This is a genomic window from Massilia haematophila (assembly GCF_042647645.1).
In the GTDB taxonomy this organism is placed as follows: Bacteria; Pseudomonadota; Gammaproteobacteria; order Burkholderiales; family Burkholderiaceae_D; genus Telluria; species Telluria haematophila.
Genome location: NZ_JBHRVV010000001.1, coordinates 3,988,116 through 4,045,786 on the forward strand (window position 1 = coordinate 3,988,116; position 57,671 = coordinate 4,045,786).

The 57,671-nt window shown below is 64.8% G+C and carries 47 protein-coding genes (1 of these 47 only partly in view); 23 read left to right on the plus strand and 24 right to left on the minus strand.

Going from position 1 to position 57,671, the window contains the following annotated elements:
• From ACFOPH_RS17680 to ACFOPH_RS17725, 10 genes are all read right to left on the minus strand, one after another.
• On the minus strand, window positions 1–618 hold the 5' portion of the coding sequence (locus ACFOPH_RS17680) for a type II secretion system F family protein (RefSeq protein ID WP_379736677.1). Its footprint begins 318 nt before the window's first position; only the first 618 of its 936 coding nucleotides appear in the window; the start codon lies at window positions 616–618; its stop codon lies off the left edge, out of view.
• 9 nt (window positions 619–627) lie between these two features.
• Window positions 628–1,605 carry a type II secretion system F family protein gene (locus ACFOPH_RS17685; protein ID WP_379736679.1) on the minus strand — a complete coding sequence of 326 codons (978 nt, stop codon included), beginning with the start codon at window positions 1,603–1,605 and terminating at the stop codon, window positions 628–630.
• Between the two features lie 33 nt (window positions 1,606–1,638).
• Window positions 1,639–2,985 (minus strand): CpaF family protein, encoded by a 1,347-nt coding sequence (locus ACFOPH_RS17690; RefSeq protein WP_312547881.1) that lies wholly within the window; start codon window positions 2,983–2,985, stop codon window positions 1,639–1,641.
• Window positions 2,986–2,996: 11 nt separating this feature from the next.
• Window positions 2,997–4,172, minus strand: a complete 1,176-nt coding sequence (locus ACFOPH_RS17695; RefSeq protein WP_312547880.1) for an AAA family ATPase — start codon at window positions 4,170–4,172, stop codon at window positions 2,997–2,999.
• Window positions 4,173–4,260: 88 nt separating this feature from the next.
• On the minus strand, window positions 4,261–4,533 hold the full coding sequence (locus tag ACFOPH_RS17700; protein ID WP_312547878.1) for a hypothetical protein: 273 nt from the start codon (window positions 4,531–4,533) through the stop codon (window positions 4,261–4,263).
• A gap of 9 nt (window positions 4,534–4,542) precedes the next feature.
• The gene (locus ACFOPH_RS17705; RefSeq protein WP_379736682.1) at window positions 4,543–6,054 is read right to left on the minus strand and encodes a type II and III secretion system protein family protein; all 1,512 of its coding nucleotides are present in this window, start codon (window positions 6,052–6,054) and stop codon (window positions 4,543–4,545) included.
• Window positions 6,055–6,079: 25 nt separating this feature from the next.
• Complete coding sequence (gene cpaB, locus ACFOPH_RS17710) at window positions 6,080–6,943, minus strand: Flp pilus assembly protein CpaB (RefSeq protein ID WP_379736684.1); 864 nt, start codon at window positions 6,941–6,943, stop codon at window positions 6,080–6,082.
• Complete coding sequence (locus ACFOPH_RS17715; protein WP_379736686.1) at window positions 6,940–8,349, minus strand: ATP-binding protein; 1,410 nt, start codon at window positions 8,347–8,349, stop codon at window positions 6,940–6,942. Before ACFOPH_RS17715 ends, cpaB begins: the two co-directional genes overlap by 4 nt.
• Window positions 8,350–8,449: 100 nt before the next feature.
• Window positions 8,450–8,998 carry an A24 family peptidase gene (locus ACFOPH_RS17720; protein WP_379736688.1) on the minus strand — a complete coding sequence of 183 codons (549 nt, stop codon included), beginning with the start codon at window positions 8,996–8,998 and terminating at the stop codon, window positions 8,450–8,452.
• Between the two features lie 60 nt (window positions 8,999–9,058).
• On the minus strand, window positions 9,059–9,247 hold the full coding sequence (locus ACFOPH_RS17725) for a Flp family type IVb pilin (protein ID WP_312547873.1): 189 nt from the start codon (window positions 9,245–9,247) through the stop codon (window positions 9,059–9,061).
• A gap of 358 nt (window positions 9,248–9,605) precedes the next feature.
• Between ACFOPH_RS17725 and ACFOPH_RS17730 the strand changes: the two genes are divergently transcribed.
• Entirely contained in the window at window positions 9,606–10,646 is a 1,041-nt protein-coding gene (locus tag ACFOPH_RS17730; RefSeq protein WP_312547872.1) for a GGDEF domain-containing protein, read from the plus strand.
• On the opposite strand, the gene ACFOPH_RS17735 is transcribed toward ACFOPH_RS17730, so the two are convergent.
• Window positions 10,643–11,863 (minus strand): HD-GYP domain-containing protein, encoded by a 1,221-nt coding sequence (locus ACFOPH_RS17735; protein ID WP_312547870.1) that lies wholly within the window; start codon window positions 11,861–11,863, stop codon window positions 10,643–10,645. The two genes, ACFOPH_RS17730 and ACFOPH_RS17735, sit on opposite strands and share 4 nt — an antisense overlap.
• 122 nt (window positions 11,864–11,985) lie before the next feature.
• Here ACFOPH_RS17735 and ACFOPH_RS17740 point away from each other — a divergent pair, with 122 nt between their 5' ends.
• The 8 genes from ACFOPH_RS17740 (at window position 11,986) to ACFOPH_RS17775 (ending at window position 26,473) form a co-directional block, all read left to right on the plus strand.
• Complete coding sequence (locus tag ACFOPH_RS17740) at window positions 11,986–12,918, plus strand: LysR substrate-binding domain-containing protein (protein WP_312547869.1); 933 nt, start codon at window positions 11,986–11,988, stop codon at window positions 12,916–12,918.
• 206 nt (window positions 12,919–13,124) lie between these two features.
• The gene (locus ACFOPH_RS17745; protein ID WP_379736691.1) at window positions 13,125–16,694 is read left to right on the plus strand and encodes an indolepyruvate ferredoxin oxidoreductase family protein; all 3,570 of its coding nucleotides are present in this window, start codon (window positions 13,125–13,127) and stop codon (window positions 16,692–16,694) included.
• 185 nt (window positions 16,695–16,879) lie between these two features.
• Window positions 16,880–20,167, plus strand: coding sequence for a fused isobutyryl-CoA mutase/GTPase IcmF (gene icmF, locus ACFOPH_RS17750; RefSeq protein ID WP_379736693.1), 3,288 nt, complete (start codon window positions 16,880–16,882; stop codon window positions 20,165–20,167).
• A gap of 135 nt (window positions 20,168–20,302) precedes the next feature.
• Window positions 20,303–20,614, plus strand: coding sequence for a hypothetical protein (locus tag ACFOPH_RS17755; protein WP_312547864.1), 312 nt, complete (start codon window positions 20,303–20,305; stop codon window positions 20,612–20,614).
• Window positions 20,615–20,786: 172 nt separating this feature from the next.
• Entirely contained in the window at window positions 20,787–23,561 is a 2,775-nt protein-coding gene (gene prsT, locus ACFOPH_RS17760) for an XrtA/PEP-CTERM system TPR-repeat protein PrsT (protein WP_312547863.1), read from the plus strand.
• Window positions 23,562–23,689: 128 nt separating this feature from the next.
• On the plus strand, window positions 23,690–24,463 hold the full coding sequence (locus tag ACFOPH_RS17765; protein ID WP_379736696.1) for an N-acyl amino acid synthase FeeM domain-containing protein: 774 nt from the start codon (window positions 23,690–23,692) through the stop codon (window positions 24,461–24,463).
• Between the two features lie 64 nt (window positions 24,464–24,527).
• Complete coding sequence (locus tag ACFOPH_RS17770) at window positions 24,528–25,415, plus strand: ThiF family adenylyltransferase (protein ID WP_379736698.1); 888 nt, start codon at window positions 24,528–24,530, stop codon at window positions 25,413–25,415.
• On the plus strand, window positions 25,412–26,473 hold the full coding sequence (locus ACFOPH_RS17775; RefSeq protein WP_379736700.1) for a molybdopterin biosynthesis protein MoeY: 1,062 nt from the start codon (window positions 25,412–25,414) through the stop codon (window positions 26,471–26,473). Before ACFOPH_RS17770 ends, ACFOPH_RS17775 begins: the two co-directional genes overlap by 4 nt.
• A gap of 193 nt (window positions 26,474–26,666) precedes the next feature.
• Here ACFOPH_RS17775 and pepA read toward each other — a convergent pair whose 3' ends face one another.
• The 9 genes from pepA to ACFOPH_RS17820 all read right to left on the minus strand — a co-directional run bounded on the left by pepA (window position 26,667) and on the right by ACFOPH_RS17820 (window position 33,638).
• Window positions 26,667–27,527, minus strand: coding sequence for a flocculation-associated PEP-CTERM protein PepA (gene pepA / locus ACFOPH_RS17780; RefSeq protein WP_379736702.1), 861 nt, complete (start codon window positions 27,525–27,527; stop codon window positions 26,667–26,669).
• 185 nt (window positions 27,528–27,712) lie between these two features.
• Window positions 27,713–28,417 (minus strand): GAF domain-containing protein, encoded by a 705-nt coding sequence (locus ACFOPH_RS17785; RefSeq protein WP_312547857.1) that lies wholly within the window; start codon window positions 28,415–28,417, stop codon window positions 27,713–27,715.
• Window positions 28,418–28,476: 59 nt separating this feature from the next.
• Window positions 28,477–29,562, minus strand: a complete 1,086-nt coding sequence (locus ACFOPH_RS17790) for a nucleotidyltransferase domain-containing protein (protein ID WP_379736704.1) — start codon at window positions 29,560–29,562, stop codon at window positions 28,477–28,479.
• A complete protein-coding gene (locus ACFOPH_RS17795; protein ID WP_379736706.1) occupies window positions 29,559–30,476 on the minus strand; it encodes an HprK-related kinase A in 918 nt (305 codons plus the stop codon). Before ACFOPH_RS17795 ends, ACFOPH_RS17790 begins: the two co-directional genes overlap by 4 nt.
• Complete coding sequence (locus ACFOPH_RS17800; protein ID WP_312547854.1) at window positions 30,470–30,736, minus strand: HPr-rel-A system PqqD family peptide chaperone; 267 nt, start codon at window positions 30,734–30,736, stop codon at window positions 30,470–30,472. Before ACFOPH_RS17800 ends, ACFOPH_RS17795 begins: the two co-directional genes overlap by 7 nt.
• 26 nt (window positions 30,737–30,762) lie before the next feature.
• Entirely contained in the window at window positions 30,763–31,401 is a 639-nt protein-coding gene (locus tag ACFOPH_RS17805; protein WP_312547852.1) for a hypothetical protein, read from the minus strand.
• Between the two features lie 222 nt (window positions 31,402–31,623).
• Window positions 31,624–32,238 carry an XrtA/PEP-CTERM system exopolysaccharide export protein gene (locus tag ACFOPH_RS17810; protein WP_379737962.1) on the minus strand — a complete coding sequence of 205 codons (615 nt, stop codon included), beginning with the start codon at window positions 32,236–32,238 and terminating at the stop codon, window positions 31,624–31,626.
• A 158-nt stretch (window positions 32,239–32,396) separates the two neighbouring features.
• A complete protein-coding gene (locus tag ACFOPH_RS17815; protein WP_379736708.1) occupies window positions 32,397–33,161 on the minus strand; it encodes a S1 family peptidase in 765 nt (254 codons plus the stop codon).
• A gap of 150 nt (window positions 33,162–33,311) precedes the next feature.
• Window positions 33,312–33,638 (minus strand): hypothetical protein, encoded by a 327-nt coding sequence (locus ACFOPH_RS17820; RefSeq protein WP_312547849.1) that lies wholly within the window; start codon window positions 33,636–33,638, stop codon window positions 33,312–33,314.
• 3 nt (window positions 33,639–33,641) lie between these two features.
• Here ACFOPH_RS17820 and ACFOPH_RS17825 point away from each other — a divergent pair, with 3 nt between their 5' ends.
• The 14 genes from ACFOPH_RS17825 (at window position 33,642) to ACFOPH_RS17890 (ending at window position 51,773) form a co-directional block, all read left to right on the plus strand.
• On the plus strand, window positions 33,642–35,087 hold the full coding sequence (locus tag ACFOPH_RS17825; RefSeq protein ID WP_312547847.1) for an XrtA system polysaccharide chain length determinant: 1,446 nt from the start codon (window positions 33,642–33,644) through the stop codon (window positions 35,085–35,087).
• 17 nt (window positions 35,088–35,104) lie between these two features.
• On the plus strand, window positions 35,105–36,163 hold the full coding sequence (locus ACFOPH_RS17830; RefSeq protein WP_379736711.1) for an XrtA-associated tyrosine autokinase: 1,059 nt from the start codon (window positions 35,105–35,107) through the stop codon (window positions 36,161–36,163).
• Window positions 36,144–37,718 (plus strand): TIGR03016 family PEP-CTERM system-associated outer membrane protein, encoded by a 1,575-nt coding sequence (locus ACFOPH_RS17835; protein ID WP_312549662.1) that lies wholly within the window; start codon window positions 36,144–36,146, stop codon window positions 37,716–37,718. The genes ACFOPH_RS17830 and ACFOPH_RS17835 overlap by 20 nt, the downstream gene beginning before the upstream one ends.
• A gap of 15 nt (window positions 37,719–37,733) precedes the next feature.
• Entirely contained in the window at window positions 37,734–38,786 is a 1,053-nt protein-coding gene (locus ACFOPH_RS17840; protein ID WP_379736713.1) for an XrtA/PEP-CTERM system-associated ATPase, read from the plus strand.
• Complete coding sequence (locus ACFOPH_RS17845) at window positions 38,783–39,667, plus strand: XrtA system polysaccharide deacetylase (RefSeq protein WP_379736715.1); 885 nt, start codon at window positions 38,783–38,785, stop codon at window positions 39,665–39,667. Before ACFOPH_RS17840 ends, ACFOPH_RS17845 begins: the two co-directional genes overlap by 4 nt.
• Window positions 39,664–40,911, plus strand: a complete 1,248-nt coding sequence (locus ACFOPH_RS17850; RefSeq protein WP_379736717.1) for a TIGR03087 family PEP-CTERM/XrtA system glycosyltransferase — start codon at window positions 39,664–39,666, stop codon at window positions 40,909–40,911. The genes ACFOPH_RS17845 and ACFOPH_RS17850 overlap by 4 nt, the downstream gene beginning before the upstream one ends.
• Window positions 40,905–42,443 carry an exosortase A gene (gene xrtA, locus ACFOPH_RS17855; RefSeq protein ID WP_379736719.1) on the plus strand — a complete coding sequence of 513 codons (1,539 nt, stop codon included), beginning with the start codon at window positions 40,905–40,907 and terminating at the stop codon, window positions 42,441–42,443. The genes ACFOPH_RS17850 and xrtA overlap by 7 nt, the downstream gene beginning before the upstream one ends.
• Window position 42,444: 1 nt before the next feature.
• Window positions 42,445–43,626 carry a TIGR03088 family PEP-CTERM/XrtA system glycosyltransferase gene (locus ACFOPH_RS17860; RefSeq protein ID WP_312549667.1) on the plus strand — a complete coding sequence of 394 codons (1,182 nt, stop codon included), beginning with the start codon at window positions 42,445–42,447 and terminating at the stop codon, window positions 43,624–43,626.
• Window positions 43,614–45,575, plus strand: a complete 1,962-nt coding sequence (locus ACFOPH_RS17865) for an XrtA/PEP-CTERM system amidotransferase (protein ID WP_379736721.1) — start codon at window positions 43,614–43,616, stop codon at window positions 45,573–45,575. Before ACFOPH_RS17860 ends, ACFOPH_RS17865 begins: the two co-directional genes overlap by 13 nt.
• A gap of 13 nt (window positions 45,576–45,588) precedes the next feature.
• Window positions 45,589–46,806 (plus strand): TIGR04063 family PEP-CTERM/XrtA system glycosyltransferase, encoded by a 1,218-nt coding sequence (locus tag ACFOPH_RS17870; protein ID WP_312549669.1) that lies wholly within the window; start codon window positions 45,589–45,591, stop codon window positions 46,804–46,806.
• Complete coding sequence (locus ACFOPH_RS17875; RefSeq protein ID WP_379736723.1) at window positions 46,803–47,984, plus strand: glycosyltransferase family 4 protein; 1,182 nt, start codon at window positions 46,803–46,805, stop codon at window positions 47,982–47,984. The genes ACFOPH_RS17870 and ACFOPH_RS17875 overlap by 4 nt, the downstream gene beginning before the upstream one ends.
• A 125-nt stretch (window positions 47,985–48,109) precedes the next feature.
• A complete protein-coding gene (locus ACFOPH_RS17880; protein WP_312549672.1) occupies window positions 48,110–49,492 on the plus strand; it encodes a putative O-glycosylation ligase, exosortase A system-associated in 1,383 nt (460 codons plus the stop codon).
• Window positions 49,493–49,497: 5 nt separating this feature from the next.
• On the plus strand, window positions 49,498–50,499 hold the full coding sequence (locus ACFOPH_RS17885; protein ID WP_312549673.1) for a polysaccharide deacetylase family protein: 1,002 nt from the start codon (window positions 49,498–49,500) through the stop codon (window positions 50,497–50,499).
• Window positions 50,496–51,773: a glycosyltransferase gene (locus ACFOPH_RS17890; RefSeq protein ID WP_312549674.1), complete on the plus strand. Its 1,278-nt coding sequence runs from the start codon at window positions 50,496–50,498 to the stop codon at window positions 51,771–51,773. Before ACFOPH_RS17885 ends, ACFOPH_RS17890 begins: the two co-directional genes overlap by 4 nt.
• A 66-nt stretch (window positions 51,774–51,839) precedes the next feature.
• On the opposite strand, the gene ACFOPH_RS17895 is transcribed toward ACFOPH_RS17890, so the two are convergent.
• The 4 genes from ACFOPH_RS17895 to ACFOPH_RS17910 all read right to left on the minus strand — a co-directional run bounded on the left by ACFOPH_RS17895 (window position 51,840) and on the right by ACFOPH_RS17910 (window position 57,381).
• The gene (locus ACFOPH_RS17895) at window positions 51,840–52,802 is read right to left on the minus strand and encodes a N(5)-(carboxyethyl)ornithine synthase (protein WP_312549675.1); all 963 of its coding nucleotides are present in this window, start codon (window positions 52,800–52,802) and stop codon (window positions 51,840–51,842) included.
• Window positions 52,799–54,580, minus strand: coding sequence for a hypothetical protein (locus ACFOPH_RS17900; protein ID WP_312549676.1), 1,782 nt, complete (start codon window positions 54,578–54,580; stop codon window positions 52,799–52,801). The genes ACFOPH_RS17895 and ACFOPH_RS17900 overlap by 4 nt, the downstream gene beginning before the upstream one ends.
• On the minus strand, window positions 54,577–56,067 hold the full coding sequence (locus tag ACFOPH_RS17905; RefSeq protein ID WP_312549677.1) for a lipopolysaccharide biosynthesis protein: 1,491 nt from the start codon (window positions 56,065–56,067) through the stop codon (window positions 54,577–54,579). The genes ACFOPH_RS17900 and ACFOPH_RS17905 overlap by 4 nt, the downstream gene beginning before the upstream one ends.
• A 240-nt stretch (window positions 56,068–56,307) precedes the next feature.
• On the minus strand, window positions 56,308–57,381 hold the full coding sequence (locus ACFOPH_RS17910) for a polysaccharide deacetylase family protein (protein ID WP_379736727.1): 1,074 nt from the start codon (window positions 57,379–57,381) through the stop codon (window positions 56,308–56,310).
• Between the last annotated feature and the right edge of the window lie 290 nt (window positions 57,382–57,671).

Below are 57,671 nucleotides of genomic sequence, written 5' to 3' on the forward strand. Positions count from 1 at the left end.
CATCAGCACGATTTGCAATTCCTGGGCCAGCGTGACGCTTTTGATGTGAATCTCGCCGGCCACCTTGACAAAGGCGCGCTCCAGGCTCAGGCCGGCCTCGACGCAGACGGTCAGCAAGTCGAGCGCATCGGGCAGGGTTTCGAAGATCTCGCGCTTGCGCCGGTTCGCAAGGCGATCCAGGGCCATGTTCGGCGAGTAATAGCCGACCGTTGCGCTGAGCAGCAGCAGGAACATCAGTTTGCCGCCCGAGAGCACGATCACCGACAGCGCCACCAGCGTCCCGACAATGGCCGGCCCCAGCAGCGCCAGCGCCGTCTTCGATGCGAAGAAGAGGGTCGGCGCCACCGGATTGCGCCAGCCGGCGTTCATGAAGCGGGTGCGCAGCGCGGATTTCTCCCAGCCCTCTTCCGGAATCGAGAGCTTGGTCAGCGGCTGGCTGACCTTGGCCACTTTCTCGACCCAGCCGTTCGATTCGAGCTGGGTGGTTTCCGACTTGCCGACGGAGCGGCGCAGCCTGGCGCGCAGGGCCTCCGGCGCGAACAAGGCCATCGCCAGCCAGGCCAGGGCGCAAACGATCGCGAAGACAAGCAGGAGGAAGGATAGTTGGGCGGCATTCATGACGATTCCTCAGATCCGGATGCGGATGATCTTGCGCAGCCAGATGACCCCGAACAGGATCATCCCGGCCGCGTACCACAGCAGGCGCACGCCGACCGGATCGGTCCACAGCATGCTCACGTATTTCGGATTCACCGCCACCAGCACCAGCATGACCGCGAACGGCAGCAGCCCGAGGATCCAGGCCGACATGCGTCCTTCGGCCGACAGCACCCGCACCTGGGCCGCGAGCTTCAGGCGGTCACGGATGATCTGGCTGATATTGCCGAGGATCTCGGCCAGGTTGCCGCCCGATTCGCGCTGGATCAGCACCGCGATGATCAGGTAGCGCAGGTCGGTCAGCGGGATGCGCGCGGCCATGTTGTGCAGCGCTTCGCCCATCGGCACGCCGTAATTGATCTCCTCCCGGGCGATGCGGAATTCCCCGCTGAGCGGTTCGGGCAGTTCGTTGCCGACGATTTGCAGCACGTTGGTGAAGGAGTGGCCGGCGCGCAGTGCGCGTGCGATGAAGTCCGCCGCATCGGGCAATTGGTGCTCGATGCGCCGCAGGCGCCGGGTGCGTGCGCGCCGTACCAGCATCCAGGGCGTCGCCAGCGCCAGCAGCGCAAGTGCCAACCGCGCCGGTAGCGGCAACGGCCAGCGCGCCGCCAGCAGCAGGGGAAGCAGCATCGCCGCCAGCGAGCAGCCGATGAAGCGATCGACCGTCAGTTTGCTGCCGGCTTGCACCAGCAGCGTATCGAGACGGTGTGCGGCGGAGATCCTGTGCAGCAGGCGGTCCAGTCCGTCGTGGCTGCTGAAGCGGCGCTGCTTCAGGATCGAAATGCGCTCGCCCGAGCGTCCGGTCCCGCCCGACATCACCTGCAGCCGGCGCGCCACGCGCTGCGCCGCCTTGCCGTGGGTGCTCGACCACCACAGCCAGACGCCTTCGATCAGGAGGATCACGGCGGCAAACAGGAACACGACAAAGCTGTAGAAAAGGAGATCCATTGCACGGCTCCACTGCAGGCGCGGCCTGCCGGTTCATTGATAGATGCGGTCGGGGTCGAAGGTATCGTCGGGGATCTCGGCGCCGTACATCTTGAGGCGGTCGGCGAAGCGCGGGCGCACCCCGGTGGCGCTGAAATGGCCGAGCACCTTGCCGTCGCGGTCGACCCCGGTCTGCTCGAAGCGGAAGATCTCCTGCATCGAGATGATGTCGCCTTCCATGCCGGTGATTTCCTGGATGCTGACCACCTTGCGGCAGCCGTCGATCAGGCGCGAGGCCTGCACCACCACCGTCACGGCCGAGCAGATCTGCTGGCGGATCGCGCGCGGCGTCAGGTTCACGCCGGCCATGCCGACCATGTTCTCGAGCCGCGCCAGCGCGTCGCGCGGCGTGTTCGAGTGGATCGTGGCGAGCGAGCCTTCGTGGCCGGTGTTCATCGCCTGCAGCATGTCGAGCGCTTCCGGGCCGCGCACCTCGCCGAGGATGATGCGGTCGGGCCGCATGCGCAGCGAGTTCTTGACCAGCGCGCGCTGGGTGACCTCGCCCTTGCCCTCGATGTTCGGCGGGCGCGTCTCCAGGCGCACCACGTGCGGCTGGCGCATCTGCAGCTCGGCCGCGTCCTCGATCGTGACGATGCGCTCGGTGGCCGGAATGAAGCCCGACAGCAGGTTGAGCAGCGTGGTCTTGCCGCTGCCGGTGCCGCCCGAGATCAGGATGTTGATCTTGGCGATCCCCAGCCCCTCCAGCACCTTGATCATCGGCGGCGTCATGCTCTTGTAGTCGAGCAGGTTCTGCACCGTCAGCGGCGCCGCGCCGAAGCGGCGGATCGACAGCAGCGGACCGTCGACCGCCAGCGGCGGGATGATGGCGTTGACACGCGAGCCGTCGGGCAGGCGCGCGTCGACCATCGGGCTCGATTCGTCGACGCGGCGGCCCACGCGCGAGACGATCTTCTCGATGATCTTCATCAGGTGCGCGTTGTCGTGGAAAGACACGTCGGTCAATTCCAGCTTGCCGCGCCGCTCGACGTAGACGCGGCTGGCGGTATTGACCAGGATGTCGGACACGCTCGGGTCGTTCAGGAGCGGCTCGAGCGGGCCGAAGCCGAGCATCTCGTGCTGGATGTCGAGCACCAGGTTGTGGCGCTCGTGCTGGTTGAGGACGATGCGCTCTTCCTCGATGATGCGCTGGATCAGCAGGGCCAGCTCGTGCTTGAACTGCTCGGCGGTCAGGCGCTTGAGACGCTCCAGGTCGATCCGGTCGAGGATCATCTGGTGCATCGTCTTCTTGAGCTCCTGGTAGGCGCTGTTGCCGGCTTCGGCCGGAAGTACGCCGGAGCGGCGCTCGTCATCGGATACGGACAGGCGTTCACGCAGCGACATGGCTTCTCCTTTCAGTAATCGGTATCGCCGCGGCCGAACAGGCGATTGAACAGGCCGCGGCTTTCGGGCGCGCGGCGCGCGGTGACCAGTTCGACCAGGTCGGCCAGGCTGCGCGCCGCCGCGCTCGCGCGCGACAGTTCGAGCACCGGCACGCCCTGGTTGACCGAGTCGGTGACGGCGATGTAATCGTTGGGCACGGTGTGCACGACTTCGCAGCCGAGCGCCGCGTGCAGGTCCGGCAGGCGCAGGCGCCCGCCCTTCTCGTAGCGGTTGACGATCAGGCGGATGCTCTCGTTCGGATAGCCGAGCGAGCGGAAGATGTCGAGCAGGCGGCGGGCATCGCGGATGTCGGGCAGCGCCAGCTGCAGCACCGGATAAATGGTGTCGGTGCTGTCGAGCGCGCGCAGCGACACGGCGTCGATCTGGCGCCCGACGTCGAGCACGATGTAGTCGTAGTGCTGGCGCGCCACGCGCAGGATGGTGTCCATGTGCTCGGGCTTTGCCTCCTTCGCCTGCGACGGGTCGTCGGCCGCGGCTAGCACCCCGAAGCCGTGCGTGACGTGCACCAGACAAGAATCGAGGAAAGGCCCGTCGACGCGCGCGATCTGCTCGCAGACGTCGGACAGGGTCATGGTCGGCTTCTGGTCCGAGACATACAACGCGGCGTCGCCGAACTGGCCGTGCAGGTCGATCAGCAGGACCTTCTTCTCGGCCAGCGTCGCCAGCGCGTAGCCGAAATTGGTCGAGATGAAGGTCGCGCCACTGCCGCCTTTGCAGGCAATGAAGGCCAGCACCTTGCCGTCGCGCAGTTGGGCAACCCCGGCGGCGGTCGCGATGCGGTCCATCGCCTCGTGGAAGGCGCGGTGCACCAGGGGCAGCTGCAGCACTTCGCGCACCCCGGCGCGCATCGCCCGGATCAGGAGCTCCGGGTGATGCTCGCCGGTGAGCAGCATGAACTGCGCTTCCGGATATTGGCGCGCCAGGCGCTCGAGCAGGTCGGCGTCCTCGGCACTGCCGGCTTCGGCATCGACGATCACCAGGCCCGGCGCGTCGGCCACCGGGCGGTCGAGTGCTTCGCGCATCGACACGCGGCTGGCGGCCACGTTCAGCGGCGGCACGCGTGCCGCGCCCTGCGAGGCGATTTCGGCATACAGCAGACTGTCGCGGCTGATTAAAAGGGCTTTCATGACGATCCTCGTCGAGGCTCAGGTTATCGGTGGCGGAGGTAGCGCGCACGGCGCAACGGACAGGAACTCGAATGCGGCGCAGCGGTGCTCACTGCCCGTTGCCGAGCGTCTTGACCAGCGGCGAGACTTCGGATTGCGGCTGGGCGAACGAACGCTGGTAACGGGCATGCGCGGCTTGCGCGGCCGCGCCGTCGATGCCGGTGGCCGGATTGACATTCGCCGCGCCGCGCGGATCGATCGTCTGCGCCGCCACGTTGGCGCGCACCGATGCGCCAAACTGGCGATCGAAGCGCGGCGTGGTCGCGCAACCCTGCACCAGCAGCAGCGCCACGACACATGCAATGGTCTTGTAGCTAGCCATGACCTTCTCCTATTTGAGTTCGAAACCGTCGACGCTCTGGGCCGGCGGTGCGCTACGTTCGGGCAGCTTGGCCGGGCCTTCGAGCCGTCCGCCGAACATCAGGGCGGCGCGCGAAGGCGCGTCCACGCCATCGGTCGGCAGGGCATAGCCGGTGGCGGTGAGCGGCTTGACCAGGCGCGCCGTGATCACGAACACCAGCTCGGTACGATCCTGCTGGAAGTCGGTGCTGCGAAACAGTGCCCCCAGCACCGGCAGCTCGCCCAGCACCGGCACCCCCTTCAGGTTGGTGACGAGGTTGTTCTTGATCAGGCCACCGATGACGAAGCTCTGGCCGTCGTACAGCTGGACGGTGGTGCTGGCGCGTCGTGTCGTCACCACCGGCAGGATGGCGCCGCCGGTAAGGCCGGTGGCGCTGATGCCGATGCCTTCGCGCGACAGTTCGGATACCTCGGGCGCTACGCGCAGGTTGATGCGGCCGCCGCTGAGCACCGTCGGCGTAAAGCGCAAGCCGACGCCGAACTCTTTTTCTTCGAGCGTGACCTTGTCCCTTTCCTGCGACACCGGAATATAAAACTTGCCGCCGGCCAGGAAACTGCCTTCCTGGCCGCTGATCGCCATCACGTTCGGCTCGGCCAGCACGCGCACCAGGCTGTCCTTGGTTTCGCTATCCAGGACGAAGCCCTTGTCGCTGCTGCGGCCGGCGGCCAACCTGGAAGCGGCGTTCCCGGTCAGGAAATTCGAAACCAGGGCGGCAGCCCAGCTGCCCGAAGTGAAGCGCCAGCTGGCGCCGGCCTCGAGCCGCTCCAGCAAGGACTTCGACACCTCGGCGACCTTCACCTCGAGCTGCACCTGCTGCGGCGCGCTGACGCTCAACAGGTTGACCACGCGCAGGTTGGCGGCACTGGCGTTCGCTCCGCCGCTTCCGGCCTGCTCGGGTGCCAGCTCTTTCGGCACCGCGCTCATCGGCCGGAGGGGCTTGCGCACGTAGGCCAGCGCCAGCTCGGCGGCGCGGGCGGCGGCGGCGGCGTCGGAGACGGTGCCGGTCAGGACCAGCGAGTCGGCCGCTGCCAGCACGCGGATGTCCTTCTCTTCCGGCATGACGGCCGCCAGCATGGCCTGCAGCGCGGTGGGATCCATGGCCACCGTGATGTCGAGCACGCTGCACAGGCCGCTGCGGCCCTGCACGATCATGTTGGTGGTGCCGACGTCGACCCCGGCGATGTACATGGTATCGGGCGCCACCAGCATGGCCTGGACCACGGAGGGGTTGCCGACGCTGCGGTTCTGCACCGGCTCCGGCAGGCGCATCAGCGTCGACTTGCCCATCTGGAGCGCGACCTGCGCCGGGCGCGCGGCTTCGCCCTTGCAGCGTGGACCGACTTCGGCATGCTCGCCGGCCACGGCGGGGGCCTCGGTTTGCGCTACCGGACGCGCCGCCTGGGCGGCGCCTGCCAGCGCCAGCGCCATACCGCTGATCGCGACGCGGCATGCAAGGCGGGATTTGTTGGGACTCGTGTTCATGGTTTCACCTGGCACGCGAAGGGGATCAGAAGCATTCCTGCGAAGACTGCAGGCCGTTGATGACGCTGACGCAGTTGCGCCGTACCGGCGGCGTGGCGACACGGTGCACGGCCGGCTTGTCGGGGCGGCGCGGCGTGGCCGTCGGCTTGGCCGGTGCCGGCTTCACCGGCGCCGGCGCGGTGCCCGGCAGCAGCGTGAGCTTGGTGGCGCCGTCGGTCTGGGCCGATTGCGGATCGACCTGGTTGCGCAGGGCCAGCGACAGGGTGCCGACGCTGCGCGCCAGGTCGAGCTTCTCGGCCTGTTCCGGCGTGACCTCGAGCGTGACGGCATTGACCACGCGCGGCTTGGTCTCGTCGCGGTTGACTTCCTGGGCCACGGCCAGCACCAGGATCCGTTCGAGCACGATCTTCGAGATGTCCTGCTCGCGCCCGCCCGCTCCCGGGACCGGATCCTTCTGGGTGCTGACGATGATGTCGACGTAGTTGCCCGGCAGGGTGAAGCCGGCCACGCCGATGACGTCGTTGACGCGCACCGTGATGGCGCGCTTGCCTTCGGTAATCAGGGCCGACAAACCACCCAGGGTGCCGCTCGGCGCCAGTTTCGCCTCGCTCACCGGTTCACCAGTCAGCACGCTGCTCTTGAGCACCCGCCCGGCCAGCTTCTGCGGATCGGTGAATACCCCTTTGGGCAGGCTGTCGGCCGGCCACTCCGCCAGCTTGAGCATCTCTGGCGTGAGCCGCTGGCCGAGATTGATGTCGCTTGCGGCGACCACGATATGGCCGGTGCCGGCGCCCGGCTGCTGCAGCAGCCAGCGCGAAGCAAGGATCACGGCCGTCAGGCCGAACAGGATGGCGACCGCCATCACGATGAGGGCGCGTTTGTTCTTCATGATGCGATTCCTGCAAGGTGGTTCGGGGCCGGGGCAGCGGCGCCGGCGGACATGCTGCTCCAGGCCTGCTCCAGGGCGGCGACCGTCAGGCGCGGCTCGGCGCCGGCGCAGCTGGCGAAGTCGAACAGGCGGCCGAGCAGCTCCTGGGGATGGCAGGCCAGCAGCGGCGTGCCGCTGGCGCGGTGCAGGCGCGCAACCAGGTGGTCGAGCAATCCTTCATCGCAGTCGAGGCGGCGCAGCCGGCACTGGTGCCGCCAGAGCGCGCGGTAGGCCGGTTCGGCCAGCGGCCCGAGCGCGATGCGGTAGCCGATGCGGCGCAGCAGGGCCGCATCGAAGACGCTGGTCGGCGCCAGGTCGGTGACGAAGACCAGCATGGCCTCGAACGGCATGGTCTCGGCCTGGCCGCCGCCGAGCGTGACGCGCGCCGGGCCGCCGTCGAGGATGCCGAACCAGCGCTTGAGCAGCTCGGGCGCCGGCACCCGCTGGCGTCCAAGGTCGTCGATGACGAAGATGCCGTTGTTTGCCTGCAGGTGCAGCGGCGCCTGGTACACGCCCTGGTCCGCGTCGTAGTGCGGCTCGAGCGCCTCCGGCTCGAGTTCGGCGCCGACATGCACCAGCGGACGCTGGCACACGGCCCAGCGCGCGTCAACGCTGCGCCGCTCCTCCTGCTGGCGCGCCAGCGGCAGCGGCGCCGGATGGCGCAGCGGATCGTGGAAGCGCACGATCCGGTCCCCGACCAGGATCGCGTAGGGTACCGCCACGGCCCCCGGCAGCAGGCGCGCCAACTTGCGCGCCAGCGTGCTCTTGCCGCTGCCGCTCGGCCCGTGCAGCAGCAAGGCGCGCTGCGCATGCAGGGCGGCGCCGAGCAGCATGCGCTGCTCCGCGTCGAGGCCGTCGTCGGCCAGCACGGCGGCGACTTCGGCGGCGCTCGGGCGGCTGGCGCCGGCCTGGCGCAGCGACTGACGCTCGACCATCGCACGCCAGGCGGCGAGCGTGACCGGCGCCGGGCCGATATAACGGCACTCGGCCAGGCAGTCGATTGCGGCGCGCTGTCCGATCGGCGTCAGTTGGTACTGGACGTCGATGTCGGATTCGCCGCACCAGGCCACTTCGACGTGCTGTTCGGCCATCAGGCTGGCCAGCACTTCGCGCAAGACGCTGACCGACAGCTTGAGTTTGCCCGCGAGCAGGGGCAAGGGCGCGCGGCCGTTCGCATGCAGGGTCTTGAGCATCAGCGCACAGACCAGGCGCGCATCGAGCCCGGTATCGCTGATGGACTTTGCCTGGCGCGGCAGGATCGCCGCCACCTCGAGCTCGCCTGGCGGCGCCGGCGGCACGCGTCCGGCCATGTCGGCCGGCGCCGCGGCGCCGTACTCGGCCGAGCCAAACGACAGCGTTTCGATCATGGCATTTCTCCTCGCAGACAGTAAAATATTTCCTGAAGTCATTGAAACGATTCTAGCGACGCGCTCCCTGGCTACCCTTGAGATGAAGCAAGCTGGTGGCTCAGCCGTGGTAGCGCTGCCCCAGCAGCCAAAGGGTGCTGAGAGCGATCGCCAGCCCATACGGCATCGAACCCGCGCTCTTCAGCCCTGCGCCGTCCGGCGCTGGACCGACACGCAGCAGCGCCTGCCATGGCAGCGGCAGGAGCGCCACCAGCAGCCGGTGCAGATTGGCCCAGGCCAGTTGCCAGCGGCGCGTGGCAAGAATCATCAAAAGTGCCATCACGCCGCCGGCACACCAGGCCAGGACGCAGGCGTGGAGGGTTTGCGCGGGGCCGAGGAACAGGCCCACCGTCGCCATCAGCTTGACGTCGCCGGCGGCCATGCCGCGCAACGCATACAGGGGGATGAACAGGCGGAAGCCGATGGCGGCGCCGGCCAGCGCGCTGCCGGTTGCGCCGGTGGGAGTCGCGCTCGACAGGTGCAGGCCCAGCACGCCGCACCAGGCGGCGAGCAGCAGGAGATTCGGGATTTTTCTGATCGCCAGGTCGGTAACTGCGGCGGCGACGACGAGAACAAGCAGCATCAGGTCAAGCCAGGTCTGAACGGGCATGATTGCGCTCCTCAAAAAAAAAGCCCTCCGGACCGAAGTCCGGAGGGCAAGACCAAGTGATTACGGAGCCAGTGCAGCGACCAGCTTGTCTTTCACGTTGGTGAACGTCGCTTCGATCTGGTCACCCAGCAGACCCGCCGCGGTTGCCATCGCGACACCAACCAGGGCAGCGATCAGGCCATACTCGATGGCAGTCACACCGTCTTCGTCAGCAACGAAAGCTTGGATAGCGGTAAAGATCGTTTTCATGACAAACTCCATATGGTGGTTTATAAGAACAACCCTGAAACGGAGGTACTTCCCTGACTCGGCTGACTCTGCTTTGTCGTTTCCGTTTCAGTGAGTTCATCATACGTTTTGATGCCGTATGGCAAGTTGACTGCACGCAAGTTTTCCCATGGGAATTATTTACTTTCGGCAATTTTTGAGCGGTCGCAAACGTGGCACCCTGGCGCCACACAGCATGCCGAAAAGCCGACGGGATTATTGCTGTAAATGCAAAAAGAGATTATGCTGTTTCGCTTGCTCTTGGGAAATTTCGTCTTCGGTAAGCAAGCAGCAGCATGCCGTGGGCGACGAGTGGGTTGACTACATTTCAGAGAATGACATGGATTCCCTTCTGAAACACATGGTGGACATGACCGGCCACCGCGACCACGCGATGCTCGACATCTCGGTAATCGCGGCAGTGCAGGAACTGGCCGCCGCCGCGCAGACGCGGGTGTTGTCCATCTCTACTTTCGGCGGCCAGCGCTACGTCAGGCCGCGCGCGAGCATCGAGGCCGGCGGTCGCGCCCAGGTCCATGAAGCGCTCGATGGCGCTACCCCAGGCTTGCCGTTGACAGCTTTCCCCGAACTGTCGGCCTGCCTGGCAGCGCGCGAGACCAGCGCCGAAGCCGTCGCTGCCGACGGCACGCGCACCTTGTGGCTGCCGATCTGGTTCGGCGACAAGGCCGATACCTGTCTCGAGATCGTCCGCGGCGCGCCCTTCCCGGACCAGACCATCCACACGGTCGCCGGCATCGTCGGCGTGTACCGCAATTTCCAGAATTTGCTCGACTACAGCGAGCGCGATTCGCTTACCGGCCTCCTGAACCGCAAGACCTTCGAAGACCAGTTGGCGCGCATGCTCCAGTGCCCGCACGAGCAGGAGCCGCCGCTGCCGGGCCAGCCCGAGCGGCGCCGGCATCATGCGCAGGAAAAGCAATGGCTGGCGGTGGTCGACGTCGACCATTTCAAGCTGGTGAACGATACCTTCGGCCACCTGTACGGCGACGAGGTGCTGATCCTGATCGCGAACCAGCTGCAGGCCTCGTTCCGGGCTCAGGACCGGGTGTTCCGCTTCGGCGGCGAGGAATTCGTGGTGCTGCTGCGTTCGACCACGCTGGAGAACGCGCGCCGCATCATCGACCGCTTCCGCGCGAACGTGGAAGCGTATGACTTCCCGCAGGTGGGACGGGTGACGGTGAGCGTCGGTTTCGTCAGCATCAGCCCCTACGATTCGCCGGTGGTCACGCTCGGTCATGCCGACCAGGCTCTCTACTATGCCAAGACCCACGGCCGCAACCAGGCCTGCCACTACGACGAGCTGATCGAGCGCGGCCTGCTCCAGGCCGTCGCCTCCAACGACACCGCCGAGTTTTTCTAAGCGACTAACAAGAAACGGTTCGGGTCGACGCGCCACTTCTCGGGCGACTCGTGGCGCACGATCTTGTCGCCGCCGCCGAAGCCCAGTGCGCGCGACAGGTCGAGCAGCTCGGGACGGATGTAGGTCTGGCTGCGGGTATTGAAGAACACGTTGACCTTGGGCGTCAGCAGGTTCGATTCGTGCGGCTCGACCACCACGCCCAGGCGGCCCGATTCCAGCATCACCATGGTGCCGACCGGGTAGATGCCGACACAGCGCATGAATTCCTGGGTCAGCGTGGGGCTGAAGTGGAATTTGCTCCACTCGTAGATCTTGCGCAGCGCGTCGGCCGCCGGCATGCCCTTGTGGTAGCAGCGGTCCGAGGTGATGGCGTCGTAGACGTCGACAATGGCCGCCATCTGCGCCAGTTCGCTGATCTGGCCCTCGGCCTGCCGGTCCGGATAACCGCTGCCGTCGCGCCGCTCGTGGTGGTGCAGCGTGATGTCGAGCGGGATCTGGCCGATTTCCGGGGTCTGGCGCAGGATGTCGTAACCGTCGCGCGGATGCTTCTTGATGATCGCGAATTCCTCGTCGGTGAGGCGTCCAGCCTTGTTCAGGATGTGGTCCGGCACCAGCGCCTTGCCCGTGTCGTGCAGTAGGCCGCCGATGCCGGCCTGGTAGATCGTCTCGTCGTCCATGCCGCGCGAGCGGCAGAACGCCACCAGCAGCGTGCACACGCTCACCGAATGGAGGAAGGTGTAGTCGTCCTTGGTCTTGATGCGCAAGAGCCCCATCAGCGCGCCGGAATTGCGCAGGATCGACTCGGTGATGTTCTGCACCACCGGCGACACATTGTCGAGCTCGACCGCCTTGCCGAGGCGCGCATCCTGCATCACCGTGCGCACCAGGCCGACGGCCTGGCGCCGGATGTTCACCGCGCGCTGCATCTCGTCGGCAAGCGTGGCGCGCACCGGCTTGACCGGCCTGGCCGCGATTTCCGCGACCTCCTTCTCGGTCTGGGCCTGGGTTTCGGCCAGGGTCGGGGCCTCGGCCACGTCCAGTCCCCGCGAACAGTCGATGATGACGCCGCGGATGCCGGCCTGGACGATCTTGCGGATCTCATCCTCGCTGGTCAGCACGAACCTGGCGCGAACGAAGGGATGTTCCATCCAGCCGCAGTCCAGATCATGGATGGCCATGCCAACGCGCAGCTGGGACGAATCGATTTTCTTGAGCATGCTACGGCCTGACGATGTGTTAATCTCCGCCACCGTGACGGACCCTGCAGTATACCAATCTACTTTCCCTGCATAAACTTTCTGTCCATAAATTGTTGCAACCAGGCACAAAATAATTCCTTATGGAACTTCGACAGCTCCGCTATTTCGTGGCCATCGTCGATCACGGCTCGCTCTCGCGCGCCGCGCTGGTGCTGCACGTGGCGCAGCCGGCGCTCACGCAACAGCTGCGCCAGCTGGAGGAAGAACTCGGCGCCCAGTTGCTGCACCGTTCCGCGCACGGGGTGCTCAGCACGGACGCAGGCAAGATTTTCTACGAGCACGCACAGGCCATCCTGAAACAGGTGGCCGATGCCCGTTCGGCCGTCACGCAATCGACCACGCGTCCCTCGGGCAGCGTCACGCTCGGCCTGCCGCACAGTATCTCGGGCGCCCTGGCCCTGCCCTTGCTCACTGCCGCGCGCGCCACCTATCCCGAAATCACGCTGCAGCTGACCGAGGAAATCTCGGGCAACCTGAACGAACAGCTGAAGTCCGGCCGCCTGAACCTGGCCGTCCTGTTCGACGACGGCCAACTGACCGGTTTCGAGACCACGCCGCTGGTCGAGGAAGACCTGATGTACATTTGCCGCGCCGGCTCGGGCTGGGTGCCGCCCGATCAGGCCATCAGCCTGGGCGCCGCGCTGGCGAGCACGCTGATCCTGCCGGCCCAGCAGCACGGCGTGCGCCCGCTGATCGAACAGGCCGCCGGCAGTGCGGGACTGGCGCTGGCCAACATCATCGAGATCAATTCGATCGCCATCCTGAAATCCGCCCTGCTGGCCGACATGGGCGCCACCCTGCTGCCGCTGGCCCCGCTGCGCGCCGAGATCGACAGCGGCGCCCTGATCGCCACGCCGGTGCACAGCCCGGCAATCCGGCGCAAGGTGACCCTTTGCGCCTCGCGCAACATCCCGCTGACGAACGCGGCTTCCGCCATCAGCCGCCTGGTGCGTGAAGTCACCGAAATGCTGTGCACGAATGGGAAATGGCCCGGTGCTCAGCTTCTTGAATAACTGCTATCAGTTTTTCTTATACCCCCATCCCGATTCCGTATTTCCCCTCCCGCCGGTAAGGCCATACACTCCACGCCGACCGATGAACCGCTGGCGGTTCGTCTGCACCATGCGTCGCCGACCGCGACACCTGCCCGCCGCGCCCAGCACCTACCCGGTGCGCCAGCCCAGCGGGACAACACCAACTACAAAGCTTGGAGACTCACATGCCCGATACCGTCGCGCCACGCGAGCCCGCGCAGGATTACACCTCGCGCCTGAACAACGCAGCTTTAACTGCGGTCACCCTCGACGACAAATACACCGCCAAGACCGGCAACATCTTCCTGTCCGGCATCCAGGCCCTGGTACGCCTGCCGATGATGCAGCGCGAGCGCGACGCCGCGGCCGGCCTGGACACGGCCGGCTTCGTCTCGGGCTACCGCGGCTCGCCGCTAGGCGGCCTCGACGAGACCCTGTGGAAGGCGAAGAAGCACCTGGAAGCGAACCACGTGCAGTTCGTGCCGGGCGTGAACGAGGACCTGGCCGCGACCGCCGTCTGGGGCACGCAGACGGTCGACCTGATCGGCCCAGCCAAGTACGACGGCGTGTTCGCCATGTGGTACGGCAAGGGCCCGGGCGTGGACCGCTGCGGCGACGTCTTCAAGCACATGAACCATGCCGGGACGAGCAAGAACGGCGGCGTGCTGCTGGTGGCCGGCGACGACCACGGCGCCTATTCCTCGACCCTGCCGCACCAGTCCGACCACATCTTCTCGGCCTGCATGATCCCGGTGCTCTATCCCTGCAACGTGCAGGAATACCTGGACCTGGGCGTGCACGGCTGGGCCATGTCGCGCTTCTCGGGCTGCGCCGTCGCTTTCAAGGCGCTGGCCGACACGGTCGAGTCGAGCGCCTCGGTCGACGCCAACCCGCACCGCGTGCAAGTGAAACTGCCGCAGGACTTCGTGATGCCCGAAGGTGGCTTGAATACGAAGCTGTCGTCGGTGCCGCTGGGCCAGCAGGCGCGCGCCCAGGAAGCGCTGATGCAGGACTATAAAATCTACGCGGCCCTGGCCTACGCCCGCGAAAACAAGCTGAACCACACCACGATCGACAGCCCGAACGCCAAGCTCGGCATCATCGCCTCGGGCAAGTCCTACCTCGACGTGCTGGAAGCGCTGGAAGAACTGGGCATCGACGAAACCATGGCGGCGAAAGTCGGCCTGCGCCTGTTCAAGGTCGCGATGATCTGGCCGCTGGAGCCGGAAGGCGTGCGCGAATTCGCGCAAGGCCTGGAAGAGATCCTGGTGGTCGAAGAAAAGCGGCAAGTCGTCGAGTACCAGCTCAAGGAGCAGCTGTACAACTGGCGCGACGACGTGCGCCCCCACATCATCGGCAAGTTCGACGACAAGGGCGAATGGGTCGCCCCGCGCGGCGACTGGCTGCTGCCGCCGAAAGCCGACTTCTCGGTGGCGCAGGTGGCGCGCGTGATCGCCGGCCGCATCGCGCGCCTGGTCGAAGACGGCGCCACCCGCGACCTGATCAAGGCACGCCTGGCCTTCCTGGATGCGAAAGACGCGGTGCTGCAAAAGGCGATCACCACGCCGTTCCGCCCGGCCTTCTACTGCTCCGGCTGCCCGCACAACACCTCGACCAAGGTGCCGGACGGTTCCTTCGCGCTGGCCGGCATCGGCTGCCACGTAATGGCGACCTCGATCTACCCGGAGATGAACAAGCTGACCACCCACATGGGCGGCGAAGGCGCGCCCTGGATCGGCCAGGCCGCGTTCTCGAAAGTCCCGCACGTGTTCCAGAACCTGGGCGACGGCACCTATTTCCACTCGGGCTACCTGGCCGTGCGCGCCGCCGTGTCGGCCAAGGTGAACATCACCTACAAGATTCTCTACAACGACGCGGTCGCGATGACCGGTGGCCAGCCGGTCGACGGCACCACCTCGGTGCCGCACATCGCCCAGCAAATGGCGGCCGAAGGCGTGAAACGCATCGCGCTGGTGACCGAAGACCTGTCGCGCTACGAAGACCGCAGCGCCCTGCCGGCGATCGTCACCCTGCACGACCGCAAGGAGATGGATGCCATCCAGCGCGAGCTGCGCGAACTGCCGGGCGTGTCGGTCATCATCTACGACCAGACCTGCGCCGCCGAGAAGCGCCGCCGCCGCAAGAAGGGCGAGTTCCCCGATTTGCCGAAGCGCATGGTCATCAACGAAGCCGTCTGCGAAGGCTGCGGCGACTGCGGCGTGCAGTCGAACTGCGTCTCGATCCTGCCGAAGGAAACCGAATTCGGCCGCAAGCGCCAGATCGACCAGTCTTCCTGCAACAAGGATTATTCGTGCGCCAAGGGCTTCTGCCCGAGCTTCGTCACTGTCGAAGGCGGCACGCTCAAGAAGAGCAAGGCCGGCGTCAGCAAGAGCGACGACGATGGCTGGGGCCTGCTGCCGGAACCGGTGCTGCCGTCCGTGGAGCACCCGTACAACATCCTCATCAACGGCATCGGCGGCACCGGCGTGATCACCGTCGGCGCGCTGATGGGCATGGCCGCCCACCTCGAAGGCAAGGGCGCCTCGGTGCTGGACATGACCGGCATGAGCCAGAAGAACGGCTCCGTCACCTCGCACGTGAAGATCGCGATGTCGCCGCAGCGCCTGCGCGCCCAGCGCATCGCCACCGGCGAAGCCGACCTGATCCTCGGCTGCGACATGCTGACCACCGGCGCCGCCGACGCGGTGTCGAAAATGCGTCCGGGCCGCACCCTGGCCATCGTCAACCTGCACGAGCAACCGACCGGCACCTTCGCCCAGAACGCCGACTGGCAGTTCCCGGCCGAGGACGTGCGCGGCCTGATCGTGGAAGCCGTCGGCGGAGTAAGCGGCGCCGACTTCATCGACGCCACCAAACTGGCCACCGCGCTGATGGGCGACTCGATCGCGACCAACCTGTTCCTGATGGGCTACGCCTGGCAGAAGGGTCGCATTCCGCTGACCGAAGCCGCCCTGCTGCGCGCCATCGAACTCAATGGCGTGGCGGTCGCCTCGAACAAGAAGAGCTTCCTGTGGGGCCGCCGCGCCGCGGTCGACTTCAAGCGCGTCGAAAAGACCGCGACGCCGACCCAGGCCGTGCTGGTGCAGATGCCGCAGAGCCTGGAGACCGTCATCAAGAAGCGCGTCGAATTCCTGACCGGCTACCAGGACGCGGCCTATGCCGGCGTGTATGCGGAGCTGGTCGAGAAGGTGCGCGCGGCCGAAAGCGCCGCTGGCCTCGGCAACAAGCTGTCGACCGCCGTGGCCAAGTACTACTTCAAGCTGATGGCCTACAAGGACGAGTACGAAGTGGCGCGCCTGTACACCGACGGCCGCTTCCTCGAGCAGGTCAAATCCCAGTTCGAAGGCGACGTCAAACTGAAGTTCAACCTGGCCCCGCCGCTGTTCGCGAAGAAGAACGCCAAGGGCGAACTGGTGAAGCAGGAGTTCGGCTCGTGGATGATGGGCGCCTTCAAGCTGCTGGCGAAATTGAAAGGCCTGCGCGGCGGCGCCTTCGACGTGTTCGGCTACACGGCCGAGCGCAAGATGGAGCGCGCCCTGATCGCGGAATACCGCCAGATGATCGAAGCCCTCCTGCCGACCCTGAACGGCGCCTCGCATGCCGACGCCGTCGCGCTGGCCAGCCTGCCGGAGCAGATCCGCGGCTTCGGCCACGTGAAGGAGAAGGCGGTCGAGAACTTCCGTCTGCGCAAGGCGGAGCTGCTCAGCGGCAACGTCAAGAAACGCGCTGCGTAATCGTTGACGTTGTACCGCGTGGGTACAAGTACCCACCCTACAAAACCTGGGTTTTCGTAGGGTGGGCTCTTGAGCCTACGCGGTCTCACCGTTTGATCGCCCCCACACCTCATACTTGACGTTAACGTTAACGTCATATACCGTACAAATCGAACCTGTCCGCTTCCGATTCCAGAAGGAACACCATGAACGACATCACCCCCGCCGCCAAGCTCGACCTGCCTGAGCAGCCGAAGCTGGCCAACAAGGTGCGCTTCGTCACCGCCGCCTCCCTGTTCGATGGCCACGACGCCTCGATCAACATCATGCGCCGCATCCTGCAATCGAACGGCGTCGAGGTCATCCACCTCGGCCACAACCGCTCGGTCGACGAAGTCGTCACCGCGGCGCTGGCCGAAGACGTGCAAGGCATCGCCATCTCCAGCTACCAGGGTGGCCACGTCGAGTACTTCAAGTACATGATCGACCTGCTCAAGGCACGCGGCGGCGCCCACATCAAGGTCTTCGGTGGCGGCGGCGGCGTCATCGTCCCGTCCGAGATCGAGGAACTGCACGCCTATGGCGTCGCACGCATCTTCAGCCCGGAAGACGGCCAGCGCATGGGCCTGGTCGGCATGATCCGCTCGATGATCGAAGCCTGCGACGTCGATTTGTCGACCTATGCCCCGACCTCGATCGACGCTTTGCGCGCGGGCGACATCGCCGAGCGCCACCGTCCGCTGGCCCAGTTGATCACCGCCCTGGAGAACGGCAAGGCCGACGAAGGCCTGCGCAAGCAGGTGCTGGAAGCGGCCGACACGCTGAAAGTGCCGGCGCTCGGCATCACCGGCACCGGCGGCGCCGGTAAATCGTCGCTGACCGATGAACTCATTCGCCGCATCCGCCTCGACCAGAACGACCGCCTGAACATCGCGGTGATCTCGATCGACCCGTCGCGCCGCAAGTCGGGCGGCGCCCTGCTGGGCGACCGCATCCGCATGAACGCGATCAATCCGTGGAATGGCCAGGCGCGCGTCTTCATGCGTTCGCTGGCGACCCGCGAAGCCGGTTCGGAAATCTCGCATGCACTGCCGGACGTGATCGCCGCCTGCAAGGTCGCCGGCTTCGATTTAGTGATCGTCGAAACCTCGGGCATTGGACAGGGCGACGCCGCCATCGTGCCGCACGTCGACGCTTCGATGTACGTGATGACCCCGGAATTCGGTGCCGCCTCGCAGCTCGAAAAAATCGACATGCTCGACTTTGCCGATTTTATTGCGATCAACAAGTTCGATCGCAAGGGCGCCCAGGACGCGCTGCGCGACGTCGCGAAACAGTACCAGCGCAACCGCGAACTGTGGTCGCAAAGCCCGGACGAGATGCCGGTGTTCGGCACCCAGGCCTCGCGCTTCAACGACGACGGCGTCACCGCCCTCTACCACGGCCTGCTGCCGAAGCTGGCGGAACTCGGCCTGCAGGTCGAGCCGTCGAAACTGGCCGCGCCATCCTTGCGGGCGTCGAGCGGCAAGAACGTGATCGTGCCGCCGGCCCGTGCGCGCTACCTGGCCGAAATCGCCGACACCGTGCGCGGCTACCACAAGAACACCGCGAAACAGGTCAAATTGGCGCGCGAACGCCAGCAGCTGGTTGAGACCAAGCGCATGCTGGCCGCGGCCAACCGCGAAGTGGTGCTGGACGACCTGATCACCGAGCGCGAGAACGCGATGGACGGCGGCGCCAAAAAGCTGCTGGCCATGTGGCCGGACATGCAGGCCGCCTACGCCGGCGACGACTACGTCGTCAAAATCCGCGACAAGGAAATTCGCACCAAATTGGTGCAAAAAACGCTGTCCGGCACCACCATCCGTAAAGTCGCCCTGCCGAAGTTCGAAGACCACGGCGAGATCCTGCGCTTCCTGATGCTGGAAAACGTGCCGGGCTCCTTCCCGTTCACGGCCGGCGTGTTCGCTTTTAAACGCGAAGGCGAAGACCCGACCCGCATGTTCGCCGGCGAAGGCGACGCCTTCCGCACCAACAAGCGCTTCAAGCTCGTGTCGACCGGCATGGATGCAAAACGGCTGTCGACCGCTTTCGATTCCGTCACCCTGTACGGCGCCGACCCTGCGCTGCGCCCGGACATCTACGGTAAAGTGGGCAACTCGGGCGTCTCGATCGCGACCCTGGACGACATGAAGGTGCTGTACGACGGCTTCGACCTGTGCAGCCCGTCGACCTCGGTCTCGATGACGATCAACGGCCCGGCGCCGACCATCCTCGCCATGTTCATGAACACGGCGATCGACCAGCAGATCGACAAGTTCGTGGCCGACAATGGCCGCCAGCCGACCGCCGACGAAGCGGCCAAGATCAAGGAATGGGTGCTGGCCAACGTGCGCGGCACGGTGCAGGCCGACATCCTGAAGGAAGACCAGGGCCAGAACACCTGCATCTTCTCGACCGAGTTCTCGCTGAAGGTCATGGGCGACATCCAGGAATATTTTGTCCACCACCAGGTGCGCAACTTCTACTCGGTGTCGATCTCGGGCTACCACATCGCCGAAGCCGGCGCGAACCCGATCTCGCAGTTGGCCTTTACGCTGTCGAACGGCTTCACCTTTGTCGAAGCCTACCTGGCGCGCGGCATGCACATCGACGACTTCGCACCGAACCTGTCGTTCTTCTTCTCGAACGGCATGGACCCGGAATACACGGTGCTGGGCCGCGTGGCGCGCCGCATCTGGGCCGTCGCGATGCGCGACAAGTACGGCGCCAACGACCGCTCGCAGAAGCTGAAGTACCACGTCCAGACCTCGGGCCGCTCGCTGCACGCGCAGGAGATCGACTTCAACGACATCCGCACCACGCTGCAGGCGCTGATCGCGATCTACGACAACTGCAACTCGCTGCACACCAACGCCTACGACGAGGCGATCACCACGCCGACCGACGAATCCGTGCGGCGCGCACTGGCGATCCAGCTGATCATCAACCGCGAATGGGGTCTCGCCAAGAACGAAAACCCGAACCAGGGCGCCTTCATCATCGACGAGCTGACGGATCTGGTCGAGGAAGCGGTGCTGCAGGAGTTCGAGCGCATCGCCGAGCGCGGCGGCGTGCTGGGCGCGATGGAAACCGGCTACCAGCGCGGCAAGATCCAGGAAGAGTCGATGCTGTACGAGCACAAGAAGCACGACGGCTCGCTGCCGATCATCGGCGTGAACACCTTCCGCAATCCAAAGGGCGCCGGCGCCCCGGCCACGATCGAACTGGCCCGTTCGACCGACGACGAGAAGCAGTCGCAACTGAAGCGCCTGGAAGACTTCCACCAGCGCCACGCCAACGAGGCGCCGGCCGCCCTGGCCGCCCTGCAGCAGGCCGCGATCGACAACCAGAACGTGTTCGAGAAGCTGATGGATGCCGTGCGCGTCTGCTCGCTGGGCCAGATCACCACCGCCCTGTTCGAGGTGGGCGGGCAGTATCGCCGCAACATGTAAGGTCAGCGCCTTGCTGCCGGCCGGCGCCTTCGGGCGCCGGTTTTTTTTGCGCCTGATGAAGGCGCGCACCAGTCCCGTGGCCACTGCCGCGCCACCTCCCCTACAATGGCTTCACCACTACCTTCGGAGCCACGCATGCCGATCAAGCCCGAACACCTTGCGGAAATGATGCGCGAAGTCGAGCAGGAAGACCCGATCGATTTCGCCGATTTGCCCTTTGCCGAGGACGAGCTGCGCCAGCTGGTGGCGACCCACCTGTGCGAGATGGCCGCGGCAATGGAAAACTTCAGCACCGAGGATCGCCTGATGACCCTGCTTGCGGTGTCGGCCAAGCTGGTGCTGGAAAACCTGGTGCTGCACGTGCAGTTGCTGCGCCGGCACGGGTTGCCGGTCGGCGACAATGTCGAGGCCCTGCTGAGCCGCCTGCGCAAGGGCGAGGCCGAATGATCCGCTGCCGCGTGAACCCGGCCGTCAGGAAAACCTGTCCAAAAAGAAATCGCGTGTATGCAACAGCGATTTCCATTGTGCGGGATACAAGCCATTCCTTGAGGTATTATTGTTAGTGAGGAAACTCGTCGGCCGGATTCCGGACGGCGTCAGCACACACCCTGAGGAACCCATGTCCCGTAAAGTCTCCAAGATCAAACTCACCACCGCCGTCGTGACGAGCGCGCTGCTGCTGGCCGGCCTGGGCGGTTGCAGCCGCGACGAATCGACCGCTACCCTGCTCGCCGAGGCCAAGCAGTACCAGCAGAAAGGCGACCAGAAGGCCGCCCTGATCCAGCTGAAGAACGCAGTGGCAAAGAGCCCCGAGGACGTCGAGGCGCGCTTGGCGCTCGGCACCCTGTATGTCGAGACCGGCGATCCGGTCTCGGCCGAGAAGGAATTGCGCCGCGCCGCCGGCCTGGGCGGCGCCAGCGAACGCGTGCTGCCGGAACTGGCGCGCGCCCTGCAGGCGCAAGGCAAGTTCAAGGAATCGCTCGACGAGCTCAAGCCCGAGCTGGTTGCCAAGTCGGCGCCGCTGCTGGCCTTGCGCGGCGACTCCCTGCTGGCCCAGAACCAGCAGGCCGAGGCCAAGAAATCGTATGAAGCGGCGCTGGCGCTGCAGCCGAACAGCGGCGCCGCGCTGATGGGGCTCGCACGCCACGCGCTGGTGACCCGCGACGGCGAAGCCGCCGAGCGCTACGCCGCCGAGGCGACCACCAAGGATGCGAACAATCCCGAAGTCTGGATGTTCCGCGGCGGCATGCTGCGCGCCACCGGCAAGCCGGACGAGGCCCTCGCCGCGTTCGACAAGGTGCTGGCGCTGCGTCCGCAGGACCGCAATGCCAACGTCGAAAAGGCCTACATCCGCGTCGAGCAGGGCAAGTACGCCGAAGCGCGCGCCGAGATCGAAGCGGGCCGCAAGGCCGCGCCGAACAGCCTGAGCGTGCTCCACGCCCAGGCGCTGGTCGACTACACCGAAGGCAAATACCCGGCCGCGCGCGAATCGCTGCAGAAGATCCTCAAGAGCGCGCCGGAACACCTGCCGAGCATCCTGCTGGCCGGCGCGGTCGAGCTGAACCTGGGTTCGAACGGCCAGGCCGAGGCCTACCTGCGCAAGTACCTGGCGGCCGATCCGAACAACCTGTACGCGCGCAAGCTGCTGGCCCAGGCCCTGCTCAAGGGTGCGCAGCCGGGCGACGCGGTCGCCGCGCTGGCGCCGGCCCTGGACAACACCAACGACCCGCAGCTGCTGGCCTTGGCCGGCGAGTCCTACATGCAGGCGCGCGACTTCGGCAAGGCCACCGCGCTGTTCGAGAAGGCCGCCAAGCTGGCGCCGGACGCCGCCGTGCTGCATACCTCGCTCGGCCTGTCGCGCCTGAGCCAGGGCGACAACGCCAAGGCCATCGACGAACTCGAACGCGCCGCCGCACTCGATCCGAAATCGCCGCGCGCGCTGACCGCCCTGGTCCAGGCCGAACTCGGCCTGAAGCACTACGACAAGGCGCTGGCCGCCGTCGCCAAGCTCGAGCAGGCGCAGCCGGACAACCCGCAGACCCAGAACCTGAAGGCCTCCGTGCACCTGGCCAAGGGCGACGTGCCGGCCGCGCGCGCCGCCTTCGAGAAAGCGCTGCAGCTGCAGCCGACCTTCTTCCCGGCCGCCGCCAACCTGGCCCAGCTCGACCTGCGCGAACAGAAGCCGGAAGCCGCCCGCAAGCGTTTCGAAACGGTGCTGGAGAAGGACAAGAAGAACTTCGGCGCGATGGCCGCGCTGGCCGACCTGGCCATGCTGCAGCAGAAGCCCGAGGAAGCGACGACCTGGCTGGAAAAGGCGCAAGCCGAGAACCCGGATGCGATTCCGGCCGTGCTGAAGCTGGGCACCCACTACCTGGCCACCAAGCAGGAAGCGAAGGCGCTGACGCTGGCGCGCAAGTTCCAGGCCTCGAACCCGTCCAGCCCGGACCTGCTCGACCTGCTCGGCCAGGCCCAACTGGCCAACAACGACGCGCAAGGAGCGCTCGACAGCTACAGCAAGCTGGTCAACGTGCTGCCGAAATCGGCCCTGGCGCAGATGCGCCTGGCCAACGCTCATCTGGAGCTGAAGAACGACAGCGCCGCCGCCGAAGCGCTCAAGCGCGCGGTCGCACTGCAGCCGGACCTGCTGCAGGCACGCGTGCTCCAGGCCAACCTGGCGATGCGCCGCGGCCGCCACGACGAGGCGCTGGCGATGGCGCGCGACCTGCAGCAGAAGACCCCGGGTTCGCCGGTCGGCTTCCTGCTCGAGGGTGACCTGCAGCAGACGCTGAAGAAGCCGGAACTGGCCGTGGCCGCCTACGACAAGGCGCTCGCGATCACCAAGTCGGGCGCGGTCCTGATGCGCAGCGCCGAGACCCTGCGCAAGATGGGCAAGACCAAGGAAGCGCAGCAGCGCATCGCGACCTGGGCCAAGCAGAATCCGGAAGACGCGACGGTCCAGATGTACCTGGCCGAGTCGCACATGGCCGAGAAGCAGTTCAAGCCGGCCATCGCCATCCTCGAAGCCCTGGTCAAGCGCCAGCCGAACAACGGCGCGGCGCTGAACAACCTGGCCTGGGCCTACCAGCAGGAAAAGGATCCGCGCGCGCTGGCCACCGCCGAGCAGGCCTACAAGATCGCGTCGAACAATGCTTCGGTCCTGGACACGCTGGGCTGGATGCTGGTGGAACAGGGCAATGTCGAACGCGGCCTGCCGCTGCTGCAAAAAGCGGTCGGCAGTAATCCGAATGCGCCCGAGATCCGTTATCACCTGGCGGTCGGACTGCATAAATCCGGCGACAAAAATGGCGCGCGCAAGGAACTCGAAACCCTGCTCGCCCAGAACAAGCCCTTCGCCCAGCTGGACGAAGCGCGTTCGTTGCTAAAAACCCTATAAAGCTCTACTATTCCAGCAGAATAAAACCGACAGGACCGCGCTGTTTCCGGCATCGGAATGAGCGCGGCATTGGGCCAAAACGGGGCGCCGCCGATGCAACGGCGGCGCCGCAAAACGAGGTGTCCGCGATGACAAAATCCGAAGACGTGAAGGAGAACGGAGAAGTTTCCGTCGAAATTCTATCGAACGCTCATGTTTCCGAGGATCGCGATAATATGGCGAACTCAGAATTAGAGGATGTTATCGTGAACCAAGATTCATATGGAATCCGGCTTACCGATACGGCGAAAGGACGCAATTCGGCCAGCATGCTGGTCAACAAGATGTATGCCTGGCGCGGCTACGCGGGGACGCACCAGTTCACGGACGACCCCAACCGCATTACGCTCACCGCCACCGACAAGGGCGACGTGGTCGGCACGCTGACGCTGGGGATCGACTCGCCGATCGGCCTGATGGCCGACCAGATTTTCAAGGAAGAACTCGACGCCTACCGTTCGCGCGGCGCCAAGCTCTGTGAGTTCACCAAGCTGGCGTTCGACCCGACGGTGCGCTCGAAAACTTCGCTGGCCAACCTGTTTCACCTGGCCGTGATTTATGCGCGCGATATCCACGATTGCACCGATATCGTCATCGAAGTCAATCCGCGCCATCGGCGCTTTTACGAGCACATGCTCGGATTCGAGCGGGTCGGCGACGTCAAGACCAATCCGCGCGTGAATGCGCCGGCTTACCTCCTGCGTATCAGCCTGGAATATGTGACGGAGCAGATCAAGAATCTCGGTGGCACCTGGAGCACCACCACCAACGAGCGTTCCTTCTATCCGTATTTCTTCTCGCCGCGCGAAGAGCAAGGCATTATCAACCGTTTGCGCCGCATCGACGAACAGCAGGTCGCGTAATGCCATCCATGCGGGCGCCGCGGCGCGCCCATTCTCCTTCTTCCCGCAGTATTCTTTTCCGCACATGAGCACTCCTTTCCCCTACGAGCAGGCGTTTTCCCGAAATATTGGCTGGGTCACGAAGGAGGAACAGGCAAGATTGCGGCAAAAGCGGGTCGCGATCGCGGGCGGCGGCGGTGTCGGCGGCGTGCACGCGATGACCCTGGCGCGCCTGGGCGTCACCAAGTTCCACATCGCCGACTTCGACAGTTTCGACGTGCCCAACTTTAACCGCCAGGTCGGCGCCATGGTCTCGACCCTGGGCCAGCCGAAAGCCGACGTCATCCGCCGCATGCTGCTCGACGTGAATCCCGAGTGCGAGGTCGTGGTGTTCGGCGAAGGCATCAATCCCGGCAACCTGGACGCTTTCCTGCAGGGGGTCGACATGTACGTCGACGCGCTCGACTTCTTCGCCTTCGATATCCGCCAGCAGACCTTTGCCCTGTGCGCCAGGCTCGGCATTCCCGCCAGCACGGTGGCGCCGCTGGGCATGGGCGCGGCCCTGCTCAACTTCATGCCCGGGCAGATGACCTTCGAGGAATACTTCCAGTGGGGAGATTTGCCCGAGACCGACAAGGCGGTGCACTTCGTGGTCGGCCTGGCGCCGGCCGGCCTGCACCGCCCGTACCTGGTGGTGCCGGAAGCGGTGAATTTCGTCGAGCGGCGCGGTCCCTCGACCATCATGGCTTGCCAGCTGTGCGCCGGTGTGATGGGCACCGAGGCGCTGAAGATCCTGCTCGGCCGCGGCAAGGTGCTGGCCGCACCTTGGGGCGTGCAGTTCGACGCCTACCGCAACAAGCTGGTACGCACCTGGCGCCCGGGCGGCAACAAGAATCCCCTGCACCGCCTGATGATCAAGATCGGCAAGCAACAGCTGGCGAAAGACCTGGCGGCTGCCGGAGTGACGCGATGAGCACCATGGAACGGATCCTCGACCTGGCGCGCTGGGCGCCCAGCGGCGACAACATGCAGACCTGGCGCTTCGAGATCGCAGCGCCCGACCACCTGGTGGTGCACGCCTACGACACGCGCGACCACTGCGTCTACGACCTCGACGGCCACCCGAGCCAGATCGCCTTCGGCACCCTGCTCGAGACCATCGCGATCGCCGCCAGCGCCCACGGCCTGCGTGCCGACATCGCGCGCCGCCCGGCCGGCCGCGAGACCCATCCGGAATTCGACGTGCGCTTCATGGCCGACCCGGCAATCAAGCCCAGCCCGCTGCTGGGGGCGATCGAGGAGCGCCGCGTCCAGCGCCGCCCGATGAAGACCACGCCCCTGAGCGCCGAGCACAAGCGCCTGCTGGAGCAGACGGTCGGGCCTGAATACACCCTGACCTGGTTCGAGCGCCGCGACCAGAAATGGCAGGCGGCCAAGCTCATGTACAACAACGCCAGGCTGCGCCTGACGATGCCGGAAGCCTTCGAGACCCACCGCAGCATCATCGACTGGGAAAACCGCGTCGAAAGCCCGGACAAGGTGCCGGCCAACGCACTCGGCGTCGACGCCATGACGCTGCACCTGATGAAGTGGGCGATGGTCAGCTGGCGCCGCATGTCGACCATGAACACCCTGATGGGCACCTGGGCGCCGCGCCTGCAGATGGACCTGGCACCCGGCATGGCCTGCGCCGCGCACTTCGTGCTGAAGGCGAAGCGTGCGCCGGCCTCGATCGACGACTACGTGGCCGCCGGCCGCGCCTTGCAGCGCTTCTGGCTGACGATGACGACGCTCGGCCTGTACATGCAGCCGGAAATGACGCCGCTGATCTTTTCCAAGTACGCGCGCGAGAACACCCGTTTTACCGCCAACGCACGCCTGGAACAGGCTGCGCGCGACCTGCAGCGCCAGACCGAGGCCCTGATCTTCGACGGCCAGGGGCATCCGGTCTACATGGGGCGCATGGGCTACGGTCCGCGCCCGAGCGCGCGCTCGGTGCGCCGTCCGGTGGCGGAGCTGATGAAGCGCTGAAGCGACCAGTCCAATCGCAAAGAAAAACGGCAAGCAATGCTTGCCGTTTTTTTATCCCTTCCGCCGATCCAACTGGCTCGATGCCGCGCCGGCGTGGAAGCGCAAAAAGGAAGCGGAAAAAGGAAACGCAAAAAGGAAGCGAAAAAGAAAAAGAGCGGGCAAGCCCGCTCTTTTTCATACGCTAAAGCCCGACTTAGGCCTTCTTGGCGCGCTTGCGTGCAGCGACGCCGGCGCCCAGCATGGCGATGCCGAACAGGGCCAGCGAGCCTGGCTCAGGAACTTCAGCCAGCTTGAACTGACCGTTGTTCGAGACGAAGAAGTACTGGCCAGGGTTGTTGGCGTACGAGGTGCCGTCGCAACCGGCGCCGCCGAAGCCGGCGAACTGGCAGGCCACTTCGTCGACCAGGCGGTTGGTCGGCTCGCCGACGGTATTGGCGTTGGTGAAGGCGAACGACAGGATCGATTCCATCGACAGGTCGTCACCGTCGGCGTTGAAGAAGTAGCCCGACTCCAGCATGCCCGGCATTGCCTTGGCGTTGACGGTCACCTGGCCGTTGTTGATCGGCGAGCCGCTGGCATCGACCAGGCCGCCGCCGCCAGCGAGCACGTTGAATTCGGCGATCAGGTTGCCCAGGTTGGCGCCATAGTAACCTTCGGTGCCGGCGTACTGGCCGTCGGTCGGGTTCTGGTACATCTTGATGGTACCGCCGGTGAACGAGAAGGCGCCGCTGAAGTTACCGGTGCCGAAGGCTTCGAAGGTCGCGGTGATGTTGCCGCCAGCGAAGTTCTGCGGGAACAGGGCGCCGTTCGAGTCGGCTTGGACGATGTTGAACACGGCATGTTCACGGAACGAGAAGCTGGTGCCGCCGGTCGGGGTCAGCTCGATGAAGGCATTGCCGTTCACGTCCAGGTATTCGTTGATGACCTGACCGCTTTCGTAGCCACCGCCGTTCGGGTTGAAGACCCAGTCATTCAGGACCGGGCCGGCGTGAGCGGCACCAGCCATCGACATTGCTACAGCTGCTGCGCAGGTCAGTTTCTTCAGAAATTTCATGATTGGTATCCTCGTTCTGTGGTTGATCGGTTTTTGGCAAACACACCCATCTATTAGCAATGGTCGTGCCAGCTCTGCCATTTCTTTTTAAATCAACAACTTACCAAGGAATGTTAGAGATTACTCAACAGTTGTGTAAAAATTATCGACATACATTTCTTTTTGAAAAATGTCAATAGGCATCGTTAATTTTTCCCGTGCAATTTGTTGTTGAGCTGATCGATGATTTCGCTGGCCGCGCCGACGATCTGCGGCGCTTCGAAACCGGCCTTGACCAGTTCCTTGAAAAAAGAGCGGGCCAGGATGCGCGCCACCTCTTCCGGATTGCGGTAGGCGGTGCGCCCTGCTTCCTCGGTCTCGCTGGCCAGGGCCAGCTGGGCAAAACGCGAGTCGAGCAGGCGCTGCAGCTGCACCACCTGGATACTCTTGCCGATGAACAGGCAGGTCACCTCGAGCAGCGCCAGGTCGTCCTGGACGAAGGTATTGCCGGCGACGTTCACCACGCCGACGATGCGCCCCTCGATCCGGATCGGCGCCGACATCAGGCTGCGGCCGGCCCCGCGCGGACGGCGCGCCAGCAGCGCATAGGCCGAGTTGCCGATGTCCTCCACCAGTAGCGCCTGGCCGCTGGCGAGGACCTGGCCGCTGATGCCTTCGCCGCGGCCGATGTCGGCCGCCAGCACGGCGTCGGGCAGGTCGCCTGCGCGCGCATGCACGCGCAGGCGCAGGTCTTCTCCGCTGCCGCCGCTGAGCAGCATGATCGAGCAACTGTCGGCGTTGAGCATGCGGGCGCATTGCTGGGCCTGGCTCCGCAGGCTGTCTTCCAGGCTGCCGCTGGAGAGGAAATGCTGAAGGTCGTGCAGCCGCATCAGGCCGTGGTCCGCTTCCATGTGTCACCTCGTCGTCGACGGGTCCGCCCCGTCGTTTGCGTCCCGGCGGCGGCGCGGCGCTAGTTTGCCGGCTCGGCCTTCGGGGACAGGAATGCCTTGTGAAACAGGTGCCGCGACAGCATCAGCGGCGGCATGCGCAGCCAGTTGCCGCGTATATAAAGGGCGGCGCGGGTGGCGCCGTCGAAGGCATCGGCGCAGCTCGGGTGCGGCGGCAGCAGCGCGCGCCCGAACAGCGCGTCCATCAATGCCAGCAACGCCGTTCCTGGGCTACCTGCACGCGCCTGCGCCAGCACCGCCGCCGGCACCGGGGTGCCGAGCAGGCGCGTGCAGTAGCGCAGCGCATAGAAGAGCGGACGCGCCAGCTGCAGTTCCTGCGCGCGCGCCGGCAGCGCCGACCAGAAGCCGGCCTGGGCGCCGAAATGACACAACAGGCGGTGCAGGTCGAACAGGTCGCGCAGCCCATGATGGTACTCGCCTTCGGAAAACAGGTGAGCCGCGCTGTGCAGCACCATGTCGCAAGGCGCCAGGGTGGACACGCCGTCCATGCCGGGAATCGGGCGCGCGGCCGCGCGCAGGCGCGCCGGATCCGGGCGCACCGCCGCCGTCTCCGGCAGGATCGCATGGTGGACGTCGATCACGCTGCTGCGCCGCACGTGCTGCAGCGGCGGTAGTTCGTGCATCCATTCGCGGTAATAGCGCTGGTCGTATTCGTCGTGGTGGGTGCCGGCCCAGCCGTGCAGCATCAGGGCGCTTTCGACATCGGCCAGGCGCTCCTTCGGCACCAGGATGTCGATGTCGGAAAACAGGCGGCCGGCCGCGGCGGGGAGATCGGCGGCCGCGTAGGCCGTGCCTTTCAGCAGGATCAGCGGCAGGCCGGTCGCGGCCAAGGCCCGCTGCACCTGCCGCAACTCGAAGCGTACCGCGTCCAGGTGGCGCTCCCACACCGTGCGCTCCCAGCCCAGGCGGCGCCGGGCGCGCGCCGGCAAGGCCGCCAGCACCCCGTGCTCCTCGGCCAGCAGGCCCAGGGTGGCGCCGAGCTTGGCGGCGCTGGCCTGGCGCAGCAGCAGGTCCCAGTCGCGCTCGTCGAAAGCGGCCATGGCGGCCGGTTCGCGCAGCGCGCGCAGCAGCACGGGCAGGTCGTTCACGCCCCCTCCTCCAGCAGGCGCTCGAAGACGGCGATGGCGTCGTCCAGCCGTCCGTAGCTGAAATCGAAGGTACGCGCCTGGCCGACCAGGCGCGCCACCGCCTGGAAGCCGGCTGCGCCGAGCAGGCTGTAATTGAACGCGTTCTCGGCCAGGCGCATGTGGGCGCGCGCCTGCGGCACGGCGTGCAGCTCGGCCGGCGCCCCGCTGCGCCACTGCGGGAACACGATCCAGGCAGGCAGGGCCGGCTCCAGCGCGCGCGCCACGCTGTCGCTGGAAGCGCGCATGTGGGCCACGGTGCCCTTCACGGTGTCGGCCACGGGACGCGTAAAGGCGGCCTGCGGCGCGTAATCGCGGATGATGCCGATCGAGGCGTTCTTCAGGCTCACCGGGCGCGGCAGCGGATCGATGCGGCCGTCGTCCAGCCGCACCAGGGTCAATTCGTCCGACAGCAGGCGCCAGCCGCGGTTGACCAGGGCCGCGCACAGCGTGCTCTTGCCGGAACCGGGCGGCGCGGGCAGGATCGCCGCGCGGCCACCCTTCTCGATCACGGCGGCATGGATCACCAGCCAGGAATGGGCCTGGCTCGAGACGCACCAGTTCATCGCCCATTCGAACATGGGAAAAGCCTGGTCCAGGGGCAGCGGCTGGAACGGCGCCATGCCGTCGTAATGGAAGTGTACCTGCGGGCGGACCAGGCGCCGCAGGCCGCGCGAGCCGGACAAGCGCACGTGGAAGTCGGCCAGCGCGCCGTCGTCGAGCACCGGATAGTCGGCGTACATCGTGCCCAGGGCATCCAGCAACGGCGCCAGCGTGCTGCGGATGCAAGTCACGAAAGGACCGGTCTGCAGGCGCAGGCCGGGACCGCGCAGGCGGGCGCCGAGTTCGCGGCGGCCAAGGGTGGCGACGGTCAGCATTCGACCGCCTCGATCAGATAGAGCGCGGCCAGGCCGGCCAGCAGCTCGTCGAGCGCGGCGAGGGTATCGGGGTCGGGATCGCCGGCCAGGTCGCTGGCCGGCTGCGGCGCTTCGGCGAGGGCCTGCAACAGGCCGAGGGTGAGGTCGTCCACCAGGTGGGTGGCGCCGGACAGGTCGTTGAAGAGCACGCATTCGCCGTCGTGGCAGCGGTGCAGCAGGCGCTGCCCGGGGGCCAGGCGCCAGATCGGCGAACTACGCATGCGTCACGACGGCGTACTGTTCCATCCTAGCGGAAGGTGGTTTCCAGGTAGCCTGCGATCTGGGCCCCGGTCCAGGGCGTGGCGCTGCCGGTCGGCTTGTAGCCGTTGGTGAGCGTGAATTCGTCCCACATGGCGACGACCTTGTCTTCCGGTAGCACGCTCGGGATGCCGGAACGGGCCGACGAACGCGCATTGAGCAGGGCGGTAACGATCTGCATCGCCACGTTGTTGCGGTCGATATTCTTGATCTCCTTGGCCTCTTTCGGACGGGCAAGCACCTGCATCAGGGTATAGTCCGCCAGGCCGGCATAGTTGCCGCGCGCCGCCAGCACGTCGCCGAACCGGGTATCGGGACTGGTGCCGGTGCTCGACATCCAGGCGCTGCCGTGGTTCTTCCAGTAGCCGTGCGAGCGGTTATTGGTGCAGGAATTCTGCGGATTGTGGCTGGCGGTCTTGATCGACATGAAGCCCGACGGCGAAGCGCAGGGCAGGAGCTCATCCGCGGCCATGCCGACCTGGCTGTGCAGGGTCAGGATGACGCCGGCCGCACCGACGCCGGCCCGTGTGAAGCGGCGACGCGCGGCGCCGCGGGCGTCGAGCTGCGCTGCATCGTGGGGCCCTTGCGCCTCGGGCATGGTCGGTTTGCGGTCTGCTTGATCTTCCATATCGACGGTTTCCTGAGTCATCGAAAGTATGCCATAGCCGCGTCCGGTGACGGGCTTTTTCAACCTTGAAGCAAGCCCCGTACCAGGCACGCCACATTGACCAAATGCAACAGTGAATCAAGCACTTAGCGGGGCATGCGCCGGCCAGGAGCAAAATGCAACGACGCCTGAGCGGCGTCGTTGTAAGAAAACCCGACAGCTAATCGGTTGCGAATACCCGGATCAGAAGAAGCTTTCCGGGATCACCAGGATGTCGCCCGGGCGCATCGGCATGTTGGCCGAGATATCGCCTTCCTTGATCAGGTCGTCCAGGCGCACGTTCAGCTTTTCCTGGCGGCCGTCGACGTTGCGGATGATGCTGGCCTTGTTGCCCGAAGCGAACTCGGTGACGCCGCCGACGGCGATCAGAACATCCATCAGCGACATGTCGCGGCGGTAGGCCAGTGCCTGCGGCTTGGCGGCCTGGCCGATCACGCGGATCTGCTCGGCGTAATTGCCGACGAAACCGGTGACGACCACGGTCACGACCGGCTGCTGGATGAACTTGGCCAGGGCCTTCTCGATGTCGCGCGCCAGTTCGGTCGAGGTCTTGCCGGCGGCCGGCAGGTCTTCGACCAGCGGGGTCGTGATCTTGCCGTCCGGACGCACCGGTACCGACATCGACACCTCCGGGTTACGCCAGACGATGATGTTGACGGCATCGCCCGGTCCGATCAGGTAGTCGGCCGGTACGGCCTGGGCCATGGCAGCGGCCGATGGCGCCGGCGGTTTGCTGGCGCAGCCGGCCAGGGCCAGGCCGCAGGCGGCGGCCAGCGCCAGTTTCGTCAGATTCGTCATGATCTTGCTCACGTCAATTCCTTTCCCGGCATGCAGCGACCGGCAGCGCCACGCTGTTACGAATGCCTTAAAATTGTTATTTAGCCATCAAACCGGCGTATTGTATCGTAATCGTGCTCGAGGCAAAGGCGTGCACGATTGAAATACTTTTCTTTTTTTCACTTCCGTTGCAGAAGCTCCTGCACGTACTGCACCGGCACCGCATACGTGATGCCGCTGGGGTTGGTGATCGCCGTTTCCTTCAGCCCCTTGACGAACACCATATTAATAACAGCCAGCACCTCTCCCGTGTCGGGATTGTAGACCGGGCTGCCGCTGTTGCCTGGATACGCGGTCCCGTCCAGCTGGAAGATGCTGAACGGGGCGCGGCGCAGCTGGGCAATGGCGCGCGCGTCGATCCGGCGCGAACTCATCGAAGGCATGACGATCGGCGTGATGGCCGACAGCATGGCGCGATGGGTCACGTGATTCAGGCCCAGCACCATGCCGAGCGGGAAACCGGTGAACGCCAGCGCCTGCCCTTCGGCGGCAGTGCGCGAGTCGCCCAGCGCCAGCGCGGGCAAGGCCGGACCGTCCTCCAGGCGCAGGTGCGCCAGGTCGTGCTCGCGGTCGAGCGCCACCAGGCGCGCCGGGCGGAACGCAAACGCCTGGCCGCTGCCGACCACCACCCCGAGCTGCTCCATCTTCGCACCGTCCAGCTGGTCCGGGACCACGTGGGCATTGGTCACGATGCTCAGGCCGTCGCCGACGGCGAAGCCGGTTCCCGTAAACATCACCGCCGGGCTGCGCGTCTTCAGGAACGTGCCGACCCCGACCACGGAAGGCTTGACTGCGGCGATCGTGCGCACCAGGCCGTCGGCCTGCGCCGGCATGCTTGCCAGGCCCAGCACGCTGGCCAGGCTCAGCAGTGCGGCACCGAACAATGCACGGCGGGTACGTACCGGCCGCGCAGCGCTTGCCTTTTTATTATTTCGAATAGGAATCAATCGTGCAGACCCTTTTGTATTTTAAACATTACAATACATCAGCTTGATGTTGAGCAAAGCGACCCGTAGGACTTCTTCCCCGAACCTTCACGGTTGATCTAGTGCAACAGTTGCAGCCCGCCGAAGTTTGCTCGACGACAATAATACAGCGTCAAGCAGCCCCAATCCGGGTTTTTTATGCGTTGCAGATAAGAATTTGTGTTGTAAGTGGTGCCACTCGGCGCGTTTATTGGCACAATTTTCCGGCACGCAATTGCAATTGCACAAACAACAAGCGATGATGCGGGTTCTTTGTTTTGATTGTTGTGCCTGGCGTTTCCTGCGCCGGGTGTTCATGGCGAGACTGACGAGATGGCAGAAATAACAGCCCTTATTCTGAATTTCCTTAAGGCCATCGGTAAATACCGTTGGCATGCAGTGATCATCACCTGGGTGGTGGCGCTGATCGGCTGGGCAGTCGTACTCCGGATGCCCAACCAGTACGAGACGACCGCCCGTGTCTATGTCGATACCCAAAGCATACTCAAGCCCTTGCTGTCGGGCATGACATCGCTGCCCAACCTGAACCAGCAGGTGATGTTCATGCGCCAGACCCTGATCAGCCGGCCGAACATCGAAAAGGTCATGCGCATGACCGACCTCGACGTCAAGGCCCGCACGCCTGACGAAAAGGAAAAGATGATCGACAGCCTGATGTCGAAGATCACCCTGGCCGGCACCGAGCGCGACGACATCTACACCATCAGCTACAAGGCCACCGATCCGAAGCTGGGCAAGGACGTGGTGCAGTCGCTGCTGAGCATCTTCATGGAAGGCAGCTTCGGCGGCAAGCGCCAGGAATCCGACAAGGCGGTGCAGTTCATCGACGACCAGATTCGCAGCTATGAAGAGAAGCTGGCGGCCGCCGAGAACACGCTGAAGGAATTCAAGATCAAGAACATGGGCCTGCTGCCGCGCGAAGGCGCCGACTTCGGCAGCAAGGTCGCCAACGCCAACGACGCCCTGAGCCAGGCCCGCCTGGAGCTGGCCGAGGCCGAGCAGGCGCGCAATGCGATCCGCCGCCGCATGACCGGTGGCGGCAAGGACGGTTCGGGCCCGGTCGATCCGGAACTGGCCGAGCGCATCGCCACCACGCAGAAGAACCTCGATGCCCTGCGCCTGCAGTACACCGAGCAGCACCCCGACATCATCGCCACCAAGCGCCTGCTCGAGCAGCTGCAGGAGCGCAAGAAGGAAGAGGCGAAGAAAGGCGGCGTCAATCCGAACCTGGCCGCCAGCCCGATGATGCAGCAGCTGAACGTGTCGCTGTCGGACGCCGAGTCGCGTGTCGCTTCGCTGCGCGCCCGCGTCAACGAATACCAGCAGCGCGTCAACACCCTGCGCACCCAGAGCACGACCGCGCCGGAAGTCGAAGCCCAGCTGGCCCAGCTCAACCGCGACTACCAGGTCAACCGCGAGAACTACCAGCGCCTGGTCGAGCGCCGCGAGCAGGCGCGCCTGTCGGGCGACCTGTCCTCGGCCACCGACATCCTCAGCTTCCGCGTGATCGAGCCGCCGACGGCGCCGCTGGTGCCGACCGGCCCGAACCGCCCGGTGCTGTTTACCGCCGCCTTCATCGTCGCGCTGCTGGCCGGCCTGGCCGTCGCCTTCCTGATGAGCCAGTTCCGTCCGACCTTCCTGAGCCAGGCGGCCCTGCGCGAAGTGACCGGCGTGCCGATCCTCGGCACCATCAACATGCACTGGACCGATGCCCAGAAGGTGCGCCGCAAGAAGCGCCTGTACGGCCTGGCCGCCACGGTGATGCTGCTGATCGGCGTATATGGCGTCGGCGTGGCCACGATGGTTGCCCGTCCGGGCCTGTAAGAATTCTAGGAGCGAATGTGAGCATTATCGAAAAAGCGGCAAGCCGCATTGACCACACCCGCAGCACCGCGCCGGCCACGCCGGCAACCCCGGCCAGCGCGCCGGCGAACATCCCGGCCGACATCGAGGCCGAGATCCTCGCCCTGAGCCCGCAGGCAGCGCCGCACGCCACCCCGGCGCCGGCGCCGCAGCCGGCGCCGATCGAGACCTTTGCGCCGACGCCGGCCGAAGCCGCGGCCGCGGCCCTCGCCTCCGGTACCGCGTCTGCCCACGCGTCTGCCCACGCGCCGGCAGCCGCCACGGCGGCAAGCCAGGCGCGCGCCACGCGCGGCGCCGCGCCGAAGCCGAATGCACGCAAGGTCGACCTCGACCTGGCACGGATGCGCGAGGCCGGCATGGTGACCGCCGCCAGCGGCCGCACCAGCCTGCTCGAGGATTTCCGCGTCATCAAGCGCCCGCTGCTCAAGCGCGCCTTCAACGAGGCCTCGGCCCCTGGCCGCCCGAACAACCTGATCATGGTCACCAGCTCGCTGCCGGGCGAAGGCAAGACCTATTGCGCGATCAACCTGGCGATGAGCATCGCCATGGAGCTGGACCACACCGTGCTGCTGGTCGACGCCGACGTCGCCCGCCCCTCGGTGCTGCGCACGCTTGGCCTGCCGGCCCAGCGCGGCCTGATGGACATCCTGATCGACGGCAAGCTCGATTTCGCCGACGTCATGCTGCGCACCAACGTCGACACCCTCAGCATCCTGCCGGCCGGCACCAGTACCCCGCGCGCCACCGAGCTGCTGGCCAGCTCGACGATGAGCAACCTGGTCACCGAGATCGCGCACCGCTATCCGGACCGCGTCATCATCTTCGATTCGCCGCCGCTGCTGCTGACCAGCGAATCGCGGGTCCTGGCCGGCCACATGGGCCAGATCGTCGTGGTGGTGGAAGCCCAGACCACGACCCAGCACGCGGTCAAGGAATCCTTGCGCCAGCTGGAGGGCTGCAGCAACGTCAACCTCATCTACAACAAGGCCCGGGACATCCCCGGCATCGAAGAGACGTATGATTATCACTACGGCTAAGCGTTCGCGCCTGCCGCGCCCGCAGTATCCGGCACTGCTGCCGCTGGCGGCAGCGCTGCTGGTGGCGCTTCCCGCCCACGCGGAATGGAAGGTCAGCCCATCGTTCACCCTGAGCGAAAGCTACACGGACAACGTCAACCTGCGCAATGACGAAACCAAGCGCTCGTCCTGGGTCACCGAAGCGGTGCCCGGGATCGACGTGCAGGCCAACAGCGCGCGCGTGGACTTTACCGCCAAGGCGCGCCTCTACTACTACGACTATAGCGAGGAAAACGTCGCCGGCCTGCGCAGCAGCGAGAAGCAGTACGATGCCAACGGCCGCGTCAACGTGGTCGACCAGCTGTTCTACGTAGACGCGAGCGCGGGCGCCAGCGCGCGCAGCATCTCGGCCTTCGGCCCCGTAGTCGAGGACATCAACGGCAACCGCTACACCTCGGACAACAACACCGACGTCAAGACCTGGCGCATCAGCCCCTACCTGACCCATCGCTTCGGCAGCTTCGCCGCCGGCACGCTGCGCTACAGCCACGACAGCGTCAACACCGACTCGCGCAGCGTCTACGGCGACAGCACGGCCGACGGCATCGCGCTCGACCTGGTGGGCGGTCCGGGCTTTCGCAACATCGGCTGGAACCTGCACGTCGCGCGCCAGGACATCGACAACGAAGGCTATGGCGACACCTCGTCGCAGAACGCCATGCTGGGCGTGAACTACCGCCTCGGCCCGACCCTGAGCCTGACCGCCACGGGCGGCTACGACAAGTACGACTACCAGGCGCTGGGCGGACGCACCTCGGGCGTCAGCTGGTCCACCGGCTTCGCCTGGGCGCCGTCGGCGCGCACCAGCCTGCAGATGTCGGTCGGCCGCCACTTCCTCGGCAACACCGGTTCGCTGATGGCCCTGCACCGCAGCCGCCACAGCGTCTGGAAGGCCGGCTATTCCGATACCGTCACCACCAGCCGCTCGCAGTTCACCCTGCCAGCGGCGATCGACACCGCCTCGATGCTCGACTCGCTGTTCTCGACCTCGATTCCCGATCCGGCGCTGCGGCGCCAGGCAGTCGAGGCCTACATCCGCGCCGCCGGCCTGCCGCCGACGCTGGCCGACAGCATCAACTATCTGACCAACCGCTACATGCGCCAGAAGCTGCTGCAGGGCTCGGTCGCCTTCAACTGGCGCCACAGCAATGCCGTCTTCTCGACCTACGCCAGCGAGCGTACCGCGCTGTCCTCGGCGGAAAGCGACAGCGAACTGCTCGGCAGCCAGCTGAGCTCGCTGAACGACAACGTCCGGCAGTACGGCCTGAACGGGTCCTACAGCTACCGCCTGAGCGCGCGCTCGAACGCACTGGCCTCGCTGTCGGTCACCCGTGCGCGCTCGCTCAGTACCGATCTCGAAAGCAAGCAGAACTCGCTGCGCCTGGGGCTCACGCACCGCTTCGGCCGCTCGGTACGCGGCAGCCTGGAGCTGCGCCGAACCGATGGCAACAGCGAAGTGCGCCGCCGCGACTACACCGAAAACGCCGTCTCGGCCTCGCTGACGGTGCAGCTCTAAACACGGAGTGACACGATGTACGAAAGCTATTACGGACTCTCGGCCAAGCCCTTCCAGCTGCGCCCCGACCCCCACTTTTTCTTCGGCAGCAAGGGCCACAAGCGGGCCATGGCCTACCTGGAATACGGCCTGTCGCAAGGTGAGGGCTTCATCGTCATCACCGGCGAAGTCGGCGCCGGCAAGACCACGCTGGTGCGCAACCTGTTCAACAAGCTGCCGGCCGACCAGATCGTCGCCGCCCACATCGTCAACACCCACCTCGATCCGGACGACACCCTGCGCATGGTGGTGTCGGCCTTTGGCCTGCCGTACGAAGGCGCCAGCAAGACCGACCTCCTGACGCGCCTCGAACAGTTCCTGCGCGCCGTCGACCGCCAGGGCAAGCGCGCCCTGCTCGTCATCGACGAGGCCCAGAACCTGAAGGCCCAGACGGTCGAGGAACTGCGCATGCTGTCGAACTTCCAGACCGACGACAAGTCGCTGCTGCAGACCTTCCTGCTCGGCCAGCCGGAGTTCCGCGCCACCCTGCACAGCCCGACCATGCAGCAGCTGCGCCAGCGCGTGATCGCCAGCTACCACCTGGGCCCGATGGACGCCGACGAGACCCGCGCCTACATCGAGCACCGCCTGCACACGGTCGGCTGGAACGGCGACCCGGCCTTCGACGACGGCGCCCACGCGGCGATCTTCGCCCACACCGGCGGCATCCCGCGCAAGACCAACACCCTGCTCGACCGCGTGCTGCTGATGGGCTACCTGGAAGAACTGCACGAGTTCAACGAAGAGCACATCAAGAGCGTCATCAGCGACATCAGCGAGGAATTCCAGCTGCCGACCGCGGTGGGTACGCCGGCGGCGGACACGCAAGCGGGCGGCACCGGCGGCAATGCTTATCTCGGCGACGCCGGCCTGGGCCACCTGCCGGAACGCCGCGCCAGCGCCGAGGTCCTCGACGAGCGCATGATGCGCCTCGAAAAATCGATCGTCTCCGTACTGTCGATCCTGAAGAAAATCGTCGCCACCCCGCAAGGGGCACAGGCGGCCCAACACGTGGATACCCAGGAATGAGAATGCAAACCCCCGCAGCCCGGCCGCAGCGCCAGCCGGGCGAGCGCATCCGCAACGCGATGACCTGCGACGTCGAGGATTACTTCCAGGTCTCGGCCTTTGCCCCCTACATCAGCCGCGACAGCTGGCCGAACCGCGAATGCCGCGTCGAAGCCAACATCGAGCGCATCCTGGCGCTGTTCGAGCGTCATGACGTGAAAGGCACCTTCTTCACGCTGGGCTGGATCGCCGAACGCTACCCGGCGATGGTGCGCCGCATCGTCGCCGCCGGCCACGAACTGGCCAGCCACGGCTACGGCCACCTGCGCGCCTCGGACCAGAGCCGCGCCGAATTCGACAACGACATCCGCTCGGCGAAAGCGATCCTCGAGGACATCGGCGGCCAGGAAGTGATCGGCTACCGCGCGCCGAGCTTCTCGATCGGCCACGGCAACCTGTGGGCGCTGGAAGCGCTGACCGAAGCCGGCTACCGCTACAGCTCGAGCATCTACCCGATCCACCACGACCATTACGGCATGCCGGACGCGCCGCGCTTCGCCTTCTACCCGAACGGCCCGGACGGCCTGCTGGAAGTGCCGATCACCACCGTGCAGCTGGGTTCGAAAAAGCTGCCGGCCGGCGGCGGCGGCTACTTCCGCCTGCTGCCCTACGCGCTGTCGCGCTGGATGGTCAAGCGCGTCAACGAGCAGGACCAGGAGCCGGCGCTGTTCTACTTCCACCCCTGGGAAGTCGATCCCGGCCAGCCGCGCCCGGAGGGACTCGGCGCCAAGGCGCGCTTCCGCCACTACATCAACATCGACCGCATGGAAAGGCGCATCGCCGCCCTCGCCCGCGATTTCGCGTGGGACCGCATGGACCGCATCTTCCTGGAACGCCCATGAATTCGATCATCGAGGGCGTGCTGCAAAAGAAGGCGGCAGCGGTCGCCGAGGCAGCCAAGCCGGACCTGCTGCTGCTGGTGCACCGCATCCCCTTCCCGCCGAACAAGGGCGACAAGATCCGCTCCTACCACCTGCTGAAGCACCTGGCCGGCAAGTACCGCGTGCATCTGGCGACTTTCGTGGACGACGAGGACGACTGGCAGTACGTGCCGACCGTGGAGGCGCTGTGCGCCAGCAGCCATTTCGTGCGCCTGAACCCGACCCAGGGCAAGATCCGCAGCGCCCAGGCGCTGGCGACCGGCAAGTCGCTCTCGCTGGGCTACTACCGCGACGCCGGCATGAAGGCCTGGATCGCGAAGACCATGCGCGAGCGCGGCATCGCCCGCATCATGATGTTCTCGTCGGTGATGGCGCAGTACGCCGAAGACTATCCGGCGGCGCGCCGCGTGATCGACTTCTGCGACGTCGACTCCGATAAATGGCGCCAGTACGCCGAGAAGAAGAAGTGGCCGATGAGCTGGGTCTACCGCCACGAGGCGCGCCACCTGCTCGACTACGAACGCCGCGTGGCCGACCAGTTCGACGCCTCGCTGTTCGTGTCCGATCCCGAGGCCGAACTGTTCCGCACCCTGGCGCCGGAAAGCCGCGCCAAGATCGGCTTCTTCAACAACGGCGTCGACACCGACTACTTCAGCCCGGACCGCGCCTACGACAATCCCTTCGAGGAAGGCGAGCAGGCCCTGGTGTTCACCGGCGCCATGGACTACTGGCCGAACGTCGACGCCGTCAAATGGTTCGCCGCCAACGTGCTGCCGCGCGTGCTGGAAGCGGTGCCGCAGGCGCGCTTCTACATCGTCGGCGCCCGCCCGTCGCCGGAAGTGCAGGCGCTGGCCGGCGATGCCATCGTCGTCACCGGCACCGTGCCCGACGTGCGGCCCTACCTCGCGCACTGCAAGGCCGCGGTGGCGCCGCTGCGCATCGCGCGCGGCATCCAGAACAAGGTGCTCGAAGCGATGGCGATGGCCAGATGCGTGGTCGCTTCGCCCCAGGCCTTCGAAGGCATCGAGGCGATCGAGGGCCGCGAACTGCTGGTGGCCGACGCGCCCGACGACTATGCCGACAGCGTGATTGGCCTGCTGCGGTCGCCCCACCCGGCCATGGGCCGCGCCGCGCGCGCCAGCGTCGAGCGCCGCTACAGCTGGCCGGCGCACCTGTCCACCATCGAAACGAGGTTCGAATGCTGATGAACGATACCCAGGCGCTGTCTGGCGCTGCGCGCGAGCGCATGTCGGTTCCGACCGTCGCCATCATCGTCGCGGCCCTGCTGGCGCCGCTGCTGCTGTACTGGAGCACTGCCGCCTCGATCGTCTCGGTGTGGAACAGCTCCGAGACCTTCGCCCACGGTTACGCGATCGCGCCGATCAGCCTGTGGCTGATCTGGCGCCGGCGCGAAGTCTTCAAGCAGATCCCGGTCGCGCCCTGGTGGCCGGCCCTGGTGCTGCTGGCCCTGTGCGGCGCCGGCTGGCTGGTCGCGCGCGCCGGCGAGGTCGGGGTCGTGATGCAGTACGCCTTCGTGGCGATGTTCCCGGTCATGGCCCTGGCCCTGCTGGGCCGCCGGCTGGCCGGTGCATTGACCTTCCCGCTGCTGTTCCTGCTGTTCGCCGTGCCCTTCGGCGAAGTCTTCGTCCAGCCCCTGATCAACTTCACCGCCGACTTCACGGTCGCCGCGGTGCGCGCGACCGGCATCCCGGTGCTGCGCAACGGCACCATGTTCGAGCTGCCGACCGGGAACTGGTCGGTGGTCGAAGCCTGCAGCGGCGTGCGCTACCTGATTTCCTCGATCACCCTGGGCTGCCTGTACGCCTACCTGAGCTACCGCTCGAACTGGCGCCGCGCCCTGTTCATCGGCCTGTCGATCGTGGTGCCGATCATCGCCAACGGCCTGCGCGCCTACATGATCGTGATGATCGGCCACACCAGCGACATGGCGCTGGCCACCGGCGTCGACCACCTGATCTACGGCTGGCTGTTCTTCGGCCTGGTCATGTTCGTCATGTTCTGGATCGGCAGCTACTGGCGGGAAGACGATCCCGTCACGACGTCTGCCGCCGCCGCCAAGGCCACGAGCGCACCGGCACCGGCCCGTCCTGTGCTGGGCGCGGCCATCGCCGCCGTGCTGGTCTGCGCCATGTGGCCGGCACTGGCGGTCATCAGCGACAAGGCCGCCCACAACCCGGCGCCGGTGGCACTCGACGGCGCACGCCTGGCATCGACATCGACCGGCATGCCGACCTGGAGCCCGGACTACCTGGCCCCGGACGCCACCCTGAAGGGCGCCTACACGGCGGCCGGCGCGCCGGTCAGCCTGAACGTGCTGTACTACCGCAACCAGGGCCCGGACAAGCGCCTGATCAGCTCCGTGAACCGCGTCGACAACCGCAAGGAAGGCTTCCAGCACGTGGCATCGAGCAAGCGCGTCGAATCCATCGGCGGGCGCGAACTGGCGCTGCGCGAAACCCGCGTCCGCGGTGCGCAGGGCAACTTCCTGGTCTGGCACTGGAACTGGGTCGACGGCCGCTTCACCGCCAACGACTACATCGGCAAGCTGTGGCAGGCCCAGGCCAAGCTGATGATGCACGGCGACGACGGCGCGGCCCTGATGGTGGCCACCCCGGTCGGCGAACATCCGGAATCGGCGCGCGCCGCGTTGCGCGCCTTCCTCGGCGCCAACCTGGCGCCGCTGGAAGCAACGCTCGAGGCGGCACGGGGTAAGTAAGATGGCAGTAACGAAGAACCGGCCGGCGGACATTCCGCTGGTCGTGCACCTGATCTACCGGCTCGACTTCGGCGGGCTGGAAACGCTGCTGGTCGACTGCATCAACCACATGCCGCCCGAGCGCTACCGCCACGCGGTCGTCTGCCTGACCGGCTACACGGCCTTCGCCGACAAGATCACGCGTCCCGGCGTCGACCTGTATGCGCTGGACAAGCAGCCGGGCCTGGGCCTGGGCATCCACTTGAAACTGTTCAAGCTGTTGCGCCAGTTGCGCCCGGCCGTGCTGCACACCTATAACTTCGCCTGCGCGGAGTACGCGGCGCCGGCCTGGCTGGCCGGCGTGCCGGTGCGCGTGCACGCCGAGCACGGGCGCGACGCCAGCGACCCGCAGGGCCTGAACCCGAAGCACAACTTCCTGCGCCGCGCCCTGGTCCCCTTCATCGACCGCTACGTGCCGGTCTCGCACGACCTGCACCGCTGGCTGACGGATGTCGTGCGGATTCCGGCGGCGAAGTCGGAACTGATCATGAACGGGGTCGACACGGTGCGCTTCGCACCGAAGCTGCCGGCGGCGACGACGCCGTGGGCAGGTGAAGACGTGTTCGTGATCGGTACCGTCGGCCGCCTGCAGGACGTGAAGGACCAGGCCAGCCTGATCGAGGCCTTCGCCCTGCTGCGCGCGCGCGGCGCCAACGCCCGTGCGCGCCTGGCCATCGTCGGCGACGGTCCGCTGCGCGACAAGCTGGCGCAGAAAGCGCGCGAGCTGGGCGTAGATGACCTGGTCTGGTTCCCCGGCGCGCGCAACGACATCCCGGAACTGATGCGCGCCTTCGACGTGTTCGCCCTGTCCTCGATCGCCGAGGGCACGCCGGTCACCCTGCTGGAGGCGATGGCCTGCGGCCTGCCGGTGGTGGCGACGGCGGTCGGCGGCATCCCGGAAGTGGTGCAGGACGGCGTCAACGGCGCCCTGGTCCCGGCCAGCAAGCCACCAGCCCTGGCCGATGCGCTGGAAGCGTATGTAGCGGACCATGCCCGCGTCAGCGAGCATGGCTCTGCGGCTCGTCTCCATATCGAACGCCATTACAGCGTTGCCGCGATGGTCGGCGCCTACACGGCGCTGTACGACCGCCTGAGCAACACCAAGACAACCCCCAGAGGAATTACTGAACCATGTGCGGAATAGTTGGCATTTTTGACCCGCGCGGCACGCGCGAATTCGACCGCGACGTCCTCCAACGAATGAACCAGACCCAGTTCCATCGCGGTCCGGTCGAGGGCGACGTCTACCTGGAACCGGGCGTGGGCTTCGGCCACCGCCGCCTGTCGATCATCGACCTGGCCGCCGGCCAGCAGCCGCTGTTCAACGAGGACCACACGGTCGTCACCGTGTTCAACGGCGAGATCTATAACTTCCGCGAACTGACCAAGGAACTGACGGCCCTGGGCCACACCTTCCGCACCCACTCGGACACCGAGACCATCGTGCACGCCTGGGAACAGTGGGGCGAAGACTGCGTCAAGCACCTGCGCGGCATGTTCGCCTTCGCGATCTGGGACCGCAACAAGAAGGTCTTTTTCGTGGCGCGCGACCACATCGGCGTCAAGCCGCTGCACTACGCGTTCCTGCCGGACGGTACCTTCGTCTTCGGTTCGGAACTGAAGGCCCTGCTGTCCTTCCCTGAACTGCCGCGCGTGATCGAACCGCGCGCCGTCGAGGAATATTTTGCTTACGGCTACGTGCCGGAACCGCGCACCATCTTCAAGGACGCCTTCAAGCTGGAGCCGGGCTACTCGCTGACGCTGCAGGTAGGCTCGAACGCGGCGAACGCCAAGCCGCGCCGCTGGTGGGACGTGCCGTTCACGCCGCACGGCGCGATGAGCGAACAGCAGATGGAAGAAGAACTCATCGTGCGCCTGCGCGAATCGGTCGAGAGCCAGATGGAAGCCGAAGTGCCGCTGGGCGCCTTCCTGTCCGGCGGCGTCGACTCGAGCGCGATCGTGGCGATGATGGCGGGCCTGTCGAAGGAACCCGTGAACACCTGCTCGATCGCCTTCAACGACCCGGCCTTCGACGAATCGACCTATGCGCGCCAGGTGGCCGAGCAGTACAAGACGAACCACCAATGCGAAACCGTCGACAAGGACGATTACGGCCTGGTCGACCTGCTGGCCGGCCTGTACGACGAGCCGTATGCCGACAGCTCGGCGATCCCGACCTACCGCGTCTGCGAACTGGCGAGGAAGCGCGTGACCGTGGCCCTGTCGGGCGACGGCGGCGACGAGAATTTTGCCGGCTACCGCCGCTACCGCATGGCGATGGGCGAGCAGCAGGTGCGCTCGATGCTGCCGCTCGCATTGCGCAAACCGGTGTTCGGCTTCCTCGGCAAAGCCTATCCGAAGGCCGACTGGGCGCCGCGCATCTTCCGCGCCAAGACGACCTTCGAGGCGCTGGCGCGCGACCTGGTCGACGGCTACTTCCACGGCGTCTCGATCCTGGTCGACCGCGTGCGCGACCAGCTGTTCTCGGAGTCCTTCCGCAGCCAGCTGCAGGGCTACCGCGCGGTCGAGGTGATGCGCGGCCACGCCGCCAATGCGCCGACCGACGATCCGCTCTCGATCACCCAGTACGTCGACATGAAGACCTACCTGCCGGGCGACATTCTCACCAAGGTCGACCGCGCCAGCATGGCGCATGCGCTGGAAGTGCGCGTGCCGCTGCTGGACCACAAGTTCGTCGAATGGGTCTCGGGCCTGCCGTCGTCGAGCAAGCTGCGCAACGGCGAGGGCAAGCACATCTTCAAGAAGGCATTGGAGCCCTACCTGTCGCAGGACATCCTGTACCGCAAGAAGATGGGCTTCTCGATCCCGCTCGCCTCCTGGCTGCGCGGCCCGCTGCGCGACGCCATGAAGGCGGCGGTCCTGAACCCGATGCTGCTCGATACCGGCATCTTCAACCGCAACTACCTGCAGCGGATGGTCGACGAGCACCTGGCCGGCACCAAGGACCACAGCACCGCGCTGTGGGCCGTGCTGATGTTCGAAGCCTTCCTGCGCAAGAACGGCGCCACCGGCGCCACCAGTACCAACAGCAGCATCGGCGCGGCCAGCCCGCTGATCGCCAGCGCCGCCTAACGGAGTTTGACCCATGCGTGTCCTTCACGTCCTCGACCATTCGATCCCGCTGCACAGCGGCTACACCTTCCGCACCGCCTCGATCCTGCGCGAGCAGCGCGCGCTGGGCTGGGAGACCTTCCACGTCACCGGCGCCAAGCACCAGGGCGGCAACGACCTGCTCGAGGAAACCGCCGACGGCCTGCACTTCTACCGCACCCCGAAATCGACCGGTGCGCTGGCGAAGATGCCGGTGCTGAACCAGCTGGAGGTGATCCGCGGCCTGGAAAAGCGCCTGAACGAGATCATCCCGACCATCAAGCCCGACGTCCTGCACGCCCACTCTCCCTGCCTGAACGCGATCGCCGCCCTGCGCGCCGGCCGCAAGTTCGGCATCCCGGTGGTGTACGAGGTGCGCGCCTTCTGGGAAGACGCCGCGGTCGACCACGGCACCAGCACCGAGAACGGCCTGCGCTACAAACTCACGCGCGGCCTGGAAACCTATGCCCTGAAACGCGCCGATGCGGTGACCACCATCTGCGAAGGCCTGCGCGGCGACATCGTCGCGCGCGGCATTCCCGCTTCGAAAGTCACGGTGATCCCGAACGCGGTCGACATCGACAAGTTCGCCGTCGGCGGCCAGGCCGACCTGGAGCTCAAGCGCAAGCTCGGCCTGGAACAGAACCGCCTGATCGGCTTCATCGGCTCCTTCTATGCCTACGAGGGCCTGGACGTGCTGCTGCGTGCGGTGCCGGCGCTGTCGCAGCGCCACGCCGACCTGCGCGTGCTGCTGGTCGGCGGCGGTCCGCAGGACGCCAACCTGCGCCAGCAGGCGAAAGACCTCGGCATCGCCGACAAGGTGGTGTTCACCGGCCGCGTGCCGCACGACCAGGTGCAGAAGTACTACGACCTGCTCGACGTGCTGGTCTATCCGCGCCTGTCGATGCGCCTGACCGACCTGGTCACCCCTTTGAAACCGCTGGAAGCGATGGCGCAAGGCCGCATCCTGGCCGCGTCGAGCGTGGGCGGCCACCGCGAGCTGATCGTCGACGGCAAGACCGGCGTGCTGTTCGCGCCGGACGACCCGGCTTCGCTGGCGGCCAAGGTCGGCGACCTGCTCGACGCGCAGATGCTGTGGCCGGCGCTGCGCTCGGCCGGGCGCGCCTACGTGGAAACCGAGCGTAACTGGCCGGTGAGCGTGTCGCGCTACAAGAACATCTATGGCCAGGTCACCGGATTGAAGGCTGCATGAAGATCCTGACCTTCAGTACCCTGTTCCCGAACAGCGAAAAACCCGGCCACGGCATCTTTGTCGAGACGCGCCTGCGCCACCTGGTCGCCAGCGGCCGGGTCGAGTCGCGCGTGGTGGCGCCGATTCCCTGGTTCCCCTCGACCAATCCGCGCTTCGGCAACTACGCGCGCTTCGCGAAAGCGCCGCGCCACGAAGTGCGCCACGGGATCGCGGTGGCGCACCCGCGCTACCCGGTGCTGCCGAAAGTCGGCATGAGCATCGCGCCCTTCCTGCTGGCGCAGGCGGTGAAACCGGCGATCGGCCGGCTGATCGACGAGGGCTTCGACTTCGACCTGATCGACGCCCACTATTTCTACCCCGACGGCGTGGCCGCCGCCATGCTGGCGCGCCACTTCAACAAGCCGCTGGTGATCACCGCGCGCGGCTCGGACATCACCCTGTTCCCGGGCTATGCGCTGCCGCGCCGCCAGATCCTGTGGGCCGCGCGCCGCGCCGACGCCGTGATCACGGTCTGCAACGCCCTGCGCGACGAAGTGGTGGCGATGGGAATCGATGCCGACCGCGTGGTCTCGCTGCGCAACGGCGTCGACCTGCAACTGTTCCGCCCGACCGAGCGCGCGGCCAACCCGATGTTCACGCTGCTGGCGGTGGGCCACCTGGTGCCGGTCAAGGCCCAGGACCTGATCATCGGCGCGCTGACGCTGCTGCCCGACGTGCGCCTGGTGCTGGCCGGCGACGGCCCGGACCGCGCCAAGCTGGAGAACCTGGCGCGCGAGCTGAAGGTGCTGGACCGCGTGAGCTTCCTCGGCGCGGTGCCGCAGGCGCAGCTGCGTGCGCACTACGGCGCCGCCGACGCGCTGGTGCTCTCGTCCAGCCGCGAAGGCTGGGCCAACGTGCTGCTCGAGGCCATGGCCTGCGGCACGCCGGTGGTCGCCAGCCGCGTCTACGGCACCCCGGAAGTGGTGGCGGCGCCGGAAGCGGGCGTCCTGATGCGCGAGCGCAGCTACCAGGGCGTGGCCGACGCCGTGAACACCCTGCGCGCCAACTACCCCGACCGCGCGGCGACGCGCCGCTACGCCGAACGCTTCAGCTGGGACGACACGACCGACGGCCAGATCCGCCTGTTCGACGAGGTCCTGGCGCGCCGTGCCGGCAACCTGGTGCTGGCCCGAACCTGACAAGGACTGAACGATGGAATCTCTTCTGTGGGCAATCGACCTGTGCGCCGTGGTCTATCTCTGCTTCTGGGCCGTCCGGAAAGATAAACTGAAAGCAAAGGAAAAACGGGAAGGAGGACGCGACCATGCGTGACATGTTCATGCTCCTGATGCTGGTCCTGATGCTATATGCGATGGTGCAGCGACCTTTCGTCGCGGTCGGCATGTGGCTGTGGACCGCCCTGTTCTTTCCCAACGCCTGGGTGTACGGCATCGCCAGCGTGCCCCGCTATAATTTGCTGTTCGCAGGTATAGCTATCCTCGGCTACCTCGCCTGGAAGGAAAAACCGAAAGTCAACCTGACCGGACTGGGCGCCGCCATCCTTCTGTTCTTCGCCTGGACAACCATCAGTACCGTGACCTCGATCGGCAACCCGGATTGGTCATGGATGATCTGGCAACGCTTCTGGAAGGTGATCGCGCTGTTCGCCATTATCGTCATGGTCATCGAGGACAAGCTGCACCTGGACTTCGTGCTCTGGTGCGTCGTGTTCTCGGTTGGTTTTTACGCCGACTTGGAAGCGCTGAAGTTCCTTGTCAGCGGTGGCGGCCACAATATCGTCGGCCTGCCAGGGCACGTGCTGGGTGACCGTAACGAACTGTCGCTTGCTTTTGTCATGACCTTGCCGATCTGCTACTACCTCTGGACGGAGTACGGAAAACAGTCCCGTATCCTCAGCCTGGGGCTGCTTGGAACCATGGCAATGCTGGTTATCGGCGTGATTGGCACCCAGTCGCGCGGAGGCTTCATTGCCTTGCTGGTCCTCGGCGGCTACATGTTCGTGAAGAGCGACCGTAAAGTGCTGCTGACAATCCTGATTCTCCTGCTCAGCATCGGCCTGTCGTATATCGTTTCCGACAACTGGACCGCACGTATCGAAACCATCCACTCGGCCGATGAGGACAACTCTTTCATGACCCGTGTTGTCGCTTGGAAGCTCAGCTTCATCATGGCCATGCAGCACCCGTTCTTCGGAGGCGGCTTCAAGTCGCTCGAGTACTTTCCGGTTTGGTCGGAACTATCGAAAGAGTTTTTCTCCTATCCGTGGTTTTATACTGGAAATGTGATGCCAAATACTACCGTCGGACGGGCCGCGCACAGTATCTATTTCCAGGTGCTTGGTGACCACGGTTTCGGCGGTCTGGTGTTGTACCTGATCTGCCTGTGCGGCGGTTTTCTGAAAGCGGGATCGGTTGCCCGCCGCGCCCGTAGAATTGGCGCACCGGACTGGCTCGCAACATCCGCCACGATGCTGCAACTTAGCCTTTTCGCGTTCGCCGTCGGTGGCGCCGCCCTAAGCCTGGCCTATTTCGACCTCTTGTTTGCGCTTTTTGGGCTAATTGTAGTAATGGAAACGCGCCTTCTACCAGCCTACGTGAGTCAAATCGCTCGTACCATGGCAGCGTCCACAACATACACTACCCGGCCGGGCGATGTGCTAGCCCCGTACCCTGAAGGAGCGCGGTAGTTCTAATGAAGCGATTAAAACAACATAACAGGCTCAGCGCGGCACTGCTGCGCGCCACCGGCAGCGTCATCGCCGGCCTCTCGAAACACCGCAGTTTGGCGGTCGTTAATTATCACCGTGTGTTGGCCTGTCCCGATGCCGTTCTTGAGAGCGAGCCCGACGTCACAACCTTTTACTGGCAGATGGCACTGCTGGCCGACTGCTTCAACGTAATGCCCCTGTATGACGCTCTGCGCGCACTGGACGAAGGTCGATTGCCGCCCCGCACCGTCTGCATCACCTTTGACGACGGCTACCGCTCGGTACATGATCTGGCACTGCCGATCTTGCGGGAGTTCAAGTTGCCGGCGACAGTGTTCGTCACCAGCGGCTATGTCGGCGCCAACGCCGGCAACATGTGGAACGACCGCATCATCCATGCAGTGCAAGCGCTACCAATGGAAACGCTGGACCTGACCGACCTCGGCCTGCCATGCTTTCCGCTGACCTCACCGCAGTCGCGCAAACAGACCATTGCATGTCTGATCGAGACCGGAAAGTATCTACCGCCCGATGCGCGCGAAGCGCTGGTCGAACGCCTCGACCGCATGAGCGGAATCGACCACAGTGCGCTCATGCTTACGCCTGACATGCTAACTGCGCTCGATGGCAACGGTATCGAGATCGGAGCGCATACGGTGTCGCATCCGATTCTCACCAGTTTGGACGACGACAGTGCGCGTTTCGAGATCGCCGCTGGCAAGGCCCAGCTGGAAGAACTTATCGGCAAACCGGTTCGCCTGTTCGCCTACCCCAACGGGAAGGTAGGCAAGGACTTCGACGCCCGTCATGTCGCCATGGTGCGTCAGGCCGGCTTCTTCGCCGCGTTCACCACAGCAGTGGGCGCGATTACCAGCGACCAAGACCGATTTCAACTGCCGCGAAGCCGGCCTTGGGACCGTATCCCCTTCCGCTTCGGCCTGCGCCTCCTGAGCTGGATGGCACTCGGCAATCGGCAACCACGATGAGCAACAAGGAACACAACATGCACAAACGTGCACTGATGATCGCATTTCACTTTCCGCCGCAAGCTGCCAGCAGCGGCATCCAGCGTACCTTGAGTTTTTCGCGCAACCTCGGCAAGCATGGCTGGGAGCCCCTGATCCTTTCCGCCCACCCGCGCGCCTATGCTGAGCAAAATCCCTCGCAACTAGCCAGTGTACCGGCAAGTCTGATCGTCAAGCGCGCTTTTGCGCTCGATACCAAAACTCATATGGGTTACAAGGGACGCTATCCGGACTCACTGGCGCTGCCCGACCGCTGGGTCTCGTGGTGGTTCGCTGCCGTTCCTTGCGGCCTGAGGCTCATCCGCCGCCACAAGCCGCAAGTGATCTGGTCGACCTTCCCGATCGGCACTGCACACTTGATCGGCCTGTCTTTGCACCGCCTGACCGGCCTGCCTTGGGTTGCCGATTTCCGCGACCCGATGTTACAGCCGTCTTACCCGACCCATAAGCTTCAACGCAAAATATTCGCCTGGATCGAGCGCCAGACGATCCAGCGCTGCAGCCGCGCCGTGTTCACCACCCACAGCGCGATGCAGGTGTACCGCGATCGGTATCCCGAGCTGCCGCAAAAGAAGTTTGTCGTGATCGAAAATGGCTATGACGAAGACGGCTTTCGTAGCGAGACAGCGCCTGTGCCGGCAGCGCCCGTGCCAACAGCGCGGCCGCAGCGGCTGACGCTCCTGCACAGTGGGGTGTTATACCAGAACGGGCGCGATCCCTCAGCCTTCCTGCACGCACTGGCCCAGCTGCGCGACGCCAGTCGTATCGACAGCGGCAAGGTACGTGTAATATTGCGTGCGCCGGGCAGCATGGAAGGCACGCGCAAGCTGGTGACGCGCTACGGCGTTGAAGACATGGTCGAAGTGGCGCCGCCAGTGCCCTACAACGAGGCGCTCAAGGAAATGCTGGCCGCTGACGGCCTGATGATTTTCCAGGGCACACCCTTCAATAACCAGATTCCGGCCAAGATTTACGAGTATTTCCGAGCTCGCAAGCCAATCCTGGGCTTGGTCGACACCATTGGCGAGACCGCGCGCGTGCTGCGGGCCGGCGGCTTCCATGACTTGGCGCAGATGGATGACAGCGCCGACATCATGCGCGTGCTCGACAGCTTCGTCACGCGCATCCACAGCGGCCAGGCGCACATCGCCAGCGAGGCGTTAGTGGCAGCGTCTTCGCGTGCGCACCGCGCCAGCGAGCTGGCGGCAATGTTCGACAGTGTGGTCGGTACCTGAAGCAGGATAATGCAATGAAAAACGGCGTGCAATTCGCACGCCGTTTTTGTTCGTTCCACTTCTGCCTCAACGCTTCTGGAAGTCGATGATGCGCTGGTCGACGATGGTCCCGTTACGGATACAGATGGCCGGGCTCAGTACCGGATCGTCCCCGGCACGGTCCTCGATGATGATGTCGAGGTATTTCACCATTTCCTCGCCGAGGCAGTCAGTTACCGAATAGCCAATCAGGGCAGGCGTGTGATCAACCGCGTAGTGCAGTACGCCGTCCACCATGTAGACCGGATCCTCGATCGTGGTTGGACGGCTGGTTTCGATCGCGCCAGCGCGGTCGCAACTGATGTCGACGATCATTGCCGGGTTCTTCAACTTCGACAGATCCTCGCGATAGATGATGTGGTCTTTGCGGTAGACATCCCACAACAGGCCATTGACGACAACGTCGTACTTGTCCAGTTCCCGGCGTAACAGCGTCTCGGTCTTGCGCTCGTAGACATTGATGTGCGCGCCCATGCAGGAAAGCACGCGGTGCGCGCCGCGCGCGACGTTGCCACGTCCGATCAGCGCAACGTTGCACTCGTAAACCAGTTTACCGTACAAAGTAAAAGCATGCATGATTGCCGCCTCGCCAGCTAGTTCGTTACTGCGCCAGAACACATGCCGACCGCCCTCGAACATGTCTTCCCAAGCTATAGCGGTGATTTCCTTGGCGATGATCTTGTCAGTGATCGACTTGTTTTGCACTGCGTGCACCCAGCCAAACACAGTCTGGCCACTACGCAGTTCAGACAGATAAGTAGCATCGCCGATCTTAGGATCAACGATCACGTCTTTGCTCAGCGCTTCCTCACGCGATACTACCCTGGCGCCAGCGTTAATGTATTCCTCGTCCTTGTGGCCGAACGATTCACCATAGCCGGCTTCGAAATACAAATGGTCGCGGTTACGGATACGCGCAATGTGCTTCGGCAGCATTGCCCTACGCTTCTCGTTCTCTTTGGTACTAATCATCAGTCCGACTGTTTTCATGCCATTCCCCTTTTTGCGGCCTTTACCTCGATCAAGTCAGTAGTGTCGGCGTGTCGCGCATCGTGCGCAACCGGACCGGCATCGATAAACACCGGCGCTTCCCGGTGCGTACGCACCAGTAGCAGAAGAGGCCGGAAAAGCCAGTCGCGGCGCTGACGCAGGCTCGGCGCGATCCGCGAGGCCAGTAGCAACAGACGGTTCGGCCAATTTAAGTATTGCAGCGCGGCGCGCATTCCTGCCGGGTTGTCGTAAGCATAGCGTCGTTCCGTCTCGTCGTAGGCGCGGCTGGTCTTTTCATCGATTGGTTCATGGTCGGGCGGCAGGTTGCGCGAGCCAGGAAAATCGTAGAACTCAGGGTAGAAACGGCGCAGGCACTCTTTCTGGAAAAACCAGCGATATTTTTCGGCAGGATGGTAGCGCAGCGTCGCCAGCGCAAATTCGAGATCGCAGTACGGGAAGACAACCACATGTCCGGGCGGATGCATCATCGTCAGCCATGGACTGATGCAGCGTCTCGTGCGTGACTGCAGAAAAGCCATTTCGGCCCGGTTCATGTTCGGCGTGAACTTCTTAAGATAATCGCGATAGTGTTGACGCAAGGTCTCTACGCTCGGGAACAATGCCGACAAGCGATGCAGCGCCAGCGGATTCGCGGTGCGTTTAAGCACCAGTTCGGTATCCTTTTCTGGTGTCTCATGGAGTCCGTCAATCTCGTAACCGGAATTGCCGAACGTATCGCCGGCCAGCCCATCCAGCACCAGCGAGGGTGGTCGTTTAGCCAACCAGCGCATGAACGGCAGCGCCCAGCCATGCATGAACGATTCGGTCCCAATCAAAGCCTGGCGGCGCGCGGTATCAGCCTCCAGCGCAGCGGGCGTGGATGCGCGCACCAGTTCGCAATCGACGCCGAAGGCAGCAGCGATCTTCGGCGCGAAAAAAGCGTCGATATCGTAGTCGCGCCCCTTCTTGCGGTGGAAGGTCTGGCAGGTAACAGCCTTGAACGGCACTTTTTTCCTGAACAGCGTGGCGAAGAAGCGACGCGAGTCAAAGCCGCTCGAGAACGGCAGCGTAACCTCGCCAACGTCGAGCTTCAGGCAGCGCTCCATCGACGCCAGATAAGCATCCTCGACGATGCGAAAGGCGTCGTCGTCGATCATCTCTTCGCCCGCCGGCAGCTGCGCGAAATCGAACCACTGCATGGTCTCGGCATGGTCGCGCCGGATCGTCATCTGGGCGCCGGAACGGAAGCGCTCGATGTCTCGGTAAAAACTACGGTCGGCCATGGGATGGCCGCTCTGCATTAGTGTGATCCAGGAAAGCAGATCAGGCGCGTCGCCGGCGAAGTGGATCAGTACTGGGTGTGAGGCAAATAACCAGGCGGCGCCATGGCGCCGATAGTACAGAGGACCAAAGCCAAAGGCATCGCTTTTGACGGTGGCCTGCTGTAGTTGTGGGTCGAACTTCAGGTAGGCGAAGGCGCCGTTTTCCAGGACTTCCGGCGCAGCGATGCGATCGAGTACGTCCGGCTTCGAATACGAATGCACGCCGAGTACAGCCTCGTAGCCGCGAAACACCAGCTGGCTACCGGCTACCTCGTGCAACAGGCCGAGACCATTGGACGGCGCCCGGGAACTTACGGCCCAGAACTGCGGTGTATCAACGACGGCAAGACCGGCCGTGTCGCCACTGAACTCGGGGGCGCTGTCGGGGAATACGCAGGCCAGGAAAAACTCGACATCAGCGAACTGGCGCGACATCAGGTCCAGGTCGATCTTCATTTGACCTCGCTAGGTGAGGCGACGACCGGAGGCGTCGACCGTTTGAGCTTGTTAAGGAAATAAGACTCGGCGCTGTCTGGACGCCCGGCCAAGCGCCAGAGGCCGAGCACGACGGCACAGTAGACGAACATACCGGTAACGACCTTGAGCACGAGCATGAGCCAATTCGGCACCGCCAATTCGGCCTCCAGCAGCAGAAGCGCCGCCGCCATTGCCAGGCAACCCAGCACTGGGCGACCGGTGCCGCGTGCGAGCATACGCACCGATAACCCGGGAATGTTGCGCATTAAGAGGCTATACGACACGCCAAAGGTCAGCAGGATCGAACCGAAGCGAAGCTGTGCGATACGTTCCGGTGTCAGGTCGGTACGCAACAGCATGGCGCCGATGCTGAACACGCCAATCTGGATCCAGCTTGTCAGCGCCAGCAAACGGATCTTGCCGATCACGGTTAACACATAGTTAGCGCTGCTATTGATCGACTGGATGATGTTCGAAAGTGCCAGCACTTGGATAAACGGTACGATGAACTTCCACTTCTCACCAAGCGCCACCGGAACGAACTCGTGCGCGGTTAGAACGAACCCAATGCAGGCCGGAAACGTTACCATCACCTGGATCGACTGTGCGCGCAGCAGAAGGTTGGTCAACTCGCGCAAGTTATCCTTGGCGCGCGCGAAGGCCGGAAACAGCACGCGATTGATCGGCGCCAGTAGGTCGCTGCCGGGCACATCGGAGATTTCGCTAGCTAACGTATAGCCGCCGGTCACGCTGGTCTTGGCCATACCGCCGACCAGGAAGATGTGCAGCTTGCGGTCGAGGAAAGAGCTGATGTTCTTGACCATCACCCACTGGGAGATGCCGAAGATGGCCCGGAATTCCGACAGCGCGAAGCGCGGGCGCATTGGATGCACCATGTAGCTACGGATGGTGGCTACCAGGCGGCCGCACAGGGCGCCGAGCAGCATGCCCCAGTAACTCTGCAAAACGAGAGTCAGGAGAATCGTGATGAAAAAACCAACCAGCCGCTTGAACAACACGTATTTGGCGTCTTCAATAAAGCGCAATTCTTTCTGAAAATTTACGATGCCAACATTTTCGAATGACGATACGACCAGCGAGACCGCCATTAACTGCACAGCAGCCGTAACGCGCGGATCCTTGTAATAATCAGCGGCGAAAGGCGCCAGAATCATCAGAAACGTCGCTACGCATGCTACCTGCATAATGCGCAGCGTCCACGCCGTGTTGTAATAAGCTTGGGTCGGATTTTTACGCTGAATGAGGGCAATATTGATACCGAGGTCGAAGATGATGTCGGCGAACGCCACCACGACCGAGGACATTGCGACGATGCCGAAGTCATCTGGGACAAGGATCCGGGCAAGGATGAAGGTACTTGTAATACCGATCAGGCGGTCGATCCAGCGCATTGCGACCATAATGACCGCACCACTGGTGAGACTATGTGTCTTTTTATGGAACATTTGTACAACTACCTTATTAGATCGAGTACGCTGGTTGCTGCGTAGCAATCCTCGATCTTACGCCAGATGGCAAAGTAACTACGTAATGCTACTGGTATGAATACTGAAGAAATCTAATGGCCACGTTCAGAGAAGTTTGACCAGAGGAAATGTGTCAATGCAGATTAAATGATGCACGAATGCATGTCAAGAATTCAACAATCGTGCGCACCCCATTTGCATGGTCGTGTCGCGGCCACTTCAGGCTGTAGTTGGGTGCAAAGCGCGGCGCGGATGTTGAGAACGACGCGTGAGGGCGCGTAAAAACGCGAGAACGCCACACATCTCGGCTTCGAACTCGATCATCGACACATCGCCGCCGTCGAGGAACCGCGGCAGATAGTAGCGCGCGTCCGGATCGCGCAGGTCGACCAGGCCGGGGATACAGGTAGTGGCGGTGGATACGCCGGCCGCACGCATTACGTCCGGCGCATAATCGTCGAAACAGCCACTCGGGTAGCAATAATGGGTGGGATAAGGCAGGCCGGCGGCGCGGATGCGCTTTCGGTTCAGCTCAATGTTTTCCTGGTTGCGGTGCGGCTGGCCAGGCAGGTAGACATGCGCGTGTCCATGCAATTCGATGCGGCAGCCAGCACCGGAGGCGGTACGCAGTTCTTCTGTCGTCATGTAACTAAAGCGGCGCGAGGCGAGATCGAGCTCGGCGGCGCTCACGCCCAGGCTCGCGCCGAAGCGTTCCAGGCAGCGGGCCACTGCCTGCGGCGGCTCGGCGTTCAGCCATTTCTCGGCCGCGCCGACGAGGCTTTCGCGCTGGCGCGCATCGGCCAGGTTCCAGATGCCATCCATGCCGACGCCATAGCCCTCGAGCGTGATTTCTCGGGCGCTGGCCTTCCACGCCAGGTAGCGCAGCGTCACCGGGATGATCGGCGCGCCAGCGTCGCAAGCTTCGCTGTGCAGGTACAGTACCGGCTTGTGACCGTATTCGGCCAGCGCCGGCAGCAGGTCGCGGTAGGTCGAGTACCAGCCGTCGTCGATGGTCACCGCGACCGGAATGCCGGCCATGCCGGCCATGCCGGCGCCGCCAGGCATGATCACCTGCTCCAGGCTGGCTGGAACGAAGCCGCGGGTCCTGAGCCATTCGAGACGCTGGCGCAACTGTTTGCTGGTGCAAAACAGTTTGGGATTGTAGTAACGCTCATCGCCGATGTTGCCGGCGTGGTAACACAGGATGCGCGGGCTCTTGCGGGTCACCCTGCGCATCAGCGCGAACAATCCGGTGTACTTGGCGACATGCAGGATAAAAGTCTTGATCGTCATGGTAGCTCGCCCGTCAAACGTGTGGCGCCTGCAAGGAGTGAGTGCGCTATTCTGTCCGGGGAATTCTTTATTTATTTACAACGAAGAATTTATCGTGAATTTAACAAATGCCGCGCACAATTGAATTGCCTCGTCAAGATAGAAAGCCCCTATTCAAGGGAGCGCTTTCTGCCACGCTGAAATTTTGCCACCGAAAAAAGATGGATTCTCTCCCTCCATCATCAGTTTCTATTTAACAATTTAATTTGCTTGACAGCGTGTTTTTATTCTCGAGAAGAGTGCGATGAAGA

Coding starts and splice junctions, on each gene's coding strand:
- ACFOPH_RS17820 (WP_312547849.1), bottom strand. CDS start 33,638: ATGCCAACGGTATTTACCGATGGCCTTAAGGAAATTCAGAATAAGGGC.
- ACFOPH_RS17870 (WP_312549669.1), top strand. CDS start 45,589: ATGCGTGTCCTTCACGTCCTCGACCATTCGATCCCGCTGCACAGCGGC.
- ACFOPH_RS17880 (WP_312549672.1), top strand. CDS start 48,110: ATGCGTGACATGTTCATGCTCCTGATGCTGGTCCTGATGCTATATGCG.
- ACFOPH_RS17835 (WP_312549662.1), top strand. CDS start 36,144: ATGATTATCACTACGGCTAAGCGTTCGCGCCTGCCGCGCCCGCAGTAT.
- ACFOPH_RS17885 (WP_312549673.1), top strand. CDS start 49,498: ATGAAGCGATTAAAACAACATAACAGGCTCAGCGCGGCACTGCTGCGC.
- ACFOPH_RS17865 (WP_379736721.1), top strand. CDS start 43,614: ATGTGCGGAATAGTTGGCATTTTTGACCCGCGCGGCACGCGCGAATTC.
- ACFOPH_RS17875 (WP_379736723.1), top strand. CDS start 46,803: ATGAAGATCCTGACCTTCAGTACCCTGTTCCCGAACAGCGAAAAACCC.
- ACFOPH_RS17695 (WP_312547880.1), bottom strand. CDS start 4,172: ATGAAAGCCCTTTTAATCAGCCGCGACAGTCTGCTGTATGCCGAAATC.
- ACFOPH_RS17895 (WP_312549675.1), bottom strand. CDS start 52,802: ATGAAAACAGTCGGACTGATGATTAGTACCAAAGAGAACGAGAAGCGT.
- ACFOPH_RS17860 (WP_312549667.1), top strand. CDS start 42,445: ATGGCAGTAACGAAGAACCGGCCGGCGGACATTCCGCTGGTCGTGCAC.
- ACFOPH_RS17905 (WP_312549677.1), bottom strand. CDS start 56,067: ATGTTCCATAAAAAGACACATAGTCTCACCAGTGGTGCGGTCATTATG.
- ACFOPH_RS17685 (WP_379736679.1), bottom strand. CDS start 1,605: ATGGATCTCCTTTTCTACAGCTTTGTCGTGTTCCTGTTTGCCGCCGTG.
- xrtA (WP_379736719.1), top strand. CDS start 40,905: ATGCTGATGAACGATACCCAGGCGCTGTCTGGCGCTGCGCGCGAGCGC.
- ACFOPH_RS17800 (WP_312547854.1), bottom strand. CDS start 30,736: ATGCGTAGTTCGCCGATCTGGCGCCTGGCCCCCGGGCAGCGCCTGCTG.
- ACFOPH_RS17690 (WP_312547881.1), bottom strand. CDS start 2,985: ATGTCGCTGCGTGAACGCCTGTCCGTATCCGATGACGAGCGCCGCTCC.
- pepA (WP_379736702.1), bottom strand. CDS start 27,527: ATGAAATTTCTGAAGAAACTGACCTGCGCAGCAGCTGTAGCAATGTCG.
- ACFOPH_RS17730 (WP_312547872.1), top strand. CDS start 9,606: ATGGATTCCCTTCTGAAACACATGGTGGACATGACCGGCCACCGCGAC.
- ACFOPH_RS17785 (WP_312547857.1), bottom strand. CDS start 28,417: ATGGAAGCGGACCACGGCCTGATGCGGCTGCACGACCTTCAGCATTTC.
- ACFOPH_RS17720 (WP_379736688.1), bottom strand. CDS start 8,998: ATGCCCGTTCAGACCTGGCTTGACCTGATGCTGCTTGTTCTCGTCGTC.
- ACFOPH_RS17890 (WP_312549674.1), top strand. CDS start 50,496: ATGAGCAACAAGGAACACAACATGCACAAACGTGCACTGATGATCGCA.
- ACFOPH_RS17700 (WP_312547878.1), bottom strand. CDS start 4,533: ATGGCTAGCTACAAGACCATTGCATGTGTCGTGGCGCTGCTGCTGGTG.
- ACFOPH_RS17715 (WP_379736686.1), bottom strand. CDS start 8,349: ATGATCGAAACGCTGTCGTTTGGCTCGGCCGAGTACGGCGCCGCGGCG.
- ACFOPH_RS17705 (WP_379736682.1), bottom strand. CDS start 6,054: ATGAACACGAGTCCCAACAAATCCCGCCTTGCATGCCGCGTCGCGATC.
- ACFOPH_RS17795 (WP_379736706.1), bottom strand. CDS start 30,476: ATGCTGACCGTCGCCACCCTTGGCCGCCGCGAACTCGGCGCCCGCCTG.
- ACFOPH_RS17850 (WP_379736717.1), top strand. CDS start 39,664: ATGAATTCGATCATCGAGGGCGTGCTGCAAAAGAAGGCGGCAGCGGTC.
- ACFOPH_RS17775 (WP_379736700.1), top strand. CDS start 25,412: ATGAGCACCATGGAACGGATCCTCGACCTGGCGCGCTGGGCGCCCAGC.
- ACFOPH_RS17755 (WP_312547864.1), top strand. CDS start 20,303: ATGCCGATCAAGCCCGAACACCTTGCGGAAATGATGCGCGAAGTCGAG.
- cpaB (WP_379736684.1), bottom strand. CDS start 6,943: ATGAAGAACAAACGCGCCCTCATCGTGATGGCGGTCGCCATCCTGTTC.
- ACFOPH_RS17900 (WP_312549676.1), bottom strand. CDS start 54,580: ATGAAGATCGACCTGGACCTGATGTCGCGCCAGTTCGCTGATGTCGAG.
- ACFOPH_RS17745 (WP_379736691.1), top strand. CDS start 13,125: ATGCCCGATACCGTCGCGCCACGCGAGCCCGCGCAGGATTACACCTCG.
- ACFOPH_RS17765 (WP_379736696.1), top strand. CDS start 23,690: ATGACAAAATCCGAAGACGTGAAGGAGAACGGAGAAGTTTCCGTCGAA.
- ACFOPH_RS17845 (WP_379736715.1), top strand. CDS start 38,783: ATGAGAATGCAAACCCCCGCAGCCCGGCCGCAGCGCCAGCCGGGCGAG.
- ACFOPH_RS17840 (WP_379736713.1), top strand. CDS start 37,734: ATGTACGAAAGCTATTACGGACTCTCGGCCAAGCCCTTCCAGCTGCGC.
- ACFOPH_RS17770 (WP_379736698.1), top strand. CDS start 24,528: ATGAGCACTCCTTTCCCCTACGAGCAGGCGTTTTCCCGAAATATTGGC.
- prsT (WP_312547863.1), top strand. CDS start 20,787: ATGTCCCGTAAAGTCTCCAAGATCAAACTCACCACCGCCGTCGTGACG.
- ACFOPH_RS17805 (WP_312547852.1), bottom strand. CDS start 31,401: ATGGAAGATCAAGCAGACCGCAAACCGACCATGCCCGAGGCGCAAGGG.
- ACFOPH_RS17735 (WP_312547870.1), bottom strand. CDS start 11,863: ATGCTCAAGAAAATCGATTCGTCCCAGCTGCGCGTTGGCATGGCCATC.
- ACFOPH_RS17810 (WP_379737962.1), bottom strand. CDS start 32,238: ATGACGAATCTGACGAAACTGGCGCTGGCCGCCGCCTGCGGCCTGGCC.
- ACFOPH_RS17910 (WP_379736727.1), bottom strand. CDS start 57,381: ATGACGATCAAGACTTTTATCCTGCATGTCGCCAAGTACACCGGATTG.
- ACFOPH_RS17725 (WP_312547873.1), bottom strand. CDS start 9,247: ATGAAAACGATCTTTACCGCTATCCAAGCTTTCGTTGCTGACGAAGAC.
- icmF (WP_379736693.1), top strand. CDS start 16,880: ATGAACGACATCACCCCCGCCGCCAAGCTCGACCTGCCTGAGCAGCCG.
- ACFOPH_RS17740 (WP_312547869.1), top strand. CDS start 11,986: ATGGAACTTCGACAGCTCCGCTATTTCGTGGCCATCGTCGATCACGGC.